This is a genomic window from Coralloluteibacterium stylophorae (assembly GCF_018122625.2).
GTDB lineage: Bacteria > Pseudomonadota > Gammaproteobacteria > Xanthomonadales > Xanthomonadaceae > Coralloluteibacterium > Coralloluteibacterium stylophorae.
Window position 1 is genome coordinate 1 of the sequence record NZ_JAGQFT020000005.1, and the last position, 55771, is coordinate 55771.

Genomic DNA, 55771 nt, shown 5'->3' on the forward strand with positions numbered 1-55771 from the left:
GGCGGCACCGCTACAACCACACCCGCCCGCATCGCGCCCTCGGCGGCCTTCCGCCGGTTCGCTTCGCGATGGCACACTCACCCACTGCCTCTAGTTCTGGCTGACTCGAAAGAACGAGGACGCTTCACAACTTGTGTAAAAAACGGTTGGAACTTTGGTAAGCATTCAGCTAGGTTCGAAGATCGGATTCAGATCCGGTACAGACTGACCCTAGGGGACTACACATGCTCGCCAATGCTTTACCCCGTGCACCGCGCCGTAGCCGACTCACTGCCGCACTCCTCACAGCGCTCGTCATGCCCCTGCCGGGCCTGGCCCTTGCCCAGAGCAGCGATGCGTCCGCCGAGACGGCGTCCAACGCCTCCACGCTCGACCGCGTCACCGTCACCGGTTCGCTGATCCCGCAGACGGATATCGAGACCTACGCGCCCGTTACCACCATCACAGCCGAGGACATCCAGGCGCGCGGCTTCACCAGCGTCGCCGATGTGCTGCAGCAGGCATCCATCTCGACCGGCGGCGTGCAGGGCGGTCAGACCTCCGCGTCGTTCACGCAGGGCGCCGAGGCCGTCAGCATGTTCAGCCTCGATCCGGGGTACACGAAGTACCTGATCAACGGCCGCCCGATGGCCAACTACCCGGCGCTGTACAACGGCAGCGACGTGTTCAACAACGTCAGCGGGATTCCGGTCGATCTCGTGGAGCGCATCGAGATCCTGCCCGGCGGCCAGTCCTCGTTGTACGGCTCAGACGCCATCGCCGGCGTCATCAACGTGATCCTCAAGGATCGGGTCGACGGCCCCAGCCTCGCCATCCGCGGGGGCACCTACACCGAGGGCGGCGGCAACTCGTTCCGCGCCAGCTTCGCGGACGGCTTCGAGGCGGCGGACGGTCGCCTCAACGTCCTGTACGGTCTGCAGTACGAGACGCGTAATGCGATCTGGGGCTACCAGCGCGACCTGACCGACAGCTACAACACCGACGGCTACTCCGCGCCGATCGCCAGCCGCGACTTCCTGGTCTACGGCTATACCGACATCGCGAACCAGGGGCTAGGCAATTTCGGCTATGTGTTCGCCGACCCGGCCAACTGCGCCAACGTCGAAGGCCTCTTCGGCGGCAACGAGGGCTTCCAGTCGCGGCCTGGCTCTGGCGACTACTGCGGCACATTCGTCTCGCCCGGCTACCGCACCCTGCGCAACGCCAAGGACAGCGGCCAGTTCTACACGAACATCGAGTTCGACCTGAACGACAACCACCAGCTCTACGCCCAGTATCTCTTCAGCCACGAAGAGGTGGACTACGCAACCGGCTCGAACTACACCTGGTGGGGAACCGGGTCGAAGTGGGGCTACTACTACGATCCCGACTTGGACGGGCTGGTCAACCTGCAGCGGGCGTTCGCACCCGAGGACATTGGCGGCAACGGCTACGACGAGATCACCAACCAGGATCGCACCAACTCCTACATGGTCAGCTTCGGCGCGAAGGGCTTCTTCGGCGAAGGATGGGACTACGACATCGGTGCGACGCGCACGCAGTACCGCCTGAAGGAGCACAGCTGGGTCCGCTTCGCCGACCCCATCAACGACTGGTTCCAGGAGAACGTGCTGGGCCCGCAGCTGGGCGTGGATCCCTACTACGGCGCGTACCCGGTCTTCAGCCCCGACTATGCGGCGTTCTATCAGCCGATCTCGCCGGAGGACTTCGCGAGCTTCACCGGATTCGTCAACAACAGCAGCAAGACCTGGGACAACATGCTGCGCGCCGCGGTGACCAATGCCGCCCTGTTCGGCCTGCCCGGCGGAGACGCTGGCCTCGCCGTCGTCGTCGAGGGCGGCAACCAGGGTTGGGACTACTCGCCGGACTACCGGTTGCTGCCCGACGTCGCCGGAATCTGGGGCACGACGGCGGTGAGCGGCGGCGGCCACCGCACCCGCTATGCGGTCACCAGCGAGCTGCGCCTGCCGCTGTGGGATCCGCTGACGGTGACGCTGTCCGGCCGCTATGACGAGTTCGACGCCTACGGCAACACCGTCGACAAGCCGACCTACAGCGTCGGCATCGAGTATCGTCCGATCGACAGCCTGCTGTTCCGCGGCAAGTACGGCACCGCGTTCAGGGCGCCGACGCTGTCCGACACGTTCCAGGGTCCGAGCGGCTACTACAGCACCGCCACCGACTACTGGGCCTGCTTCGACCAGGAAGGGTTCGCCCCGGGTGAGACGGATGACTGCTCGTTCGACTCCACCCAGTACTTCGGCACGCAGGAGGGCAACGCGGAACTGGAGCCGATCGAGGCCGACGTCTGGAACGCCGGTGTCGTCTGGGCGCCGACCAACAACTTCTCGCTCGCGGTCGACTACTACTCCTGGGACATCCGCAACGAGGTGGATACCCAGAGCACCGACCAGCTCCTGCTGCAGGAGTACCGATGCCGCAGCGGCCAGGAGGACATCAACTCGGCGAGCTGCCAGCAGGCCCTGGAGTGGGTGGGGCGCGGCCCGACCGGCCTGCTGAGCACGGTGTACACGCCGAAGGTCAACGTGGCCCAGCAGACGCTCGAGGCAGCCACCGTCACCGTCAACTACATGCTCGACATCGGCCGCTATGGTTCGTTGCGCTTCAATGGCAACTACACGAACATGCTGTCGCACTTCGTGCAGCCACTGCCCACGGACGACAAGATCGACCTGCTGCGCGATCCCTACTACATGTGGATCTACGATGCCTACGCAAAGACGCGTGCGGACGCCTCGGTCGCCTGGGACATCAGCAACTGGACGACGACGCTGTACGTCAACCGCATCGGCAGTACGCCGAACTACCTGGCCTACTCCGCGGGCAGCTACGACTATGAGGTCAACGGCGCTGAAGCCGGGACGTGGGCGCCGTACATCACCTACAACGCGAGCGTGAACTGGCGCGCGACCGACGATATCCAGTTCTCGCTGCTGGTGAACAACGTGCTCAACAAGATGCCCGACGATCAGGCGAGCAACTACCCCGGCACCAGCAGCACGCCGTACAACAACTACCTCTACAACGTGTACGGCCGTTCGCTCATGGCGGAGATGCGCTTCCAGTTCTGACGCATCGCCCCCCTCTCCACTCCGGACTCCGCTTCGGCGGGGTCCTTTTTTTTGGACGGGAGGAGGCTGTTGACTCAGGTCCGTGTGTCTATGCCGGCTTCTTCGAGCAGGGTGAGGAGTCCGCTGAGCTGCGACTCGTAGTTGCGCCAGCGGCCGACAGCGTTGCGGTGGACGCCGTCGCGTACCTGTACCGTGCTGGCTGTGGCGACGGGAGCGATGTTGTCCTGAGGGCGCAGGCAGGCGTCGCACCATCGGAGACCAACCGCCTCCAGCAGCTGCCGCACCGTCGCCTCGGGTGCTTCGACCAGCGTCTCGTAATGCAGTTCATGGATACGGTTTGGCAGCACGTGCTTCCAGTGGCGCACCAGGCGCTCGAACTGGATGTAGTGCCTGCCCGTATCGAGCAGATCGAAGGAGTAGTCGTAGTAGGACGACTGAAGACTGAAGAGCTGCCTGAAGTTGCCGAGGCAGGTGTCCAGCGGATCGCGTCGCAGCAGCACGATCCGGGCGCGGGGAAAGGCCCGCGCGATGAAGCCCAGGTACAGGAAGTTGTGCGGCAGCTTGTCGATGAAGCGTGGTGTGCGTCCAGTCACTGAGCGCGTTGAGGCAAGGTAGGCCTCGCCGAGGGCGCGCATGTCCGCGCGGGCGCCGGCGGCCACGGTATCGGGATCGATGAGCAGTGGAGTGCGGCTGCCGGACGCCCGCTTGAGCTCGATGCCAAACTGCTGCAGCTCTCCAGCCGACGTCACATCCGGATGGTTGCTGAGGATGCGGTCGACCAGCGTCGTGCCGGAGCGCGGCATGCCGACCACGAAGATCGGCTCCTCGCTTTCCGCTCCACCTTCATCCTCGATGGGTGCGGGGAAGGCGTCGATCAGTGCATCGACGAGCGCGGCGTCTCGTGCCGCCGGAGAGCCGCGACCGGCTCCGCCGGCCGCCTTGCCGCGCTGCAGATGTCCGAAGGCTGCGGCATGGTCACCGACATCCTCCAGCTCCTTGGCCAGCGCAAGGTGTAGGTAGAGCTGAGGCTCGGGTGCCTGAGGCGCCTCCGCGAGCATGGCGCGGAGTCGTTCGAGGTGATTGCTCGCAGGCGTCTGCCGCGTGAGCTGGGCCAGGGAAAGGTGCGCCTTCCAGTAGCCGGGCTGCAGCGCGACGCATGCCTCGAGTTCGACAGTGGCTTCTTCGATACGGCCGGCGAAGGTGAGCGCCGTGCCATGGTTGAAGCGGTACGCGGCGTTGCGCGGCTGCAGCTGCGCGAGTCTGGCGTAGACGGGAAGCGCTGCCTCGTACGCGTTGCCCAGGGTGAAGACCAGGCCGAGCGTGTCGAGGGTCATCGGATCCGCGGGCGCCATCGCCCAGGCCCGCCGGGCGGCTTCGAGCGCAGGTAGCGGCCGGTGCGCCGACAGCAGCGCGCGCGCGAACTGTGCCAGGTAATCCGCGCGCTGCGGATTCAGGCGGGTCGCGTGCTGCAGATGGGTCAGCGCCCGTGGCATCTGTCTCAGTTCGAGGGCGGCCACGCCGGCAACGAAGTGGACGCCGGCATGCTGGGGACGGGCTTCGAGCAGCGAATCGGCGAGCCTCAGTGCCTGGGTCCAGTCGCGGCGGTTGAGCGCCTCCACGGCGCCGCGATAGACAGCGTGGATGTCGATCATCGACCACCTTCCGGCCGGGGAGTGGACATGCCCGCCGCGGACCTCATCGCTTCGCCGCCCAAGCCGAAGAACGCCTCCGCCGTCGCGGTGCTGCGGGCGGCGGTGGTGGCGATGTCCTCGCTGCGGTCGCGGGCGAGTTCATCGACGACGTGGGCGAGGAAGGCGGGCTCGTTGCGGCGCGACTTCGGCGCTGGCTTCAGCGTGCGCGGCAGGAGGTAGGGCGCATCGGTCTCGACCATCATCCGCGCGTGCGGGATGTGCGGGACGAGTTCGCGCAGGTGCGCGCCGCGGCGTTCGTCGCACAGCCAGCCGGTGATGCCGATGTGCCAGTCGCGGTCGAGACAGGCGAACAGTTCCTCGCGCGTGCCGGTGAAGCAGTGGACGACTGCCGGACCGATGCGGCCCTCGAACTCCTTCATGATCGCGACGAAGTCGCCATGCGCATCGCGCTGGTGCAGGAACAGCGGCTTGCCGGTCTCCGCCGCGATCTCGAGCTGGCGCTCGAACGCACGGCGCTGGGCCGGGCGCGGCGAGAAGTCGCGGAAGTAGTCGAGCCCGCATTCGCCCACCGCCACCACCTGCGGGTGCGCATGCAGGGCGCGCATCTCGGCGTCGCACTCATCGGTGTACTCGCTGGCGTGGTGCGGATGCACGCCCGCCGTCGCGTAGAGCAGGCCCGGATGCGCCTGCGCGAGCGCCAGCGCCTTCGGCGAATGTTCGCGGCTCGCGCCGGTGACGATCATCTTCGCCACGCCGGCGGCGCGCGCGCGGGTGAGCACGGCGTCGAGGTCGTGCCCGAAGCTTTCGTGGGTGAGGTTGGCGCCGATGTCGATGAGCTGCATGCGAGGAGTGGGTCGAGAGGAGTGAGGAGAGGGGCGCGGATACCAGCCCCGCGTGTAGTGGCAGCGCATATGGTCGCATCGGGCGGTGACGGCTCCCACCCGGCCCCTCCGCCTGGCACGTGATGTCCTGCGCACGACGCTCCCGGCGGCGGACATCTCTGCGAACAGGTGACCGCCGCCGCGGGAAGGCCGCACACTGCTCCGCTGCACGTCCGCGCCTCTTTTTCGTCACTCCCTCGACTCACGCCTCGCTTCCGTCCGTGTTCCCGATCACGCCGCTCCTGCCCGACATCCTCGCCTCGCTCGCGGCGCATCCGCGCCTGGTGCTGGAGGCGCCGCCGGGCGCGGGCAAGACCACCCAGGTGCCGCCGGCGCTGCTCGACGCGTCGTGGCTCGAAGGCCGCAAGATCGTGATGCTGGAGCCGCGCCGGGTCGCGGCGCGCGCGGCGGCCGGCTTCATGGCGCGGGCGCGGGGCGAGGAACCCGGCGCGACCGTCGGCTACCGCATCCGCTTCGAGAACCGCGTCTCGCCGCGCACGCGGATCGAGGTGGTGACCGAAGGCATCCTCACCCGCATGATCCAGGACGATCCGCTGCTCGACGACGTCGGCGCGATCGTCTTCGACGAGTTCCACGAACGCCACCTCGCCGGCGACCTCGGCCTCGCCCTGGCGCTGGACGTGCAGCAGCTCCGCGAGGACCTGCGCATCGTCGCGATGTCGGCGACGCTCGACGGCGCGCGCCTGGCGCAGTTCCTGGACGCGCCGCGGCTCACCGCGCAAGGGCGGAGCTTTCCCGTGCAAGTGGCGCATTTTCCCGCGCGACGCGACGAACCGCTGGAGCAGCAGGTGCGGCGCTGCGTGGGCGATGCTCTGGACGCGCATCCCGGCGACGTGCTCGTGTTCCTGCCCGGCGCGCGCGAGATCGCGCGCTGCCAGGCGGCGCTCGCGGCGCTCGATGCCGATGTCCTGCCGCTGCACGGCGAGCTGTCGCTGGAGGCGCAGAACGCGGCCCTCGCCCCCGATGCGCACGGCCGCCGCCGGGTGATCCTCGCCACCAACGTCGCCGAGTCCTCGGTTACCGCGCCGGGCGTGCGCGTGGTGGTCGATTCGGGCCTGGCGCGCGAGCCGCGTTTCGAGCCGAATTCGGGCTTCACCCGGCTGCAGACGGTGCTGGTGTCGCAGGCGTCGGCGGACCAGCGCGCCGGCCGCGCGGGTCGCGTCGCCGAGGGCTGGTGCTGGCGGCTGTGGCCGGAATCGCAGCGCCTGGATGCGCAGCGCAGGCCGGAGATCGCGCAGGTGGACCTCGCGGGACTGGCGCTCGAACTCGCCGGCTGGGGCAGCGCCGACCTGCGCCTGTTCGACCCGCCGCCGCCGGGTGCGCTGGCGGCCGCGCGCGACCTGCTGCGCGGCCTCGGCGCGACCGATGCGCAGGATGCGATCACGCCGCTGGGCCGGCGCATGCTCGCGCTCGGCACCCATCCGCGCCTGGCGGCGATGCTGCTGGCGCATCCCGAGCCGACCGATGCCGCGCTGGCCTGCGACCTGGTCGCCCTGGTCGAGGCGCGCGACCCGCTGCGCGGCGGCGGTGGGCTGCGCGACGACTGGACCAGCCGTCATCGCGCACTCGCCGCCTTCCGCGCCGGCCGCGGCGATGCCGATGCGCAGCGCGGCGCGCTGGCCGCGATCGACCAGGCCGCGAAGCAGTGGCGGCGGCGCCTGCGTCTCGACGCCGCGGCGCCGCGCGAGGTCGCGCCGCACCGGCTCGGCGACGTGCTGGCGCACGGCTTCCCGGAGCGCATCGCGCGCCAGCACCCGGCCGATCCACGCCGCTACCAGCTCGCCGGCGGGCGCAGCGCGCGCATCGTCGACGACTCCGCGCTCTACGGCGAGCCCTGGATCGTGATCAGCGAGCTGCGCGCCGAGGGCGCCAGCGCCGACGGTCTCGTGCTGCGCGCAGCGCCGGTGGACGAGGCCGCGCTGGAACGGGACTTCGCCGCCGCCTTCGTCGAGCAGGACCGCGTGCTCTGGGATGCGGCGAACCGCCGCATCGCCGCCGTGCGCGAGCGCCGTTTCGCGCGCATCGTGCTCGCGTCCAGGCCGCTGCCGACGCCCGACCGCAGCCGCTTCGCCGAGGCGCTGGTCGACGCGGTACGCCAGCTCGGCCTCGATGCGCTGCCGTGGACGCCGGCGCTCGGGCAATGGCGCGCGCGGGTGCGCAACCTGCGCGAGTGGATGCCCGAGCTGGGCCTGCCCGATCTCGGCGACGAGGCGCTGCTCGCCACGCTCGATAGCTGGCTGAAGCCGGCGCTGGAGGGCAGGACGCGGCTCGACGCGCTCGACGAGGCTGCGCTGGGCGAGGCCCTGAAGGCGCACGTCGACTGGCCGACACGCCAGCGCATCGACACGCTGGCGCCGGCGCGGATCGCGGTGCCTTCCGGCCTGGAGCGGGCGATCGCCTACGCCGCGGAGGCCGCGCCGGTGCTCGCGGTCAAGCTGCAGGAACTGTTCGGGCTGGCCGAGACGCCACGCATCGCCGACGGCCGCGTGCCCCTGACCCTGCACCTGCTGTCGCCCGCCGGCCGTCCGCTGCAGGTCACCCAGGACCTGGCCGGCTTCTGGGCGCGCACCTATCCGGAGGTGAAGAAGGAGATGAAGGGCCGCTACCCACGCCATCCCTGGCCGGACGACCCATGGACGGCGCAGGCCACGCACCGGGCGAAGCCGCGGGGGACGTAGCTTGGGGCGAGGGGCGGGAACAGGGAACAGGGAGCGAGGAACAGGGAACCCTGGGCCCTGGCGTGGGACGGCTGCAGCCGCGACCGCGGGTGTGGATCTGCGTCGTGCGCATGCGTCCGGCGTGCCCGCCCCCCACGGGTCGCGGCTGAAGCTGCTCCTACATGGCCGGGTCGATCTCGCGCCACTGGCCCGGCGCGAGCTCGGCGAGGGCGTGGCGGCCGATGGCGGTGCGGACCAGGCGCAGGGTCGGCAGTCCGACGGCGGCGGTCATCCGCCGCACCTGGCGGTTGCGGCCCTCGTGGATCGCGATCTCGACGAAGCTGTCGGGCACGCTCCTGCGGTAGCGCACCGGGGGATCGCGCGGCCACAGCCAGTCGGGCGCGGCGTCGAGCGTGCGCGCACGCGCCGGTCGCGTCGGCCCGTCCTTCAGCGCCACGCCCCGTCGCAGCGCCTCGAGCTGGTCCTCGTGCGGCCTGCCTTCGACCTGGACCAGGTAGGTCTTCCAGGTCTTCTGCCGCGGCTCGGCGATGCGCCGCTGCAGGCGCCCGTCGTCGGTGAGCAGCAGCAGGCCCTCGGAGTCGAAATCCAGCCGCCCCGCCGCATAGACCTCCGGCGGCAGGCCGAACGCGGCCAGCGTCGGCCGCGGCGGCTCGCTGCGGTCGGTGAACTGGCACAGCACGCCGTAGGGCTTGTTGAGGGCGATGAGCATGGAGCGGGGTGCGAGCGGAGAGGAGTGGCGCACGAGGACGCGGCGGGGACCGGAAGTGTGACATCGCGTGCATCCGACCCGCCGCCGCGCACATGCAGCATCCGATCCGGCATGCGCCCAGGCGCTGGTTCCGCTGCGCCGGAGCGGCGATGCTTCCCCGTTCCCCGTTCCCCGTTCCCCGTTCCCCGTTCCCCGTTCCCCGTTCCCCGTTCCCGATTCCCGATCCCCGAGCCAACCCATGCACCCCCTCCGCCGCCTCTTCGCCTTCGCCCGCCCCTACCGCCGCGACGCGGTCCTGGCCACCGTCTGGTCGGTGGCCAACAAGGTCATGGACGTACTGCCGGAGATCCTGATCGGCGTGGCGGTGGACGTGGTGGTCAACCGCCAGGACTCCTTCGTCGCGCGGCTGGGCGTGCCGGACCCGGTGCACCAGCTGGTCCTGCTCACCGCCGCCACGGCGTTGGTGTGGGCCTTCGAGTCGCTGTTCGAATACCTCTACGCGCTGAAGTGGCGCCGGCTCGCGCAGGACCTGCAGCACGTGCTGCGCCAGTCCGCGTACGGCCATCTGCAGGCGCTGCCGCCCGACACCATCGCCACCCAGCGCAGCGGTCGGTTGATGGCCCTGCTCAACGAGGACGTGAACCAGGTCGAGCGCTTCCTCAACACCGGCGCCAACGACCTGATCCAGGTGTTCGTGTCGTCGCTGCTGATCGGCGCGGTGTTCTTCCTGCTCACCGCCGACCTCGCCGCGCTGGCGATCCTGCCGATCCCGCTGATCCTCGTCGCCGCGTTCTGGTTCCAGAAACGCCTGGCGCCGCGCTACGCCGGCGCGCGCGACGCCGCGGCCACGCTGTCGGCGCGGCTGACCAACAACCTGCGCGGCATGGCGACGATCCAGGCCTACACCGCAGAGGCCTTCGAGGCGGCGCACCTGGAACGGGCCTCCGACGGCTTCCGCGCGCGCAACGCCGAGGCGATCCGCTACAGCGCGATGATCCACCCGGCGATCCGCATCGCGGTGCTGATCGGATTCGTCGCCACCCTGCTCTACGGCGGCGTGCTGACCCTGCGCGGCGAACTCGGCGTCGGCAGCTACTCGGCGCTGGTGTTCCTGACCCAGCGCCTGCTGTGGCCGATGACCCGGCTCGCCGACATGACCGACCTCTACAACCGCGCCATGGCCTCGGTGAACCGGATCATGGACCTGCTCGACGCGCCGCTGCCGCCGCGCCCGGCGCGTACGCTGGACGCACGCCCCGCCGGCGCGCTGGCGTTCGAGGACGTGCGCTTCGCCTACGCCGGACGGCCGGCGCTGCACGGCGTGAGCCTGGAGGTGCCGGCCGGGCGCACCGTGGCCCTGGTCGGCGGCACCGGCAGCGGCAAGAGCACGCTGCTGAAGCTGCTGCTGGGCTTCCTGCGGCCGGACGCGGGCCGGATCGCGCTCGACGGCCTCGACCTCGCCGGCGTCGACCCGCAGTCGCTGCGCCGGCACGTCGCCTACGTGGCGCAGGAGCCCTTCCTGACCGACGGCAGCGTCGCCGACAACATCGCCTACGGCGAGCGCGATGCCGACCCGGCGCGCGTCGAGGCCGCGGCGCGCGCGGCGGAAGCGCACGCCTTCGTCGCGTCCCTGCCCGACGGCTACGCCAGCCCGGTCGGCGAGGGCGGCGCCCAGCTCTCCGGCGGCCAGCGGCAGCGGATTGCGCTGGCGCGCGCGCTGTACCGCGACCCGGCGATCCTGATCCTCGACGAGGCGACCTCGGCGGTCGACAACGAGACCGAGGCCGCGATCCAGCGCTCGCTGGCGCGCGCTGCCGCCGGCCGCACGGTGCTGGTGGTCGCGCACCGCCTGTCGACGGTGCGCCACGCCGACGTCATCCACGTCATGGACCACGGCCGCATCGTCGAGAGCGGCAGCCACGACGAACTCCTCACCCGCGACGGCACCTATGCCGGGCTGTGGCGCCTGCAGACCGGCGAGACGCTGGATGCCGCGGCGCAGGCTGATGCGCCGGCGGCGGCCGGCTAGACTTCGCGGTTTGCACGCACGCGGAGCAGGCATGAGCGCCGACAACGACACCCCGGTCACCCAGGAACAGGCCGAGGCGGCCGTGCGCACGCTGCTGCGCTGGGCCGGCGACGACCCGTCGCGCGAGGGCCTGCTCGACACCCCGCGCCGGGTGGCCAAGGCCTACCGCGACTGGTTCTCCGGCTACGAGACCGATCCCGAAGGCTACCTCGCCCGTACCTTCGAGGAGGTCGAGGGCTACGACGAGATGGTGGTGCTGCGCGACATCCAGTTCGAGTCGCACTGCGAGCACCACATGGCACCGATCATCGGCCGCGCCCACGTCGGCTACCTGCCGGCCGGGCGGGTGGTCGGCATCAGCAAGCTCGCCCGCGTGGTCGATGCCTACGCTCGGCGCTTCCAGGTGCAGGAGAAGCTCACCGCGCAGATCGCCGGGATCATCCAGGAGGTCCTGCAGCCGCGCGGCGTGGCCGTGGTGGTCGAGGCGGCGCACCAGTGCATGACCACCCGCGGCGTGCACAAGCGCGGCGTGTCGATGGTCACCAGCACCATGCTCGGCGAGTTTCGCGACGATCCGCGCACCCGCGGCGAGTTCCTGAGCTTCGTCGGCGTCGCCGCCGGCGGCGGCACCGGACTGCGCTGAGGCCACAGCCCGCAAAGCCGAGTGTGCTCGGGCTCCTGTGGGAGCGGCTTCAGCCGCGACGGACGTGGCACCGGCCGGTAGGTCGGGGCTGAAGCCCCTCCCACAGATGAAGCCCCTCGCACGGGTCCTGCCCTGCCGGCGCACGGTCGCGGCTGAAGCCGCTCCTACGGGGCGCGATGCCTGCCTGCGGGCGGCGCGCATGCGCGGATCGATCAGGCGGCGGCCTTCGGCTGCCGGACCGGGAGCACCACGCGGAAGGTCGTGCCCTGCCCGACCTGCGAGCTGACCTCGATGCGGCCGTTGTGCTTGGCGACGATGCCGTAGGAGATCGACAGCCCGAGGCCGGTGCCGTGGCCGACCGGCTTGGTGGTGAAGAAGGGATCGAACACCCGCGCCAGCGCATCCTCGGAGATGCCCTCGCCGCTGTCGGCGACGCTCACCCAGACCTCGTCGCCCTCGACCCCGGTCTCCAGCGCGATGGTGCCGCGCTCTCTGATGGCCTGGCCGGCGTTGACCAGGATGTTCATGAACACCTGGTTGAGCTCGGAGGGCAGGCACTCCACCGGCGGCAGTTCGCCGTAGCGCTTCTCGAGGGTGACCTTGTACTTGAGCTCGTTCCAGACGATGTTGAGGGTCGACTCCAGGCCCTTGTGCAGGTCGACCGCGCGGAAGGGCTCGTTGCGGCCGGAATAGGAGAAGTCCTTGAGATCCTGGACGATCTTGGTCACCCGCTCGATACCCTCGCGCGACTCCGACAGCAGCTGCGGCAGGTCCAGGGCGAGGAACTCGATGTCGAGTTTCTGGCGCAGCTCCTCGATCTCGGCGCGCCAGCCCGTCGGATCCGCGTCGGCCAGGGCGCGCTCGTAGGTCTCGATCAGGCTGAACACCCGGCGCAGGTAGTCCTGCAGGGTGCCCAGATTCGAATGCACGTAGCCGATCGGGTTGTTGATCTCGTGCGCCACGCCGGCGGCGAGCTGGCCGATCGAGGCCATCTTCTCCGACTGCAGCAGGATCTCCTGCGCGCCGGCGACCTGCAGGTAGTTGCGGCTGAGCTCGGCGTGGCGGCGCTCGAGCTCGGCCTCGCGCGCGCGGTCGGCGCTGGCGTCGTGCAGCAGCAGTGCGCTGCCGCCGCCATCGCGCAGCTGCACGGTGACGCGCAGGGTGCGCGGAGCGTCGGCGCTGCCGAGGGCGACGACCTGGGTGCCGGCGACGGGATGCTCGGGGAGCAGCGCGAGCAGCGGGGCGAGGCCGGCCTCGCGGTCGAAACTGGCGGCCAGGGCGTGCGCGGCGGGGTTGGCGTACTCGCAGCGGCGCGTCGCGTCGAACAGGAGGACGGCGTCGCCCAGGCGTTCGACCACCTGGTACAGGGCGTGGGGAATCGGGGATGCGCTCATGGCGGCAGTCTAGCCGCCATGGATGACCGGCGTTGCCGCGCGATCAGGCGACCGCGAGCGCGCGCGACTGCATGCCGCCGCTGGTGGCGCCGCGGGCGTTGTAGGCCGGGGCGGCGTCGAGGCGACCGAGATGGCGCAGGGCCCAGGTCACCTCGCGGCGACGGCGCGCGAGCAGGGCGCCGTTGGCGCGGTTGAGCTCGGCCAGCTCGCGGATCCGCGGCTGCGCCTCATCGGCGACCGGCTGCGCCTCGACCGCACGCAGCGCCTCCAGCTTGGCCGCGGTGGCGCGCAGCAGGGCGTCGGCATCGTGGTCGAGCAGGGCGCGGCGCTCGGCCGCGAGCGCGTCGGCCAGGCGGTCGATCGCGGGGACCGCGCCGCTCATCCCAGCGCGCTCTCGAGATCGACCAGCCGCCCGGCGATGGCGCCGGCGTCGATGCGGTAGCTGCCGGATTCGATGGCCGAGCGCAGGGCCGCGACCTTGGCGCCGTCGAAGGGCGCGTCGACATCCTGACGCTGCTGCAGGGCCTGCAGGCTGGCGCCTTCGCTGCTCAGGCGCACGCTGTCGGCGGCCGGCGTGGCGCCGACGGGGGCGCTGCGCTCGCTGCCGGCGCGTTCGATGTCCTGGCGGGCGGTCGGCTGGAGTCGATAGATGTTCGACATGCCGGCACCCTCGATCTTGTTGCTCATGTCCGTGTTCCTCGGGCGAGGTAACCCGTGTATCGGCCGGGGCGCGGCGGACTTTAGCGGGTTTTTGACGCTGCCCGTTCAGCGGCCGACCAGCACCTCCCCGCCCGGCCCCACCCGGCCCTGGACCACGCGGCGGCTGGAGGCGTTCTCCACCGTCACCCGGTCGTCGACGCCGCCGTCGCCGAGCGCCCGCCCGGCCATGCGGATCTCCAGGCCGCCCTCGCGCGAGACCAGGGTCACGCTGTCGCCGCGGCGGACCAGGCGCGGCGACATCAGGTCGTTGGCGGCGAGCACGGTGCCCGCCTGCAGCAGGCGGCGTGCGCTGCGGCCGACGGCCGAGCCGGCGTCGGTCAGCGGCGCACCGAGGATGCGGCCGGCATCGCGGGATTCGACCACGAAATCGGCCTCCGACAGCGTCGCCCCCGCGGCCACGTTGCGGACCAGGACCAGCACGTCCTGGCTGCGGCGCACCCGCACCGGCACGAACAGGCGCCAGCCCGAGGCGTCGGTGCAGCGGACCTCGACGGTGCCGGCATTCGCCGCCTGCCCGGCCAGGCCGGCCGGACACGCCGGCAGCCGCAGCGCCGGATCGACGCTGGCCTCGGCCTCGACGTCCCCGCCACCCCCGGCGACCGCGGCCAGCGCCGCCGCCTCGATGTTGGCGACAGGTTCGAACTCCATCGCCGCGGCGGAGCCGACGGCGGCGAGCAGGATCACGAGCAGGAAGAAGTGGTGGCGCATGGCGGCTGCGGGTGAGCGGAGACGGGGACGGCGTGCAAGGGGTGTGCCGTTGGGGGGTGAAGCGGGAAGGGGGAAGGGTGGGGCGGGAAGGGGGAATGGAGAGGCGCGCGGAGCGTGGGTATGGCGCAGGGGGAATGGGGGAACGGGGGAACAGGGAACAGGGAACAGGGAACAGGGAACAGGGAACAGGGAACAGGGAACAGGGAACAGGGAACCGCGGCGGGCGCCGTTGTGGGAGCGGCTTCAGCCGCGACCGTCGGAGCGCGGGCGCCTGGCTCCCATGCGTCGGGGCTGAAGCCCCTCCCACAGGTCGCGGCTGAAGCCGCTCCTACCGAGCGGGTGGCGTCCCGCCGTGCAACCTCCAGGTCCCGATTCCCCATTCCCCATTCCCGCCACTGCCCACCCCCACGTCCCGACCCGCTCCACCCCTCAAGTTGCCCGCCGCGCCGCCGATGTCCTGCCCATGCGCCACGATCTGCTCGACCGAATCGACCAACGTACCCGGCTGGCCGGCCACAACCGGCTGGCGCTGCTGCTGTTCCGCCTGGGCGGACTGCAGCTGTTCGGGATCAACGTGTTCAAGGTGCAGGAGGTCCTGCGCCGGCCGCCGCTGTTCCGCCTGCCGCAGCTGGCGGCGGAGTTCGAGGGCGTGGCCGACGTGCGCGGGCGCTCGGTGCCGGTGCTGGACCTGGGCCGTTCGATCGCCCATCCCGAGCGCGACGTCGCCGGCGAGGCCAGCTACCTGATCGTGAGCGAGTTCAACCGCTCGGTGCAGGGCTTCCTGGTGAGCGCGGTCGACCGCATCGTCAACATCGCGGTCGAGGACGTCTCGCCGCCGCCGGAGATCGGCGGGGAGCAGACCTACCTGACCGCGGTGGCCCGCTACAACGACGAGCTGATCCAGGTGATCGACGTCGAGCGCGTTCTCGCCGAACTCTCCGACAACCGCATGGTCCCGGCGATGAGCCGGCCCTCGGTGCTGCCTGCCGGCCACGCGCTGCAGGTGCTGGTGGTCGACGACTCGCGGGTCGCCTGCAACCAGATCCGCGCCGTGCTCGACCAGCTCGACGTCGGGACCACCGTGATGTCGGACGGTCGCCAGGCGCTCGACCATCTCAAGCGGATGGCCGCCAGCGGCGAGGATCCGGTCCGCCACTACGCGATGGTCATCTCCGACATCGAGATGCCGGTCATGGACGGCTACACCCTGACCACCGAGATCCGCCGCGATCCCGCGCTCGCCGGCCTCTTCGTGCTCCTGCACACCTCGCTGTCGGGCGTGTTCAACAACGCCATGGTCCAGCGCGTCGGCGCCGACGCCTTCGTCCCCAAGTACTCCGCCGACGAACTCGCCTCGCACGTGCAGAGCCGGCTGATGGATGTGCTGCAGGCGGCGTGAGCGGGTGAGCGGTCAAGGTGAATCGGGAATCGGGAAAGGGGAATCGGGAAAGGGGAATCGGGAAAGGGAGGGCGCGCTCTTGATGATGCCCCGCACCGGTAGACACCTGGAGCGACATCTGTAGGAGCGGCTTCAGCCGCGACCGGCCGCTCCCACACAGCACCCGCCCCGATCGTGCGCACGGCACCGGTCGGACTGCGGCGCCCCACGGACGACACGCCTCCCGCTCCCGATTCCCCATTCCCGATTCCCGCCCCCCCCACTGGCACACCGATTGCCTAGTCATCCGCACCACGATCCCGCGGGGGCGGTCATGACGAGTCCCTTCTCGTCCGTATTCGGAGTCCATGGCGAGGCACTGGCGCTGCGCGAGCAGCGCATGAAGCTGATCGCCTCCAACCTGGCCAACGCCGACACGCCGAACTACAAGGCGCGCGACCTGGACTTCAGCCGCGCGCTGGAGGCCGCGACCAGCGGGGCGGCGCCGGAGGGCGGTCTGCAGAAGACCAGCGTCCTGCACCTCGACGCGTCGGGCCAGCTCGCCGGCAGCGCCGTGTTCGAGCGCAATCCCCTGCAGCCCAGCCTCGACGGCAACACCGTCGACACCAGCTCCGAGCAGGCCGCCTACGGCCGCGCCGCGCTGGAGTACCGCGCCAGCCTGTCCTTCTTCGAGGGCAAGGTGCGCGGCCTGTTGACCGCGATCACCGGCCAGTGACGGAGGCCCGCGCATGAGTTCGCTCCCCATCTTCGACGTCGCCGGTTCGGCGATGGCCGCGCAGTCGCTGCGGCTGAACACGATCGCCTCCAACCTGGCCAACGCCGAGTCCGTGGCCTCGACCGCGGAGGGCGCCTACAAGGCGCGGCAGCCGCTGTTCTCGGCGGTCGTCGACCCGACCCGGCCCGACCTCACCGGCGTCCAGGTCACCCGGGTGCAGGAGAGCCGCGCCGAAGCGGTCAAGCGCTACGAGCCGGGCCACCCGCTCGCCGACGCCGACGGCTACGTCTACGCCCCCGACATCGACCCGGTCGGACAGATGGTCGACCTCATCTCCGCCTCGCGTGGCTACCAGGCCGGCGTCGAGGTGCTCAACACCGCCAAGGAATTGGCGCTCGCCACCCTCAACCTCGGCAAGTAAGGACCGGCCCTCGCCATGACCACCGTCGGCAGCACCCAGAGCAGCACCTACGCGGACCTCGGCCTCGCCGCGACCACCGTCGCCAAAGAGGAGTCGATGGGCCAGGCCGACTTCCTGACCCTGCTGACCGAACAGCTCAAGCACCAGGATCCGCTGAACCCGATGGAGAACAGCGACTTCGTCGCCCAGCTCGCGCAGTTCACCCAGGTGCAGGGCATCCAGGAGATGCAGACCTCGCTGAACGCGATGGCCAGCGTCATGGAATCCGACCAGGCCCTGCGCGCGGTGGCCCTGGTCGGCCACGAGGCGCTGGTCGATGCCTCCAGCATCCAGCTCAAGGAGGGCGTGGGCCTGAGCGGGCAGGTCGAGGCCGAGACCGCCGGCACCGTCACCGTCGACATCACCGACGCCGACGGCGCGCTGGTGCGCCGCCTCACCGTCGCGGCCGAAGGCGCCGGCAGCGTGCCCTTCACCTGGGACGGCCTGGATGCCGATGGCGAGACCGCACCGGCCGGCGTGTATTCCATCACCGCGAGCCAGGGGGCGGGCGATGCCGCCGTGGCCCTGCCCGCCACCCTTCGCGCCAAGGTCGAGAGCGTCGCGCTCGAATCCAGCGGCCTGTCCCTCAACCTCGAGGGCATCGGTTCGGTGCGCCTCGGCGCGATCCGCAACGTCGGCGGCTGACGCCGCTTCTCTCGCAGTCCTTACGATCCTCCGGAGTCCACCATGAGCTTCCGCACGTCACTGTCGGGGATGAACGCGGCCAACGCCGACCTCAACGTCACCGCCAACAACATCGCCAACGTCAACACCACCGGCTTCAAGGAATCGCGCGCCGAATTCGGCGACGTCTTCGCGGTCTCGCCCTACGGCCTGGCGCGCAACGCCATCGGCGCCGGCGCCAAGCTGACCAACGTCGCCCAGCAGTTCAGCCAGGGCAACATCGACTTCACCGACCGCAGCCTGGACATGGCCATCAGCGGCGAGGGCTTCTTCACCGTCGCCGATTCCAGCGGCCTGGCCTATACCCGGGCCGGCAACTTCCAGACCGACAACAACGGCTTCGTCGTCACCCCGACCGGACAGCGCCTGCAGGTGTTCCCGGCCACCGCCGACGGCACCATCGAGACCGGGCGCCTGGCCGACCTGCAGATCTCCACCAGCGACGCGCCGCCGCGTGCGACCGACACCGTCACCCTGGCGACCACGCTGCCCGCCAACGCCGAGGCGCCGGTGGTGACGCCGTTCGACCCGAGCAACAGCAAGAGCTTCAACAAGTCGACCTCGCTGACCGTGTACGACTCGCTCGGCGTGGCCCACGTGCAGTCGTTCTACTACGTCAAGACCGATGCCCCGAACACCTGGGAGCTGCACACCGCGATCGACGGCAACATCGTCGGCGGTGCGACCACGCTCGAGTACGACGAGTCCGGCGCCCTGGTCGCCCCGGCCGACGGCGAGATCGCACTGGCCGGCTACCAGCCCGCCAACGGCGCGGCGATGAACCTCACCCTCGACGTCAGCGACTCGGCGCAGTACGGCGAGGCGTTCTCGGTCAACGGCCTGAGCCAGAACGGCTACGCCATGGGCCGGCTCAGCGGCATCGAGATCGGCCAGGACGGCACCGCCTATGCGCGCTACAGCAACGGCTCCTCGCGCGCGCTCGGCCAGGTCGCGATGACCCAGTTCGTCAATCCGCAGGGCCTGCAGGCGCTGGGCGACAACCTCTGGGCCGAGAGCTCCGAGGCCGGCACCCCGCGTCGCGGCACCGCCGGCTCCTCCGACTTCGGCCTGGTCGAGTCCGGCGCGCTGGAAGCCTCCAACGTCGACCTGACCGAGCAGCTGGTCAACATGATCACCGCGCAGCGCAACTTCCAGGCGAACGCGCAGATGGTCTCGACCCAGGACCAGATCACGCAGTCGGTGATCAACATCCGCTGACCTGCGCATCGCGGGGCAGTGGCCGGACGCCGCCGCTGGCGACAGCGGCGGCGTCGTCGTATGCGGCTCGCGCCAGGCGCATCGCCGCCGTAGGAGCGGCTTCAGCCGCGACCGCGCCCGTGAACCCATCACCCTGTGCGAAGGCTTCAGCCCCGACGCGGATGCATTTCGTCCCGCGCCCGTCGCGGCTGAAGCCGCTCCCACAGGTGCGCGCAGCCCACAGCCCCGCTTGCTGTTGCCGTTCGCTTTTCGGGGCCCGTGAGGCGCGGCGAGCGCCTGGAGGATCAGCCGCGAAGCGGGCGCGGACAGGGACGTCCGCGACATTCGCCTCGCGGCAGGATGCCGCGTGGCGAATGCCCGGAAGGCGATCGCGCACCCGCAGCGCGCCAGCGCTGCGGGCGTGCCGCCCGGGGTGCCCTTTCTTCTTGGTTACTTCTTCTTTGGGCAAGCAAAGAAGAAGTGACCCGGAGCCCGCAGGGCTTCGGAAGCTCTTGCTCCTGCTCCGCGGGCCATCGCCCGCGGAAGCCGGTACGGCGGGCAAGGAGCGCCGGCGTGGGGGCGGTCGCGCACGCACCGCGACGGTCCGCCGTCGCCGGGGTTCCGGCACGCCGATTGCAACGCAGGGGCTCGAGGCCCGCATCCCGCGGGCGCACGTCAGGAAACCGACGATGGACAAGGGCCTGTATGTCGCGATGACCGGTGCCAGCGCCAGCCTCAAGGCGCAGGCGGCGGTCGCGCACAACCTCGCCAACGCCGACACCACCGGCTTCAAGGCCATGGTGGTCGGCACCGAGTCCTACCAGATCCAGGGCAAGGGCCTGCCGACGCGGTTCGACGCGCTGCAGATCGAACCCGGCTACGACGCCCGCCACGGCGCGCTGGTCAGCACCGGCAACCAGCTCGACGTCGCCCTGTCCGGCGACAGCTGGCTGGCGGTGCAGGACGCCAACGGGCGCACCGCCTATACCCGCAACGGCGAGCTGCACGTCGACCCCACCGGCCTGCTCAAGACCTCGGCCGGCGAGACCGTGCTCGACGACGGCGGCAACCCGCTGGCGCTGCCGCCGAGCCAGCAGCTCACCGTCGGCGCCGACGGCACGATCTCGATGGTGCCGCTGGGCGAGGGGCCGCGCACGCTGGCCATCGTCGCGCGCATGCAGGTGGCCGAGGCCGCGCCGGGCACGCTCGAGCGCGGGCCGGACGGCCTGTTCCGGCCGCCGCCGCAGGCCGACGGCACGCCGGCCGAGCCGCTGCCGCAGGCCGCCGGCAACGTCATGACCGCCGGTGCGCTGGAGCAGAGCAACGTCGACGCCGCCGGAATGCTGGTGTCGATGATCCAGCTCGCGCGGCAGTTCGAGATGCAGGTCAAGGTCCTGAACCACGGCGACGAGAACGCCCAAGCCGCCAATTCGCTGCTGCGCCTGAGCTGATCCAGGCCCGTCCCTTTCCCATGAAGGCCGCCGCGCGCGGACCGTCGCACGGAGACATCCCATGAACCAGGCACTGTGGATCGCCAAGACCGGCCTCGACGCGCAGCAGACGCGCATGTCGGTCGTGTCCAACAACCTCGCCAACACCAACACCACCGGCTTCAAGCGCGACCGCGCCAGCTTCGAGGACCTGCTCTACCAGCAGGTGCGGCAGCCGGGCGGCGCCAGCTCGCAGCAGACCAACCTGCCGACCGGCCTGCAGCTGGGTACCGGCGTGCGCGTGGTCGCCACGGCCAAGAGCCACACCCAGGGCAACATGCTGCAGACCGGCAACGCCCTCGACGTCGCGATCAACGGCCGCGGCTTCTTCGAGGTGCTGCTGCCCGACGGCACGCCGGCCTACACCCGCGACGGCACCTTCCAGGTCAACGCCGAAGGCGAGATGGTCACCAACAGCGGCTATCCGCTGCAGCCGGGCATCCAGATCCCGGAGGGCGCGCAGTCGGTGACCATCGGCGCCGACGGCACGGTGACCGTGCAGGTCGCCGGCGATGCGCAGCCGCTGCAGGTCGGTGCGCTGACGCTGACCGACTTCATCAATCCCACCGGCCTGCAGGCGCGCGGCGAGACCCTGTTCCTGGAGACCGCCGCCAGCGGTCCGGCGCAGAACGGCGCGCCCGGCCTCACCGGCCTCGGCACCCTGGTCCAGGGCTCGCTGGAAAGCTCCAACGTCAACGTCGTCGAGGAGCTGGTCGGGATGATCGAGACCCAGCGCGCCTACGAGATGAACGCCAAGGCGATCTCCACCACCGACAGCATGCTCGGCTACCTCAACAACAACGTCTGACGCCCGCGCGTCCCTCCGGATCACCGCCATGCGCCTCCTGCCCGCTTCGCTCGCCCTCGCCGCCGCCGCGCTCGCCGGCTGCGCCTCCTATCCCGGCGATGTCCGTCCGTACCCGTCGATCGCACCCGCCGGCTATGCCGCCTCGCCCTACGGCCAGGCCGCCGGCGCGCCCGCGGCCGCGGCGAGCGGCAGCTATCTGGCGCAGCCGGTGGCACCGGTCAGCCAGGCCAATCCGGGCGGCATCTGGCGCGAGGGCCCGGGCCTGCGCCTGTTCTCCGACAGCAAGGCGCGCGACATCGGCGACCTGCTGACCATCGAGCTGACCGAGAGGACCAACGCGACCAGTACCGCCAACACCGCGGTGAGCAAGAGCTCCGGCGTGTCGCTGTCGGCGCCGTCGGTGTTCGGTGCGCCGCTGACGATGAACGGCCGCGACCTGCTCTCGGCCGACATCGAGGGCGGCCGCGACTTCTCCGGCACCGGCGACAGCCGCCAGAGCAACAGCCTGTCCGGCAGCATCACCGTGACCGTCGTCGACCGCCTGCCCAACGGCAACCTGGTCGTGCAGGGCAGCAAGCAGATGCGCCTGAACCAGGGCGACGAGCTGGTGCAGATCCAGGGCGTCATCCGCCCGGTCGACATCGCCAGCGACAACAGCGTGCCCTCCAGCCGCGTCGGCGAGGCCCGCATCGTCTACGGCGGCCGCGGCACGCTCGCGCGTTCGAACGCGATGGGCTGGCTCGCCCAGTTCTTCAACTCCCCCGTCACTCCGTTCTGAGGGCCCGTCCATGCGCGCTCAACACCAGGCCCTTCTCCCGCCGCTGTCCGAGGCCGCCCTGCGGACTGCGGAACGGCGCATGCGCGGCTTTGCCGCCCTGGCCGAACGCGAGCTGCCCAAGGCCCGCGACACGGGGCGCGCGGCCGAGGCGGCGGCGCCGCGCAGGCGCGGCGTATCGCTGCTGCGCCTGATGGCGGTGCTGCTGCTGACCTTCGGCGTCGCCGCGCCGGCCTTCGCCGACCGCATCAAGGACCTCGCCCAGGTCGGCGGCGTGCGCGACAACCCGCTGATCGGCTACGGCCTGGTGGTCGGCCTCGACGGCTCGGGCGACCGCACCAGCCAGACGCCCTTCACCGTGCAGAGCCTGCGCAGCATGCTCGAGCAGCTCGGCACGACGATCCCCGAGAACGTCAACCCGCAGCTCAAGAACGTCGCCGCCGTCGCCATCCACGCGCAGCTGCCGCCCTTCGCCAAGCCGGGCCAGCCGATCGACGTGACCGTGTCCTCGCTCGGCAACGCGGTGTCGCTGCGCGGCGGCTCGCTGCTGATGGCGCCGCTGCGCGGTGCCGACGGCCTGGTCTATGCGATCGCGCAGGGCAACCTCGTGGTCGGCGGCTTCGGCGCGCAGGGCAACGACGGATCGCGGGTGTCGGTGAACGTGCCGAGCTCGGGCCGCATCCCCAACGGCGCCATCGTCGAACGCGCGGTGCCGGACGGCTTCGGCAGCGCCGGTGGCGCCGCGCCGGGCGAACTCACGCTCAACCTGCACGAGGCCGACTTCACCACCGCGGCCAACATGGTCGCCGCGATCGAGCGCAGCTTCGGCGTGGGCGCCGCGCGCGCGCTCGATGCGGTCACCGTCGCCGTGGCCGCGCCCAGCGATCCCGGCGCGCGCATCAACTTCATGGCGCGGCTGGAGAACCTCGACGTCACCGCCGGCACCAGCGCCGCCAAGGTCATCATCAACTCGCGCACCGGCACCGTGGTCATGGGCGCCGAGGTCAAGGTGCTGCCGGCGGCGATCTCGCACGGCTCGCTCACCGTGACCATCCGCGAGGACGTCGGCGTCAGCCAGCCGGCGCCGTTCTCGCAGGGCCAGACGGTCGCCGTGCCGCAGTCCACGGTCAGCGCAGTGCAGGAGGACGGCCGCATGTTCCTGTTCGACGGCGGCACCACGCTCGAGCAGATCGTGCGCGCGGTCAACGACGTCGGCGCCGCCCCCGGCGACCTCGTCGCCATCCTCGAGGCGCTCAAGCAGGCGGGCGCGCTGCGGGCGGAGCTGGAGGTGATCTGAGGGGTGCGATGAAGCGGGACCGGGGAAGCGGGAATCGGGACCTGGACGCCATCCCGTTCTCCGACCCGCATCTCCGGCACTCCGCTTGCATTGAAACGTCACCGACAGCCTTCCATCGACCCGCCGACCAGAACCTCCCGGTCCCGATTCCCGCTTCCCCATTCCCGCTCCACCCAAAAAAGCCCATGCGCCTCGCCACCGACGCCATCGCCCTGAACCCGCAGACACGCAGCGACCCCGCGCGCGTGAAGCAGGTCGCGCGCGATCTCGAGGCGCAGTTCGCGCAGATGCTGATCAAGAACATGCGCGCGGCCACGCCGGGCGATCCGTTCGGCGGCGACACCAACTTCCGCGACATGTACGACCAGCAGCTCGCCAAGAGCCTGACCTCGGGCAAGGGCCTGGGACTGGCGCCGATGATCGAGCGCCAGCTCGACCGCAGCCAGGGCGTGCGCGAAGGCGGTGGCGCCGCAGGCACGGCGCTGTCGGCCGGGCGGGCGTTCTCGCTGGAGAACTACGCCAGGCCGCCGGCGGCGCGCGTGGTCGGCGGCGCGCTGCGTGCGGTACCCGAGACCGCGGCCGAGGCCGGCGCGATGGCGGCCGGGCAGCGGCTGGTCGATCTGGAAGCGGCGCTTTCCGGCAGCGGCGACGACGCATCCGCGCGCCTGGTCGACCTCGAGCGGGCGGTCACCGGCGCCGACACCGACGCGGTCGGCCGCCTGGTCGCGCTGGAGGCCGCCTTCGGCGCCGGCGCAGCCGATGCGAGCGAGGCCGAAGGCGGCGGCACCATCGCCGCGATCATGGCCGCGCGCGCCGCGCGCGCGGCGCAGGCCTACGACGGTGCCGACGCGGCATCGGCCGACTTCCGCGCCGGCTCGCCGGAGGCCTTCGTCGCCGAGGTCTGGCCGCACGCGCAGAAGGCCGCGGCCGAACTCGGCGTCTGCCCCAAGGTGCTGGTCGCGCAGGCCGCGCTGGAGACCGGCTGGGGCCGCAGCCGCATCGACGGCGCGCACGGCAGCGCCAACAACCTGTTCGGCATCAAGGCCGGGCGTGGCTGGCACGGGCGCAGCGTCGGCGCCGCCACGCGCGAGGTGATCGGCGGCCGCAACGTGATGGAGAACGCGCGCTTCCGCGCCTACGGCTCCACCGCCGAGAGCTTCGCCGACTACGTCGGCTTCCTAAAGAACAACCCGCGCTATGCCGATGCAGTCGGGCAGAGCGATACCCGTCGCTTCGCCAGCGCGCTGCAGCGCGCCGGCTACGCCACCGATCCGCGCTACGCGGCCAAGATCACGGCGATCGCCGAGGGGCCGACCCTCGGGCGCGCGCTCGCGGCCCTGGACGCCGGCGGCAGCCGAGGCTGATGACCGATGTCCAACCTTCTCTCCACCGCCACCTCGGCCCTGCTCACCGCACAGCGCAGCCTTTCGGTGGTCGGCCACAACGTCGCCAACATGGCGACCGAGGGCTACAGCCGCCAGCGCGTGGACCAGACCGCGGTGGTGCTCAACGGACAGGGCGCGGGCGTCACCACCACCGGCATCCAGCGCCTCGCCGACAGCCTGGTGTTCGGGCGTTCGCTGACCTCGGCGGGCGAGTCCGGCCGCCTGCAGGCGCTGGCGACCATGACCGGCCGCGTCGACAGCCTGCTGTCCGACCAGGCCACCGCGCTGGCCGGGCCGTGGTCGGACTTCCTCGACTCGGTCTCCGGCGTCGCCGCGGATCCGTCCTCGCTCACCGCACGCCAGGAGATGCTCAACCAAGCCGATGCCCTGGTCGCACGTTTCCGCCTGCTCGACGGCCAGCTCGACGCCATGGGCACCGAGACCAGCGAGACGCTGCGCGGCGACGTCGACAGCGTCAACCGGCTGTCGGCCGAGATCGCCAAGCTCAATGCCAGCATCGCCGGCAGCGGCAACCCGTCTCCCGACCTGCTCGACAAGCGCGACACCCTGGTCGGCGACCTGGTCGGCCTCACCGGCGGCACCGCGGTGGTGCAGAGCGACGGCGCCATGAACGTGTTCACCGCCGGCGGCAACGCGCTGGTGGTCGGCGGCACCGCCTCCACCCTGAGCGCGGTCGCCGATCCCTACCGGCCGGACCGCGTCAGCCTGGTGCTGGAGGCGAACGGCAAGACCGTGGCGATGGCGGCGGACGCCTTCGGCGGCGAGATCGGCGGGCTCCTGGAATTCCAGAACGACGTGCTCGATCCCGCCCTGGCCGAGCTCGGCCGCCTCGGCACCGGCCTGGCCGCGGCGGTCAACGGCGTGCTCGCCGGCGGCACCGACTACTACGGCAACCCCGGCAGCGACCTCTTCAGCGTGCCGGCGCCCACCGCCGCGCCGGCGCGCACCAATACCGGTGGCGCCAGCCTGCAGGCCTCCATCGCCGACCTCGGCGCGGTGAGCGGCGACCCGGTCGTGCTGAGCTATGCCGGCGGCAGCTGGACGGCGCGCGATGCGGGCACCGGCGCCACCGTGCCGCTGGCCGGTGCCGGCACCGCGGCCGATCCCTTCCTGGTCGGCGGCGTGGCCCTGGTGCTCGACGGCACCGCCGCCGCCGGCGACAGCTTCCGCATCGAGCCGACGGCGGGCGTGGCCGGCACCATCGGCCTGGCGATGAGCGACCCGAACCGGATCGCCGCCGCTGCCCCGGTCAAGGCCAGCGCGGCCACCTCCAACCTCGGCACCGGCAGCGTCGCCGGGATCGCGGTGACCGACGCCACCGACGCCAACCTGCGCGCGCCGGCCACCATCACCTTCACCGACGCCGGCCAGTACACCATCGACGGCGACGGCCCGTATCCCTATACCCCGGGCACCGCCATCGCGCACAACGGCTGGAGCCTGACCCTCGACGGCGCGCCGCGCGCCGGCGACAGCTTCGCGGTGACCGCCAGCGCCGCCGGCTCCAGCGACAACGGCATCGCCCGCCAGCTCGCCGGCGTCGGCGACATGCAGGTGCTCGACGGCGACACGCGCTCGCTCAACAACGTGCTCGGCCAGCTCACCACCACCGTCGGCGCGCAGGCGCGCCAGGCCGAGTACGCCCTCGAGGGGCAGACCGCGATCGCCGAGGAAGTCGCCGCCCAGCGCGACTCGATCTCCGGCGTCAATCTCGATGAGGAGGCGGCGAACATGCTGAAGTTTCAGCAGGCCTACATGGCTGCGTCCCAGCTCATCAGCGCCGCCGACACCATGTTCCAGGCCCTGCTCGGAGCGACCCGCCGATGATTTCCGGACGCATCTCCACCGCCGGGTTCTACGCCCAGGGCGTGAACTCGATCACCTCGCAGCAGGGCAAGCTCGCGAAACTGCAGGAGCAGCTCGCCACCGGCAGCAAGCTCAACACCGGCGCCGACGATCCGGTCGGCGCGGGGCAGGCGATCGGGCTGGACCGCGCGCTGGCCGAACTCGAGCGCTTCGACAAGAACGCCGCCACGCTCGAGCGCCGGCTCGGCATGCAGGAGAACGCGCTGACCGACGCCGGCGCCCAGCTCACCCGCGCCCGCGACCTGATGATCCAGGGCAACAACTCGACGCTCTCGGACGCCGACCGCAAGTCCATCGCGTCCGAACTCACCCAGATCCGCGAGAGCCTGCTGGCGATCGCCAACGGCCAGGACGGCGCCGGGCGCTACCTGTTCGGCGGCACCGAGGACGCGACCGCGCCGTTCACCAGCGGCGCCGGCGGCGTGACCTACAACGGCGACCAGACGCAGCGCCGCATCGACATCGCCCCCGCACTCGCCGTCGCCGACGCCGCGCCGGGCAGCGAGGTCTTCATGCGCGTGCGCACCGGCGACGGGACCATGGACGTGAGCGTCGGCGCGGGCAACACCGGCACCGGCATCGTCTCCGACTTCGCGGTCACCGACAGCGCGGCCTGGACCGGCGACCCGCTGCGGGTGGTGTTCACCACGCCCGACGCCGAGGGCAACGCCACCCGCTACGAGATCCAGGCGCAGGCCGCCGACGGCACCTGGGCGACCGTGCCCGACAGCGAGGGCGACTACGTCGCCGGGCGCGCGATCTCCCACGGCGGCATGCAGGTGACGCTGACCGGCGCGCCCGCCGTCGGCGACAGCGTCGAGGCCGGCACCGCCGGCACGCGCGACATCTTCGCCACGCTCGACAACGCCATCGCCGCGCTCGCCACCGAGGCGACGACGCCGGCGCAGAAGGCCGCGCGCAGCAACGCCATCGGTGCCGCCCTGCGCGACGTCGCCGGCGCCCAGGACCACCTCATCGATGTCCGCGGCACCGGCGGCGCGGCGCTGTCGGCGATCGACCAGTCCGCCGATACCCGCGAGGCCCAGGGCATCACCATCAAGACCACGCTCTCCGGGCTGCGCGACCTCGATTACGCGCAGGCGGTGTCGGACCTGGCGATCCAGCAGGCCTCGCTGGAAGCCGCGCAGGCGGCCTTCCTGCAGACCCAGTCGATGAACCTGTTCCAGAAGCTCGGCTGAAACGCAAGAAATATTTTCACCGCGCGCTAAAGCTTCCCGGCAGCGCGCCGTTAATGGAATCAGCAGCGGCGAAGGCACCAGCCACACCCTGCCGATCGCGCCGACCAAGCCTTCGCCGACGTCGGTTCTCGAAGCAACGGTCTCACCACCTCCAAAGGAGCAACGACCATGCAAGTCATCAACACCAATGTGATGTCGCTGAACTCGCAGCGTCACCTCAACAACTCGAGCTCGGCCCTGGCCACCTCGATCGAGCGCCTGTCCTCGGGTTCGCGCATCAACAGCGCCAAGGACGACGCCGCCGGCCTCGCCATCTCCGAGCGCTTCACCACCCAGATCCGCGGCATGGATCAGGCCGCCCGCAACGCCAACGACGGCATCTCGCTGGCGCAGACCGCCGAAGGCGCGCTGGGCGAGATCGGCAACAACCTGCAGCGCATCCGTGAGCTGGCCGTGCAGTCGCGCAACGCCACCAACTCGGCTTCGGACCGCGAGGCGCTGGACGCCGAAGTCACGCAGCTGAAGGCGGAGATCCAGCGCGTCGCCGAGCAGACCGAGTTCAACGGCACCAAGCTGCTCGACGGCACCTTCAGCGACGCGGTGTTCCAGGTCGGCGCCAACCAGGGCCAGACCATCACCGTCGATGCGATCGCCAACGCCAACACCGCGCAGCTGGGCAGCTGGACGTCGCCGTCCACCACGACCTACACCCAGACGACCGCAGCCGCCACGGCGACCGCGTTCGCCACCGGCATGTCGCTGGACATCAATGGCGTCACCATCTCCACGGCCGACGGCGCCGCAGACGCTGCGGCTGCCACCACGGCGCTCGTCGCAGCGTTCGACGCGGCGAAGGCCAATCCCGCCAACACCGCGCTGGCGAACGTGACGATGGCGGCGGACGGTTCCATCACGTCGACCGATCAGAACCTGACCCTGGCGAACCTGACCAACGTCAGCGGCGTCGCGGCTGGAACCACCGCAGGCACCCCGAGCACCGTCGCCGGCACCGCCCAGACCGGCTTCGAGACCGAGAACGTGCTGACGACCGACGCTGCCGACCGCATGATCCTGGCGATGGACGCCGCGCTGAACGCGGTCAACGCCTCGCGCGCCGACCTGGGTGCGGTGCAGAACCGCTTCACCTCGGTCGTGGCCAACCTGCAGACCAGCTCCGAGAACCTCTCCGCCTCGCGCAGCCGCATCAAGGATGCCGACTTCGCGAAGGAGACCGCGGAGATGACCCGCACGCAGATCCTGCAGCAGGCCGGCACCGCGATGCTCGCCCAGGCCAACCAGGCGCCGCAGGGCGTGATGAGCCTGCTCCGCTAAGCGATACGCAGCACGCGGCGGACGACGCCGCGACCGGGGCCCCGCCTCCCACACGGGGCGGGGCCCTTCCCATGACCCAGGTGCCGCGACGGCACCCGGCAACGCGGGCCGGACCGACCGCCAGGAGCGCAGCGCATGGCCATCAGCAGCGGCACCGGCATCGCCACCGGTCTGGACTACAGCACGCTGATCCCCTCGCTCGTGGCCGGCGAACGCGCACCCGCGGCCAACCGCATCACCCGTCTCCAGTCGCAGACCAACACCACGCTGAGCGCGCTCGGCACGGTGACCTCGGCCTTCGACAAGCTCAACACCGCGCTCGAGAAGCTCACCGCCGCCAACGCCCTGGATACGCGCAGCGTCAGCGTCGCGAAGGGCAGCGGCGACAAGGACATCGTGTCCGCCAGCGTCGCCAACGGCGCGACCGTGGGCTCCTACTCCGTCGACGTGCAGCAGCTGGCAAGCGCGCACAAGCTCGCCTCCGCGGGCGTCGACGCGGAAGCCGCCCTGGGTGGCGGCACCTTCACCCTGGCCGTCGGCGACAAGAGCGTCGAGGTCACCCTGGATGCCGCCGCCAGCACGCCCGCAGAGCTGCGCGACAGGATCAACGAGGCCGCTGGCGAGCTCGGCGTCACCGCAAGCCTGGTGACCGCCGACGACGGCGTGCACCTGGTGCTGACCTCGGGCAAGGCCGGCGCCGAGAACGCGATCAGCGTGACCGCCGATACCGGCAACACGGCCCTGGATGCGGTGTTCTCCGGCATGACCGAGAAGGCGCCCGCGCGCGACTCGATCGTCGTCGTCGACGGGCTGACCAGGACCTCGCCGAGCAACTCGGTGGCCGATCTCATTCCCGGTGCCACGCTCGAACTCAAGGCGGTCGGGACCACCGAGGTCAACGTCACCGCCAATACCTCCGGCGCCACCAGCCTGATGCAGAGCTTCGTGACTGCCTACAACGCCGCGGTCACCGCGATCGGCAGCACGACCAAGTACAACGCCGAGACGCAGACCGCCGCGGCACTGACCGGCGACGCGCAGATGCGCGGCGCGGCCAGCCAGCTGCGAACGGTTCTGAGCGAGGCGCTCGGCAACGCCGCGGCGATGGGTCTGGACAGCAAGACCCTGGGCGTCAGCACCAATCTCGACGGCACCATCAAGTTCGACTCGGCCGCATTCACCAAGGCCATGGCCGACTCGCCCGCCGCCGTGCAGAACATGCTCACCGGCGACGACGGCCTCGCGACCGGCCTCACCAAGGTCCTGGAGGGCTACGTCGGCGACGACGGCGCCTTCAAGCTCCGCACCGACGGGCTCAAGGACCAGCTCAAGGGCTACGACAAGCAGCTCACCGATCTCGACACGCGCATGGAGGCCGTGCAGGCCCGCTACGAGGCGCAGTTCACTGCGCTCGAGACGCTGGTCGGAACCATGAGCAGCACCAGCAGCTATCTCGCCCAGCAGCTCGCGCTGCTGGCTTCGTCTTCCTGATGCACGGACATCCCATGTACGCCAACGCCGCCGCGCAGTACCGCCAGACCGGCGTCTCCAGCAAGGTGCTGGAGGCCGATCCCCACCAGCTCATCGCCCTGCTGCTCGCCGGCGCGCGCGAGCGCATCCAGCGCGCCGAGGCCCTGATCGCGCGCGGCGACACCGCCCGCAAGGCGCAGGCGATCAGCGAGACCGCCAACATCATCGCCGGCCTGGCCGGCAGCCTCGACCACGCGCGCGGCGGCGAGATCGCCGCCGGCCTGCAGAGTCTCTACGACTACATGCAGCAGCGCCTGCTGGAGGCCAACGTCGGGAACGACGCGGGCAAGCTGCGCGAGGTCGGCGGCCTGCTGGCCGACATCGAGAACGCCTGGGCCGCGATTCCCGACAACCTCGCCACCGCGCGGACCGGCACATGAGCGCGCCCGAGATCGCCGCCGACCTGCACCCGGCGCACCACCGCCTCGAGGCGCTGCGCGCGGCGGTGGAGGCCGGCGACTACGCCGAGGCCGGCGCCTGCATGCAGGCCTACGACCGCTGCCTGCGCGAGGCGGTCATCGCCGGCGAACTCGACCGCGAGCAGATCGAGACCCTGCTCGAGGCCCAGCGCGGCATCCTCAAACGCTTCGTCGCGATGCGCGACAAGGCCGCCGACGACCTGCGCGGCCTGCGCCAGGGCGGGCGCGCGGCGCGCGCCTACCTGCAGGCGGGCTGATGCCATGGCCGCCGCGCCCGCGCCGCCGCAATGCGACGAGGGTGCGGAGCGGCGGCGCCTGGTCGGCGTGCTGCTCGCCGGCGTCGGCGAACGCCTGCGCCTGGTCGTGCGCTGCCTCGACAACGCGGACCTCGCCCGTGCGCGCGGCGTGCTGCGCGTCGCGCGCGACCTGCTCGACGGGGTGCGCCTGAGCCTGCTCGACGCCGAGCCGGGCTTCGCCAGCGGCGTCGACGCGCTGCACCGGCGCTTCGGCGATCCGGCGCAGTTCGATGCGCTCACGCCGTCCGAGCTGCGCGCGCTGGCCACGACGCTCGGTGCCGGCATCGATGCGCTGGTCGTACGATGCTCCGCTCCCGCGCAGATGGATCCGGTGGCATGACCCCAAGCGAAGCCGAACGCCGGCTGTTCGACGAGGCCGTCGCCTGCGACGACCGCCTCGCCTTCGACTTCACCCTCCTGCCGCTGGACGCGCGCGCCGCCGGGCGCGCCTGCGACCGCACCGAACACCTGCTGCGCGGTCTGGCCGCGGCCGAGGACGCACGCCGCGAGGACCCGGACGACAGCATTCCCGAGCCGGCACTGGCGCGGCTGGAGGCCAAGCTCGATCTCCTGATCGGCCTGGTCGGGGCCCTCGCCGCGCGCGACGCCGGGCTGCCGCCCGCGGTCGATCTGCGCTGGTCGCGGCACGGCCTGCGCGTGCAGGCGGAGATCGAGGGCGAACCCGGCGCCACCGGCCTGGTCCGGATCCAGGCCGCGCACTGGCTGCCGCAGCTGCTGGAACTGCCGGCGCGGATCCTCGCGCGCGGCACGCACGCGGACGGCGCGGCCGTGTGGCTGCAGATCGAGGCGGGAGCGGCGCTGGATACCGCCCTGGAGCGGCACCTGTTCCGCCTGCACCGGCGCGCCGTCGCCGAGGCGCGGCGCCAGGCCGCGGGTGGCTGATGCTTGGCCGCGCGATCCCCGCCGGCTAAGGTTGCGGCGCGTGAAGCAGTAGCGGAGGTCCGAGTGCGCGTTCTGGTCGTGGACGACCATACCCTGGTGCGTGCCGGCATCCGCCGCCTGCTGGAGAGCTTCAGCGGCGTCGAGGTCGTGGGCGAGGGCGCGTCCGCCGAGGACGCGCTGGCGCTGACCGCAGCGCGTCAGCCCGACCTGGTCCTGCTCGACCTGTCCATGCCCGGCCGCAGCGGACTCGACGTCCTCGGCGACCTGCGTCTGCGCCACCCCGGCGTGGCGGTGGTGATCATGTCCATGCACGACGACGCCAACCGCGTGCGCGAGGCGCTGGACCGCGGCGCCGCCGGCTTCGTGGTCAAGGAGGCGGCGGTGGCCGAACTCGAGGTCGCGCTGCGCGCCGCCATGGCCGGGCAGACCTACCTCAGCCCGCAGATCGCCTCGCAGATGGTGGGCTCGCTCCTCGGGCGCGAGCGCAGGACCGGCGTTGCGGCGCTCTCGCCGCGGCAGCGCGACATCCTCGGCCGCATCGGCCGCGGCCAGACCACCAAGCAGATCGCCGCCGACCTCGAACTCAGCGTCAAGACGGTGGAAACCCACCGCGCACGCATGATGGAAACCCTCGGCGTGCGCCGCGCCAACGACCTGTTGCGCTTCGCGGTCGGTTACCAGCAGTCGCTGGACTGACGCCCGCCGCGGCACGCGCCCGTAGGAGCGGCTTCAGCCGCGACCGCTCCTGTGTGGAGGGGCTTCAGCCCCGACCGGAGGGACATCGCTGCACGACGGGTCGCGTCTGAAGCCGCTCCTACAGTGGACGCGCCATGCAGCCGTCGCCGCCCGGGGCGCTGCCGAGGGGCGCGCGACGCGGACACAAGCAAGCGCCGTGCCGGAATCCCGGCGCAGCCCGGGCCGTGTGGGGGACGCCCCGACAGTGGGGTAGGGAACGTCCTGTCTCCGATGGGGCGGCTTCCGATAACCGCGCCGGCGCCTTCACGGGAGGATGACGTCCATCCCCGGAGCACGCCATTTCGAAGGCAAGTTCCGGGCCGCGAACGCTCCTCGACCCGGAAGCCACGACCATGAAGGCAGTCGCCAAGACCCAGCTCGGCCAGTCCCTGCACCTGACCCCGCAGCTGCTGCAGTCGATCCGCCTGCTCCAGCTCAACGGCATGGAGCTGGAGATGGAACTGGCCCGCGTGCTCGAGGCGAACCCGCTGCTGGAGCGCGAGGACGAGGCCGCCGAGGCCGAGGACGGCGCCGCGACCGGGCAGGCCGCCGAGGAAGCGGCCGCCTGGGACGAACTGCCCGAGACCGCCTTCGAGCGCGTGCGCAGCGGCGGCGACCTGCACGGCGACACCGACGCCCTGGCCGGCATCGCCGCGCCGGAATCCGGCGACATCCGCCAGCGCATCCTCGCCGCCGCGCGCCTGGAGCTCGGTGTCGAGGACCTTGCGATCCTGGCGTGGCTGCTCGACCGCATCGACGACAGCGGCTACCTGGAAGCGCCGGCCGCCGAGGTCGCCGCCGACGGCGCCGCCCGGTTCGACGTCGCCGCCGCACGCATCGAAGCCCTGCGCCAGCGCCTGCTCACAGGCGATCCCTGCGGCTTCGGTGCCGAGTCGCTGGCCGAATGCCTGCGCGCCCAGCTCGACGATCTCGCCGGCAGCGTGCCGGGCCGCCCGCTGGCGCGCCGCATCGTGGCCGAGGCGCTGGATCTCCTCGCCGCCCACGACGAGGCCGCCATCGCCCGCCGTCTCGGCGTCGAGGCGGCCGACGCGGCCGAGGCGATCCGCCTGGTGCTCTGCCTGGAGCCGCGCCCCGGTGCCGAACTGCCGGCCGATCCGCGCTTCTACGTGGTGCCGGACGTGATCGTGCGCCGCGTCGACGGCCGCCTGCAGACCCTGCTCAACCCGCAGACCGCGCCGAAGGTGCGCGTGGATGCGCAGATGGAGGCGCTGCTGGCCACGGCCGGCGACGACGCCGGCAGCCAGAAGATGAAGGAGCTGCTCGCCGAGGGGCGCGGCTTCGCCCGCGGCCTGTCGATGCGCTACGACACCCTGCTGCGCGCGACCCGCGCCATCGTCGCCCGCCAGCAGGCCTTCTTCGCGGAGGGCGAGGCCGCGCTCGCGCCGCTGACGCTCAAGGAGATCGCCGAGGACATCGGGATGCACGAGTCGACCATCTCGCGCATCACCTCGGGCAAGTACATGCAGACCCCGCGCGGCACCATCGAGCTGAAGAAGATGTTCTGCGTGAAGCTCGACGGCGCCGCCGTCTCCGGCGCCGCGGTGCGGGCCATGGTCGGCCGCCTCATCGCCGGCGAACGCGCCGACGCGCCGCTGGCCGACGAGACCATCGCCGCCCTGCTCGAGCGCGAGGGGGTCTCGATCGCGCGCCGCACCGTCGCCAAGTACCGCGAGCAGCTCGGGCTGGCACCGGCGCGCCTGCGCAAGAGCCAGGCCGGCCGCGGGCGTCGCGCCGCCTGAGGGCGGCGGCAGCCGGCTTCGGGACGATCGGCAGGGCGGACAAGCACGGCACGCGCACATACACTGGCGTTAGGGTTCGTGAAACCGGACCGAGCCGTCTCCGAGCGCTCCGCGCGGAGGCCGTCCAACCGAAGCACCGCCGGAGTCGATTCATCCATGGGACGCATCCGCATCCGAATCCTCCTGGTCGACGACCATGAGGGCTTCATCAACGCCGCGATGCGGCACCTGCGCAACGTGGACTGGATCGAGGTGGTCGGTCGCGCCGGCAACGGCCTGGAAGCGATCGAGCAGTCCGAGAAGCTCCGCCCCGACGCGATCCTGATGGACCTGGCCATGCCCGAGATGGGCGGGCTGCAGGCCACGCGCCTGATCAAGGCGCAGGACGATCCGCCCTTCATCGCCATCGCCAGCCACTTCGACGACGCCGAGCACCGCGAGCACGCCCAGCGCGCCGGCGCCGACGCCTTCGTCAGCAAGCTCAACTACATGCAGGACGTGATGCCGCTGCTCGAACGCATCGCCGGAGGCGAGGCGTCATGAGCGAGTCGCGGGTCCTGGTCGTCGACGCCGAAGCCGCGCGCGCCGAGAAGACGGCGGCCCTGCTGGAGTTCATGGATCTGAGCCCGGTGATCGTGGGCGGGGTCGACGAGATCCGGATCGAGCGCCAGGCCCAGACCGACTGGCTGGCGATCGTGGTCGGCGCGCTGGAGGACTTCGACGCCTGGCGCAGCTTCACCGCCTGGCTCACGCGCGAGCCCCTGCATCCGCCGCTGCTGGTCCTGCCCGACGAGCAGGAGGACGCCGCGCGCCGCTTCGGCGTGCATGGGGCGCAGATCTGGCCGCTGGAATACCCGATCCGGCATGCCCAGCTCGAGGAGCACCTGCGCCGCGCCAGCATCAAGCGCATGAGCGAGGAGGAGCGCCCCGCACCGACCCCGCAGTTCGGACCCACCGGCTCCAGCGCCGCGGTCAAGCGCCTGCGGCAGATGATCGAGCAGGTCGCCGGCTTCGATACCACGGTGCTCATCACCGGCGAGTCCGGCACCGGCAAGGAGGTCGCCGCACGCGCCGTGCACGAGCGCTCGCAGCGGCGCAAGGGGCCGTTCGTGGCGATCAACTGCGGCGCGATTCCCCCGGACCTGCTGGAGAGCGAGCTGTTCGGCCACGAGAAGGGCGCCTTCACCGGCGCGCTGACCGCGCGCAAGGGCCGCTTCGAGATGGCCGACGGCGGCACGCTGCTGCTCGACGAGATCGGCGACATGCCGCACCCGATGCAGGTCAAGCTGCTGCGGGTGCTGCAGGAGCGCCGCTTCGAGCGCGTCGGCGGCAACCAGACCATCTCGGTCGACGTGCGCGTGGTCGCCGCGACCCACCGCAACCTCGAGGACTCCATCGCCCGCGGCGCCTTCCGCGAGGACCTGTTCTACCGGCTCAACGTGTTCCCGATCGAGATGCCCGCCCTGCGCGAGCGCACCGACGACCTGCCGGAACTCATCCGCGCCATCACTGATCAGCTCGGCCGCAGCGGCCGCGGCGAGGTTCGCCTGGCCGACGACGCGATCCGCACCCTGCAGGCCTATCCGTGGCCGGGCAACGTGCGCGAGCTGACCAACCTGATCGAGCGCCTGTCGGTGCTGCATCCCGGCGGCACCGTGCGCGCCGCCGACCTGCCCGGGCGCTATCGGGTCGAGGTGCCGCCGGCGCCGGCGGGCGCCTCCGCGCCGGGCGCGGGCGTGCCGACCGAACTGCCGGCCGAGGGCATCGACCTGCGCGAGCACCTGGCCCGCATCGAGCTCGACTTCATCCACGCCGCGCTCGAGCGCGCCAATGGCGTCGTCGCCCACGCCGCCCAGCTCCTCGGCCTGCGCCGCACCACCCTGGTGGAGAAGCTGCGCAAGTACGGGATCGAGCGGGATGCGGCTTGATTGCTGGTGACGCGGGTGGGATGAAGCGGTAACCGGGAATCGGGAATCGGGAATCGGGACCTGGAGGGTGTCGCCTCCGTGGACCCCGTAGGAGCGGCTTCAGCCGCGACCGGGCAGGCGAAGCGGGCAAGGAGCACGACGCGCCTTCGCGCGACCAATGCCACGCGCCCTTGTGGGAGGGGCTTCAGCCCCGACAGCGGGCTCGACGGGAGCGGAGCGCCGGTCGCGGCTGGAGCCGCTCCTGCACAGGCGCAGCCGATCCAGGGCCGCGACCGCGCCGCGCGTCGGGGCTGAAGCCCCTCCCACAGAGGCCAGGGCCGGCGCGGGTCGCGTCGGCATTCCGGCGCCTGCGCCCGGTAGGAGCGGCTTCGGCCCCGACCGGATGGGTGGAACAGGCGCGGGACCGGATGCGCCGTGGCGGTCGAGCGTACGCGTGCCCCTGTGGGAGGGGCTTCAGCCCCGACAGCCGGGTCCAACGGGTTCGGGGTCGTGGCTGAAGCCGCTCCTACGGGGCACAGGCCGCGGGTCCCGACGACCTCCAGGTCCCGATTCCCAAGTCCCGATTCCCGCCCCACCCCCTCCCCGGCACACCTCTTGCACCATCCGTCGCGACCCAGCCCCGTGCGTCATCGGGGCGACGGAGAACCGACGTGAGCGACATCAACGCCATCCTGTCCCAGATCCGGGGCTACCAGAGCCAGCTGCAGACGCCGGTCGCGCGGCCGGTGGCCGATGCCGAGGGCGTGCGCGGCGCGGATGCGATCGGCGGCGCGGCGAAGACGCCCGGGTTCTCCGAGACCCTGAGTTCCATGGTCAAGGGCGTGAGCAACGCCCAGGCCGAGTCCGGCGCGCTGCAGCGCGCCTTCGAACTGGGCGATCCGCGAGCCGACCTGGCCCGCGTGATGGTGGCCCAGCAGCAGGCGTCGGTGGCGTTCAAGGCGACGGTCGAGGTCCGCAACCGCCTCGTCCAGGCCTACCAGGACGTCATGAACATGCCGGTGTGAGCGAGTCCTAGATGAGCATGATCCAGCTTCCCAGGGGCGAGGCCGCGGCCGAGGCCGGCAAGCGCCTGATGACCATGAGCGCGGCCCCGGCCATGCGCCAGGCCGGGCGGGCGCTGATCGTGGCCGCGGCGATCGCCGTCGGCCTGATGGTGTTCTTCTGGTCGCAGAAGCCGGACCTGGTGCCGCTCTACGCCGGCCTCGACGCCAAGGCGACCGCGGAGGCGACCGACCTGCTGCGCGCCGCCGAGATCCCGTTCGAGATGGACCCGGTCTCCGGCACCATCTCCGTCGCTCGCGACAAGCTCTTCGACGCCCGCCTCAAGCTCGCCGGCGCCGGCCTCGCCGACGGCGGCCAGCCCGGCTTCGAGATGATCGAGAAGGATCCGGGCTTCGGCGTCAGCCAGTTCGTCGAGACCGCGCGCTACCAGCGCGCGCTGGAGACCGAGCTGGCCCGCACCATCTCCTCGCTGCGCCCGGTGCGCGACGCCCGCGTGCACCTGGCGATCCCGCGCCCGAGCGCCTTCACCCGCCAGCGCGAGCCGGCCAGCGCCTCGGTCGTGCTGGAGCTGCAGGGCGGGGCCATGCTCGAGCGCAACCAGGTCGAGGCGATCGTGCGCCTGGTCGCCTCCAGCATCCCCGACCTCGGCCGCGACCGCGTCACCGTCGTCGACCAGGCCGGCCAGCTCCTGTCGGAGACGGCCACCAACCCGGACGCCGCGCGCTCGGCGATGCAGTTCGAGCAGGTGCGCCGCGCCGAGCAGAGCTACCAGCAGCGCATCCAGGACCTGCTCTCGCCGATGACCGGCCATGGCCGCGTCAGCACCCAGGTCGCGGTGGACATGGACTTCTCCGAGAGCGAGGAGGCGCGCGAGGTCTACAACGACGACCCGGCCAAGCTGCGCTCGGAGCAGACCAGCGAGAGCATGACCACCGAGGGCGGCACCGAGGGCGTGCCCGGCGCCGCGAGCAACGACCCGGCGCAGATGGCGACGGCCGATCCCGACGCCGCCAATCCGCCGACGCAGACCTCGCGCAGCGCGACCCGCAACTACGAGCTCGACCGCACCCTGAGCCACACCCGCCAGCCCGGCGGCCGCATCAACCGCGTCACCGCGGCGGTGCTGGTCGACAACGTCCCCCGCACCGATGCCGAGGGCAACACCACGCTCGAGCCGCTGTCCGCCGAGGACCTGGCGCGGATGGAGAGCCTGGTCAAGGAAGCGATCGGCTTCAGCGCCGAGCGCGGCGACTCGGTGTCGGTGGTCAATTCCGCCTTCGTACGCACCGCCGACGATCCGGCGTTCGAGGAGCCGCCGTTCTGGCAGAACCCGATGCTCCTCAACATCGCCAAGCCGCTGCTCGGCGCGATCGCGGTGCTGGCACTGCTGTTCGGCGTGCTGCGCCCGGCGCTGAAGCAGCTGGTCAATCCGGCCCCGCAGGCGGCCGCGAAGCAGAAGGAGGCGCCCGAGGTCGCGGTGGTCGAGGAACGCTTCGACGAGGATGGCCCGGAACTTGCACCCGCTCTTGCGACCGCCGGCGCCGCCGCGCTGCCGCACGACCCGCACCAAAGTGCGCTGCAGCAGGCCCGCGAGGCGGTCAATGCCGACGCCCGGCGCGTCGCCCAGGTGGTCAAGACCTGGGTGAACGCCGAGACCTGATCCCTGCCGCACCTGCCCGAGCCGACACCGCGATGAAGAAGGAAGCCACCGAACTGTCAAGCGTCCAGCGCGCCGCGGTGCTGCTGCTGTCGCTCGGCGAGGCGGAAGCGGCCGAGGTGCTCAAGCACCTCGACGCCAAGGAAGTGCAGAAGCTGGGATCGGCCATGGCCACCGTCAGCGGCGTGACCCGCGTCCAGGCGGAGAAGGTCATGCACGACTTCGTCGGCGAGCTCGACCGCCTGACCTCGCTCGGCGTCGGCGCCGACGACTACGTCCGCAACGTGCTGGTGCAGGCGCTGGGCGCCGACAAGGCCGCCAGCCTGATCGACCGCATCCTGTTCGGCCGCAACACCAGCGGCCTGGACTCGCTGAAGTGGATGGAGCCGCGCGCGATCGCCGAGCTCGTGCGCAACGAGCACCCGCAGATCATCGCCATCGTCATGGCCCACCTGGACGGCGACCAGGCCGCCGACGTGCTCAAGAACCTGCCCGAGCGCGTGCGCTCGGACGTGCTGCTGCGCATCGCCACGCTCGAGGGCATCCCGCCGAACGCGCTCAACGAGCTCAACGAGATCATGGAGCGCCAGTTCTCCGGCAACCAGGGCCTCAAGGCCTCGTCCATCGGCGGGGTCAAGGCCGCGGCCAACATCCTCAACTTCATGGACGGCGGCCAGGACCAGGCCATCCTCGGCACCATCACCCAGGTCGACGCCGACCTCGGCGCGCGCATCCAGGACCTGATGTTCGTGTTCGACGACGTCGCCGACCTCGACGACCGGGCGATCCAGACGCTGCTGCGCGACGTGCCCGGCGACCGCCTCGGTCTCGCCCTGCGTGGCGCCGATCCCAAGGTCCGCGAGAAGATCACCCGCAACATGTCGCAGCGCGCCGCCGAGATCCTCATCGAGGACATGGAGGCACGCGGGCCGGTGCGGCTGTCCGACGTCGAGGGTGCGCAGAAGGAGATCCTGGTGATCCTGCGCAAGCTGTCGGAGACCGGCGTGATCCAGCTCGGCGCCAAGGCCGAGGAGTTCGTATGAGCGCCGTCCTGCGCTGGCAGGCGCCCGACCTGCAGGCGCCGCCGCCGGCGCCGGAACCCGAGATCGAGCCGCCGCACGTCCCCAGCGTCGAGGAGATCCAGGCGATCGAGGACGCCGCGCGCGAGGAAGGGCAGAAGCGCGGCTACGCCGACGGCCACGCCGAGGGCCTGGCCCAGGCGCAGGGCGAGATGCGCCGGCTCGCGGCCCAGGTCGAGGGCATCCTCGACAACTTCGCGCGCCCGCTCGGCCGGCTCGAGGACGAGGTCGCGCAGGCGCTGCAGGCCCTGGCCGTGCGCGTGGCCGGCGCCCTGGTCGGCCGCGCCTACGCCGCCGAGCCGGCGCTGCTGGCCGCGCTGGTCGACACCGCGCTCGATACCGTCGGCGGCACCAGCCGCGCGGTGGAGCTGCGCCTGCATCCCGACGACATCGAGGCGCTGACCCCGCTGCTCAACCTGCCCGCCGGCGCGCGCCTGGTCGCCGACACCACCCTCGCGCGCGGCGACCTGCGCGTGCATGCCGAGAGCGTGCGCATCGACGGCGAGCTCGAATCGCGCCTGCGTGCCGCGCTCGCCGAGATTGCCGCCACGGCGGGGGAAGCGGCATGAATCCCGCCAGCGTGCATCCGCACGTCGACCAGTGGGCGCAGGCGCGCAACCTGCGCCTGGCCGCGCGCCTGGACCGTGCGCAGCCGGCGCTGCCGGCGCGCGGCATCACCCGCGAGGGCGTGCTCAAGCGCGCCGTCGGCCTGACCCTGGAAGCCACCGGCTGCGAGGCCCCGCTCGGCTCGACCTGCCGGGTCGAGGCCATGGGCGGCAGCTGGGTCGACGCCGAGGTCGTCGGCTTCGCCGGCGAACGCACCTACCTGATGCCGAGCGCCGAGATCGCCGGCCTGCTGCCGAACGCGCGGGTGGTCGCGCGCCCCGGCCTGGGCGGGGTCGAGGTCGGCGAGGGCCTGCTCGGGCGCGTGATCGATTCCGACGGGGTACCGCTGGACGGGCGCGGCCCGATCCGCCACGAGGGCCGGATGTCGCTCACCGGCACCTCGATCAACCCGCTGATGCGCGAGCCGATCACCACGCCGCTGGACGTCGGCGTGCGCGCCATCAACGCCATGCTGCCGATCGGCCGCGGCCAGCGCGTCGGCCTTTTCGCAGGCTCGGGCGTCGGCAAGTCGACGCTCCTGGGCATGATGACCCGCTACACCGAGGCCGACGTCATCGTCGTCGGCCTGATCGGCGAGCGCGGCCGCGAGGTGCGCGACTTCGTCGAGACCACGCTCGGGCACATGGGCCTGTCGCGCGCGGTGGTCGTGGCCGCCCCGGCCGACCGCCCGCCGCTGGCGCGGCTGCACGGCGCCTACCGCGCCACCGCCATCGCCGAGTGGTTCCGCGACCAGGGCCTCAACGTCCTGCTGCTGATGGACTCGCTGACCCGCTTCGCCCAGGCGCAGCGCGAGATCGGCCTCTCGGTCGGCGAGCCGCCGACCACCCGTGGCTATCCGCCGAGCGTGTTCGCCAAGCTGCCGGCCCTGGTCGAGCGCGCCGGCAACGGCGCCGCCGGGCGCGGCTCGATCACCGCGTTCTATACCGTGCTGACCGAAGGCGACGACCAGCAGGAGCCGATCGCCGACGCCGCACGCGCCATCCTCGACGGCCACTTCGTGCTCAGCCGCCGCATCGCCGAGCAGGGCCTGTATCCCTCGATCGACATCGAGGCCTCGGTCAGCCGCGTGGTCACCGAGATCGCCGAGGTGCCGTGGCGCGAGCAGATGCGCAAGGTCAAGCAGATGATCTCGGCCTACACCTCGAACAAGGACCTGATCGCGATCGGCGCCTACCAGCGCGGCAGCGATCCCCTGGTCGACGAGGCGCTCGCGCGCTGGCCCGAGATCTGCGCCTTCCTCGGCCAGGACGTCACCCAGGGCGCCAGCGTCGCCGACAGCAGGCGCGCGCTCGCCGCGCTGGCCGAGCGCAAGGCCGCCTGACGCACCGCTTCTTGCATTCCATCCGTCACCGCACCCGATCAAGGCCGTCCATGAATTCCCGCCGCATGCAGCCCCTGGTCAACCGCGCCCGCGAGCGCGAGGACAGCGCCGCCAAGCAGTACGCCGCGCAGCAGCAGGCCCAGGCCCAGCAGGAGCAGCGCCTGGACGAACTCAGGCGCTACGCCGAGGAGTACATGCACGCCGGCCAGGGCACGGTGGCGCCGGCGCTGCTGGCCAACCGCTATGCCTTCGTCGCGCGCATCGACCATGCCATCCAGCAGCAGGCGAAGAACGTCGATCGCAGCCGCGAGCGCACCGACATCGAGCGCGCGCGGCTGCTGATCGCCAGCCGCGACACCAAGGTCATGGAGAAGCTGGCCGCCAGCTACCGTGCCGAGGAGGCGAAGAAGGTCGAATCGCGCCTGCAGCGGGAGATGGACGACCTCGCCGCCCGCGGCGTGCGCGCACGCCGCGCGGAGGACGCGCAGTGAGCGCGAGCACGGTGATCGGCGGCGGCACGGCCGCAGCCACGGCGGCGGGGCCGGCGCGGCGCGCCGAGTCCGGCGCCGGCGGCAGCGGCTTCGCCGACGCGCTCGGCGAGAGCGGACGCGCCGGCGAGCAGGCGGGCGCCGCCGATGCGCGCGCTCCGGCGCAAGAGCGGAAGACCGATGCCGACGGCCGCGGCGGGCGTGCGCGCGGCGGCTCCGATGGCGATGCGGGCGCTGGCGACGTCGCCGAGGCCGGCACCGCCGATGCATCCGCGTCCGCCGCGGCCGACGACAGCGACGCCGAGGTGGAGGAGGGCGATGCCGCGGCCGCGGTGTGGCCGCCGCTGTGGCTGACCGGAGGTGCGACGCCCGCGCCGGCCCCGCTGCCGCCGGCAGCGTCCGCCCTCGGGACCTCCCTCGCGGGAGGCGCCGCCAACGACGGCGCTGCTCCAGCGCCGACCGTGCTCACCGCCGCCGCCCTGGCGCGCGGCGGCGCCTCCACGGCCACGACGGGCGCTTTCCCGCTGCCCATGGCGGATGCCGGCGCCGCGCCTGCGGCCGCGGCACCGGTTGCCGGCGGCGAGGCCTTCCTCGCCCAGCTCGCGGTGGACGCCGCGGCGCCCGATGCCGGCGCCGACAACGGCATCGACGCCGCGATCGACGCGCTCGATGCCGGCGACGCGCCTGCCGACGCCGGGCGCGGGATCGGGCTCGCCGCACCCACCGCCGCCGCCGCCCGCGGCACCGCACCGCCGCCGGCCGTGCCCGGTGCGCCGGTCGATCTGGCCGATGCCGACTTCGGCGGCGAGGTCGGCAGCCGCGTGCACTGGATCGCCGAGCAGCGCCTGGGCCACGCCGAGATCCGCCTGAATCCGGCCGACCTCGGCCCGATCGACGTGCGCCTGCGCCTGGACGGCGACCGGCTCCACGCCGACTTCTCCAGCGCCCAGGCCGACGTGCGTCAGGCGATCGAACAGAACCTGCCGCGCCTGCGCGAGCAGCTGGCCGCCTCCGGCTTCCAGCTCGGCCATGCCGGGGTCGGCGGCGGCCAGGCCGAGACCGGCTCCGGCGGCGGCTCCGGCGGCGCGCCGCAGCACGGCGAGAACGTGGCCGAACCCGATACCGCCCCGGAGCCCAATCCCCAGGCCCGCCTGCGCGCGGCGCGGCTCCTCGATGCGTATGCGTGAGGGGTGGAGCGGGAACGGGTTGAGGTGAAGCGGGAACAGGGAACTGGAGCTTCCTGCGTGCGGGCATCGTGCGCGCCCTGTAGGAGCGGCTTCAGCCGCGACCGGGGCGGGTGCTCAGTGACGTGCTCATTCCGCACACGCCCTCCTGCCGAACGCCTGTGGGAGGGGCTTCAGCCCCGACGGCGCGGTGGGCGAGTGGGCAAGGGCGCACGCGCCGCCTGCCATCGGATGCGCACCCGATCCCGATGCCGTCAACCTCCCGTCGCGATCTCGCTGAACAGGTCGCCCGGACGCCGCACGCGGCGCCGGGATCCCGACGCCGCGCCGTCGCGCGCTGTGCTCGCCGTCGGGGCTGAAGCCCCTCCCACAGGGGCTCGGGGAGCGGCCCGAAGGCCCGCCTGCCACCGCTCCGTGCCCGTCCATCCGTCCGGTCGCGGCTGAAGCCGCTCCTACAGGGCGCCCGGTGCCCGCACGCAGAAACCTCCAGTTCCCTGTTCCCTGTTCCCTTTTCCCGCTTCATCTCAGCCCGTTCCCGCCCCACCCCAAACAGGCACGCCTCTTGCTACACCCCCGCACCGACAGTTGTGGAGCCGGTCATGGCGAGCAAGGACACCAAGAAGGACGAGACCAAGAAGAAGGGCAAGCCGATCGTGCTGATCGCGCTGATGCTGGTGATCGGCATCGGCGGTGGCGCCGGCGGCATGTGGTTCATGGGCAAGAAGGGCGACGGCGAGGCGCACGCCGCCGAGGCCGGGGCCGAGGAGGCGCCGGCGGCGCCGGCCGGTCCGGCCACCTACGTGCCGATGGAGCCGGCCTTCGTGGTCAACCTCGCCGACGAGGGCGGCACCCGCTACCTGCAGGCCGACGTCCAGCTCATGACCCGCGACCCGCTCGCCGCGGCCGCGCTCGAGGCCAATGCGCCGGCGCTGCGCAACGGCCTGCTGCTGCTGTTCGCCCAGCAGTACGCCGACAGGCTGCGCACCCGCGAGGACAAGGAGCGCCTGCAGACCGAGGCGCTGGCCGAGATCCAGCGGATCATGACCGCCGAGACGGGCTCGCCCGCCGCCGAGGCGCTGTACTTCACCAGCTTCGTCACCCAGTGACGGCGCTGTCCCCGGCCGCGCCGCGAACAGGACCCGCACCGTGAGTTCCGATCTGCTTTCCCAGGACGAGATCGACGCCCTGCTGCACGGCGTCGACTCCGGCGCGGTCGAGACCGAGCCGGAGCCGGACCCGCCAGGCACCGTCAAGCAGTTCGACTTCGCCAGCCAGGACCGCATCGTCCGCGGCCGCCTGCCGACGCTGGAGATGATCAACGAGCGCTTCATCCGCATGTGGCGCATCGGCCTGTTCAACCTGCTGCGCCGCTCGGCGGAGCTGTCGGTCGGCGGCATCGAGATGGTCAAGTTCGGCGAGTACCTGCACTCGCTGTACGTGCCGACCAACATCAACCTGGTGCGGATGAAGCCGCTGCGCGGCACCGCGTTGATCGTGTTCGAGCCCAAGCTCGTGTTCTGCATGGTCGACAACTTCTTCGGCGGCACCGGCAAGTACCCGGTCAAGATCGAGGGCCGCGAGTTCACGCCGACCGAGATGCGCGTGATCCACCTGCTGCTCAAGCAGACCTTCACCGACCTGGTCGAGGCCTGGGCGCCGGTGATGCCGGTGGAGTTCGACTACATCAACTCCGAGGTCAACCCGCACTTCGCCAACGTGGTCAGCCCGCGCGACTACGTGGTGGTGTCGAAGTTCCATGTCGAGCTCGAGGGTGGCGGCGGCGACGTCCACGTGACCCTGCCGTACTCGATGCTCGAGCCGATCCGCGACCTCCTCGACCAGGGCATGCAGAGCGACCGCGTCGAGCGCGACGACGGCTGGATCCAGTCGATGCAGGAGCAGCTGCGCAGCGCCGAGGTGGTGCTGGGCACCACGCTCGCGCAGAAGCGCATGACCCTGCAGCAGCTGCTGAAGCTCAAGGTCGGCGACGTGCTCCCGATCGACATGCCCAAGACGGTCAGGCTCAACGTCGACAACCACACGGTCTTCAGCGGTGAGTTCGGCGTCTCCAACGGGCGCAATGCCGTGAAGATCACCACCATCCACGCGTCCGAGCGGCGCGACGACAGGGCGATTGCCATCCGATGAACACCACCGCTGCCAGCGCCGTCGAGCCGGCGCAGTTCGACACCCTCCAGGACGACGCCGCGGCGCCGGCCGACCTCAACCTCGACGTGATCCTCGACGTGCCGGTGACCCTGTCGCTGGAAGTGGGCCGCGCGCGCATGCCGATCCGCAACCTGCTGCAGCTCAACCAGGGCTCGGTCGTGGAGCTCGAGCGCGAGGCGGGCGAGCCCTTCGACCTCTACGTCAACGGCACCCTGATCGCGCACGGCGAAGTCGTGGTCGTCAACGACCGCTTCGGCGTGCGCCTGACCGACGTGGTCAGCCCGTCCGAGCGGATCCGGAGGCTGAAGTGAGCACGGCCGCCGCGGCCGGCGCCGCCGCGGGCAAGGCCGGCGTCGGCACCGCCGTCGCCGCGGGTCCCGGCATCGCCGGCGGGCTGTTCGCCCTGCTCCTGGTCGTGGGCCTGATCCTCGGCCTGGCCTGGCTGCTCAAGCGCATGCCCGGCAGCGGTTTCCGCCAGGCGCCCGGCCTACGCATGGTCGCCGCGCTGCAGGTCGGCGCCAAGGAGCGCCTGGTCGTGGTCGAGGCCGGCGGCGAACAGATCCTGGTCGGCGTCACCCCCGCCGGCATCCGCAGCCTGCACACCCTGCGCGAGCCCATCGCCGAGGCCGCGCCCGCCGCGCAGGCGGGTTTCGCCATGCTGCTCCGGCAGCACCTCAAGAAGTAACGCCGCCATGTCGTCCCAGCACATCCCCGCGGTGCGCCAGACGCCGCCGCACGCCTCCGCGCGCGCGCGCGGGCGCATCCACCTCGTCCTGCTCCTGCTGCTCGCCTTCGCCGCGGCGGCCTTCGCCTGGAGCGATGCCTCCGCGCAGGAGGCGCAGGAGACCACCACCACCGACGCCCAGGGCCAGACCCGCACGGCGGCGGCGACCGACATCGGCGCGATCGACCTGCCCGAGGTCGACATCGGCCAGGTCGGCGGCGAGGACATCAGCGTGCCGCTGCAGATCCTGCTGCTGATGACGGCGCTGACCCTGCTGCCGGCGATCCTGCTGGGGCTGACCGCGTTCACCCGCGTGATCATCGTGCTCGGCCTGCTGCGCCAGGCGCTGGGGACCGGGCAGACGCCGTCCAACCAGGTGCTGGTCGGCCTGGGCCTGTTCCTCACCGCGATGATCATGACCCCGGTCGGCGAACGCGCCTGGAGCGAGGGCCTGGCCCCCTACTTCCAGGGCCAGATCGACTTCAACACCGCCTGGCAGCTGGCCTTCGCGCCGTTCCGCGAGTTCATGCTGGCGCAGATCCGCGAGACCGACCTGCTGACCTTCGCCGGCATGACCGGCAGCTCCGGCTACGCCTCGCCCGACGACGTGCCGTTCGGCGTGCTGATCGCCGCGTTCATCACCAGCGAGCTCAAGACCGCGTTCGAGATCGGCTTCCTGATCTTCATCCCCTTCGTGGTGATCGACCTGGTCGTGTCCAGCGTGCTGATGTCGATGGGCATGATGATGCTCTCGCCCATGCTCGTCTCCGCCCCGTTCAAGATCCTGCTGTTCGTCCTGGTCGACGGCTGGGTGCTGATCGTCGGCACGCTGGCGGCGAGCTTCAACTAGCGGGTGAAGCGGGAATCGGGAATGGGGAATCGGGAATGGCTGCCTGCGTCACCTGCGCCTGCCGGCGACGCTGGATGAGCGGGCGGAAGGCGCGCGGCGCGAGATGAGATCCGCTCGCTCCAGGTCGTCGACGAAGAACGAGGTCAACGAACGACGATCCGCCAGCTGGCGCGCCCCCCAGGTCCCCATTCCCCATTCCCCATTCCCGCTTCACCCCCCCAGCGGCACGAACGTTGCACTCCCCCTGTCGTCCTCCCCCGACCGCGCCCAAGACCATGACCCCCGAACTCGCCCTCACCGAGATCCGTCTCGGCCTGGAGACCGTGATGTGGATCGCCGGCCCGATGCTGCTGGCGGTGCTGGTGGTCGGCGTGGTGGTCGGCGTGATCCAGGCGGCGACGCAGATCAACGAGCCCACCGTCGCCTTCGTGGCCAAGGCCATCGCGCTGGCGGCCACCATCGCCGCGACCGGCGGCTGGCTGCTGGTGCGCCTGGTCGACTTCACCACCGCGCTGTTCCAGCGCATCCCGCACCTGATCGGCTGACGCGCGGCCTCGCGCAGCGCCCGTTCCGCAGATGGATTCCGCCACCGCCACCGTCGTCGACGGGCGCATCCTGTTCGACCTGCTGACCTCCATCGTGTGGACCCTGCTGCGGGTCGGCTCCATGTTCATGGCCGCGCCGATCGTCGGCACGCCGGTGGTGTCGATGCGCGTGCGCCTGGTGCTCTCGGTCGCGGTGTCGCTGGCGCTGACGCCGCTGATCCCGCCCGCGCCGCCGGCCGCGATCGACGCGGCGACGGTGCTCAACGTGATGCGCGAGATCGCCGTCGGCGCGGCGATGGGCTTCGTGCTGCGGCTCGCGTTCGAGGCCGGCGCCCTGGTCGGCGAACTGATCTCGCAGGGCATGGCGCTGTCCTTCGCGCAGATGTCGGACCCGGTGCGCGGGGTCAACTCGACCGTCATCGGGCAGTGGTTCTTCCTCACCTTCGGGCTGCTGTTCTTCACCGCCGGCGGCCACCTCGCCCTGGTGCAGCTGGTGTTCGACAGCTATGCGACGCTGCCGATCGGCGCGGCGCTGCCCGACATGCAGGCCTTCCTGCAGGCCGCACCGGCGTTCATGGCGGTGGTGCTGCGCGCCGGCGTCTCCATCGCGCTGCCGGTGGTGATCGCCATGCTCGCGATCAACATCGCCTTCGGCGTGCTGAGCCGCGCCTCGCCGGCGCTCAACACCATCGCCATCGGCCTGTCCGGCGCGATCCTGGTCGGCCTGTTCCTGCTGACCCAGCTGGTGGGCCAGTTCGCCGCGCCGGTGCAGGGCCTGTTCGACCAGTCCTTCGACGCCGCGCGCAGCCTGCTCGGCTGAAGCCCTAGATCACGCGCCGGCCGCGCGCCCGGCGCCGGCGCATGTCGGCCAGCACCAGGCGCGCCGGCAGGTGCCGCAGCGGCGCCGGGATCCAGCGGTAGACGCGCGGCGCGATACGCAGGAAGCGCGCCCAGCGGCGCGCGTCGCGCTCCGACCACGGCAGGCCGTAGGCCTCGCGCAGCGACGCCGGCAGCAGGGCGGCGGTGGCCAGGCGCTGCAGCGGCATCGCCAGTCGCGCCGGCCAGGGCACGTCGCGCCCCGAAAGCAGCCGCTGCGCGTAGTCGCGCACCTCGGGCAGCACCTCCGCCGCCGCCAATGTGCGCGCCCAGTAGGCCTCGAAGGCGGCGCGGTCGGCCGGCCACATCTCCGGGCGCACCTGCAGGGTGGTGCCGTAGAGCGCGGCCTCGCGATGCAGGGCGTCGGCATGCGCGGGCCCGGGCCCGCCTTCGAAGGCGCAGCGCAGGTCCAGCGCGCCGCGGTAGAGGGTCGCCGCGACCCACAGCTGCAGCCCCGGATCGAAGGCGCTGTAGCCCGGCCCGCGCACCGGCGCGTGCACGCGGTCGATCATCCGGGCGACCGCCTCGCGCTCGGCGTCGGTGCCCAGGGTCACCACGTACACGTAGGTCATGGTGGTGCGCAGGCGGTCGAAGGGCCGGGCCAGGGTGGTGCTGTGGCGGGCGACGCCGCGGCCGACGCCGGGATGCGCCATCTGCAGCAGCACCGCGGCGCCGGCGCCGAGGTAGACGTAGGCCTCGCGGCTGATCGCGGCCAGGTGCGGCGTGCGCCCGGACGCGCCCGGGCACGTCATCGTCGGTCCTGCCCGGCCTCCGGTGATTGCGCCGCCCAGTACCTCGCGAGCGGCTCGATCATGTCCTCGGGAATGCGCCGCGCGATGGTCGGCATGGTGTCGGAGGACTTGCGCGCGTCGACGACGGTCTCCTCGCCGCGCCAGGCGCGCAGCCGCGCGGCGATGTAGGGCGCGCGCTGTCCGGAGAGCACGGGATAGCGATCGCGCTTGCGGCCGTCGTGGCAGCTGGTGCACGCCGGCAGGTCGTTCTCGGGCAGGCCTTCGGTGGCGATGCGCGCGGCGTCGGCGAGCTCCTCGGGCGCGTCGGCGCGCCGCATGGGCTGGGCGCGCGGCAGGCCGGGCAGGGCCGCGAAGTGCGAGGCGAGGCGGTCGATGTCGGCGCGCGTCAGCGCCACCGCGACGTTGGCCATGATCGCGCTCTCGCGCTCGCCGCTGGCGTAGTCGCGCAGCGTCGCCGCGAGGTAGGCCGGGTGCTGGCCGCCGAGCACGGGGATGTCGTCCTGGCCGCGCCCGCGGCCGTCGGCGCCGTGGCAGCCGATGCAGGTCTCCACCGGCATCGGGCCCGCCACCTGCAGCGGCGTCGCCGCCACCAGGCCTGCGCCGACCAGGCCGCGGTACTCATCGGTCGACATCCCCGGCAGCCGGCGCACGAAGGCGGCCATGCGCCGCACCTCGTCGTCGCGATCCTGGGCCGGCCACGCCGGCATGCCGGTGTACTTGACCCCGTGCCTGACGATCCAGAACAGCTCGGCGTCGCTCCATTCCGCCGCGGTCGCGGCCAGGTCGGGGGCTTCCGGCGTCGCGCCCTGCATCACCGGCGACGGCGCCGCGCCGGGCGCGCCGTGGCAGGCGGCGCAGCTGCGCGCGAAATGCCCGGCGGCGGACACCAGGCCGCCGTCGTCGAGCGGCTCGTCGGGGGCCTGCACGGTCGACCAGGTGCGCGCGGAGTTGCGCATCGTCCAGTGCAGGAACCAGGCGGTGACCGGCCAGTGGCCGCTGGAGGCGGCGATGTTGATCGCGCCCGACCAGGCCACGGCCATGCCGAACACGGCGAGCGCGAACAGGGTGAGGAGCGCGCGTTTCCAGGTGATCCGCAGGGTCATGCGGGGCGTGCCTCCGTCGATCGCTGGCGCAGTACGTCGCCGAGCAGGGCCAGGCCGCCGACGAGGTAGCTGCCGGCGCCGACCAGCAGCATCACCACGCCGCCGAGCTGCTGGTCGGCCAGCGGCGTCAGGCGCACGTCGCCGCAGATGAAGCCCTCGGTGCCGTACAGCACGCGTGGCGCCAGGCCGACCAGCGCGCCGAGCAGGGTCATGTGCATCGAGGTCAGCAGCAGCGCGACCACGCCCGCCGCGCGCCGCGGCAGGGCCGCCGCGCCGCGGGTGCCGAGCGCGGCGCTCCACAGCAGCAGGCCGGCGGCGACGAAGGCGAGCTGCTCGAGCACGCCGCCGGCCAGCGTCTCCGCAGCGAAGGCGCGCGCCGCCGGCAGGTGCCAGCCCCAGACCAGCAGCAGCTCGACCAGCGACATCGTCATCGGCGTGACCACGCCGGGCCAGCGCCGCGCCGGGTCGAGGCGGCTGCCGGCGATGCCCCAGGCCAGCAGCGGCGCCGCCACCGCGACCGACAGCATGTGCGCGCCCATGTGCCCGAGCATGCCCAGCCGCGCCGCCGCCAGCGCCCAGGCGGCCAGCAGCAGCACGCCGCCCGCGGCGAGCGGCAGGCGCCTCATCGGCAGTCCCCCAGCACCAGCACCGGCAGCGCGGTGTAGATCACCGCGATCAGGCTGAGCGCGGCGAGCATCAGGGTCGCGACCGCGAGGAAGCGCAGGCGGTCGTTCTCGGTGCTGTCGTCGTGCGGCGGCGCGTCGCCCGGGCGCCGCATCTGCCACCACGACACCAGCGCGGTGGCCACGATCGGCACGAAGGCCGCGACGGTGGCGATCCCGATCCACATCCGGATGTCGCCGATCACCTCCTGGTCGCCATGCTTGGCGCAGCGGATCGCCACGAACAGGTAGGCGAACAGGAAGTGCAGCGCCCACACCGTCGGCGGCACGATCAGGGTCCACAGCGTCGCCCGCCGGCGCTGGGCGCGGGCCTTCAGCGCCTTCATGCCGCCTCCGGGAACAGGCCGATCACCAGGAAGGTCACCAGCGCGGTGAGCGCGAGGAAGTGCTGGTACAGCACCGTGTTGCGCAGGTCGCCGTCGTAGACCGGGGTGAGCCGGCCGCACAGGCTGCGCGCCAGCGAGTACAGCTGCATGATCACCCCGGCGCCGGCATGCACCGCCACCCAGATCACCAGGACCCACACGATCGCCGGATAGGAATGCAGCACCGGGTCCATGCCGTGGGTCCACGGCCCGGCGAGGCCGGCGGCGCCGCCCGCGGCGGTGGCCGCCGCGGCCAGCACCAGCGCGATGCGCGCCAGTCCGCGGCGCCCGTGCGTGTTGAGCAGGCGCGCGCCCAGCGTCGCGCCCCAGCCGGCCAGCAGCAGGCCCAGCGCGAGCATCGGCCAGAACACGCCCGGCCCCTCGAGGCCCGGGGCCGCAGGCGGCGGGAAGTCCTCGTGCACGGTCCAGAAGAAGAAGTAGCCGAACACCAGGCTGGCGAAGGCGGTGGAGTCGCCGAGCATGGTGATGAACATCGCCCACCATCCGGACGAGGCCGGGCCGGAGGCGTGCAGCGGCAGCACGATGCCGTGGCCGATGTGCTTGCAGTCCTTCTCCGGGATCGGGCTGGTCTCGGTCCACAGCCAGAACAGGATCGCCGCCGCCGCGAGCACGCCGCCGGCCAGCGCCGCCCAGTACAGGTGGTAGGTGGTGAGGATGAACACGCTGCCCAGCGCCAGCGCCGCGACCATCGGCTTGGCGGTCGGCGCACCCAGCCGCATCACCTGGATCGGCCGCGCGTCGAGGACGCTGGTGACGATGGTCTCGCGCAGGCCTTCCTCGGCGTCGGGCAGGAAGTAGCGGCCCTCGTCGACCTTGCGCACGAAGTCCTTCTGCTCCCAGATCGGGTAGCGGCTCTCGATCAGCGGCACCGAGCGGATGCCCCAGTTCTCCGCGTCCGGATGCACCAGCCACTCCAGGGTGCCGGCGTTCCAGGGGTTGCGGTCAGCCTTCTTCCGCCACGGCGACCGGCACAGGTCGACCACCAGCACCGCCACGCCGGCGGCGAGGAGGTAGGCGCCGATGGTGGAGAGCATGTTGAGCCAGCCCACGCCGAGCTGCTCCGGATAGGTGAACACCCGCCGCGGCATGCCGGCCAGGCCGGTGAAGTGCATCGGGAAGAAGGTCACGTTGATGCCGACGAACATCGTCCAGAACGCGATGCGGCCGAGGCGATCGGAGAGCTTCTTGCCGGTGATCAGCGGCCAGTAGTAGTAGAGCCCGCCGAACAGCGGCAGGAGGGTGCCGCCGATCAGCACGTAGTGCAGGTGGGCCACCACGAAATAGGTGTCGTGCGCCTGCCAGTCGAACGGCGCGATCGCCACCATCACCCCGGTCAGTCCGCCGATCACGAACACCGCCAGCGAGCCGGCGGCGTACAGCAGGGGTGTCGACCACACCACCCGACCCGCCCACAGCGTCGCGATGAACACGAAGATCTGCACCGCGGTCGGGATCACCACCGCTTCCGACGCCGCCGAGAAGAAGGCCAGGCTGATGTTCGGCAGCCCCGTGGCGAACATGTGGTGCACCCACAGCCCGAAGCTCAGGAAACCGGTGCCCACCGCGGCCAGCACGATCCACGGATAGCCCAGCACGTGGCGCTGGGCGAAGGTCGGGATCACCATCGCGAACAGCGCGATCGACGGCAGGAACACGATGTAGACCTCCGGGTGGCCGAAGATCCAGAACAGGTGCTGCCACAGCAGGGGGTCGCCGCCGCGGCCGGGGTCGAAGAACGGCCAGTCCAGCAGGCGCTCCATCTCGAACAGGATGTCGCCGGCGATCAGCGGCGGGAACGCGAACAGGATCATCACCGCCACGACCAGCACGTACCAGGCGTAGAGCGGCATCAGGTTCAGGCGCATGCCGGGCGGCCGGCACTTGAGCACGCCGACGATGAGCTCGACCGCCGCGGCGATCGACGACACCTCGATGAAGGACAGGCCCAGCATCCAGATGTCGGCGCCCAGCCCCGACAGCTTCGGGTCGGTGGTCAGCGGCGGGTACATGAACCAGCCGGCGTCGGGCGCGGAGTTGAAGAAGATCGAGCCGGCGACGAACACCCCGCCGAGCACGAAGCACCAGTAGCCGAAGGCCGACAGCCGCGGGAAGGGCAGGTCGCGCGCGCCGAGCAGCTGCGGCAGCAGGAGGATCGAGACCGCCTCGAACATCGGCACGGCGAACAGGAACATCATCATCGAGCCGTGCAGCGAGAACAGCTGGTTGAAGGTGTCGGCGGAGACGAGGTCGTTCTCCGGCACCGCCAGCTGGGTGCGCACGATCAGCGCCAGCACCCCGGCGAACAGCATGAACCCGAAGGCAGTCAGCGTGTACCAGGCGCCGACGGCGTTGTTGTTGACGTCGGTCCAGCGCAGGAACAGGCCCTTGGGCGCCGCCCAGGTCGCACGCAGGCGTTCCTCCTGCGCGCGGCGCACCTCCGGGTCGTTCTGGTCGGGGCGGTCCGCTGACGCGGGTGCCTGGGCGTTCACCTAGTCGAGCTCCTGCAGGTAGTCGGCGATGCGCAGGGCGTCGTCGGCCGGCATGTGCGGGAATGCCGGCATGCGCACGCCCGGCTTGCGCTGCTCGGGATGGCGGATGAAGCCGGCGATCGCCTCGCGCGACATCGGCAGGGTGCCGGCGGCCAGGGTGCGACGCGCGCCGAAGTGGGTGAGGTCGGGGCCGATGCCGGCGTCGTCGGTATGCCCGCGGATGCGGTGGCAGCCGGCGCAGCCGTAGTCGTCGAACAGCGCCCGGCCGGGATGCCCGGCGGCGTCGGCGCTGGCCGGCCGTGCCTCGCGCTCGAGCCAGGCCTCGAACTCCGCCGGCGCCATCACCACCACGTCGAAGGCCATCAGCGCATGGCTCAGGCCGCAGAACTCGGTGCACACGCCGCGGTAGACGCCCGGCGTGAGGGCGTGGACCACCAGCTCGTTGTCGTGACCCGGGATCATGTCCATCTTCCCGGCCAGGCCCGGCACCCAGAAGCTGTGGATGACGTCGTTGCCCGCGAGCGTGATGTGCACCGCCTCGCCGGCGGGAAGGCGGAGCTCGTTGGCGGTCTCCACCGCGCCCGCGGTCTCCGGCCGGTAGCGCATCCGCCACCAGAACTGCTCGCCCTCCACCCGCAGCCGCAGCGCATCCTCGGCCAGCGGCAGCGGTTTCATCATCGGCAGCGCGTAGAGAAGCAGGGCCAGCAGCACCACGGCGGGAAACACGCCGCCGGCCCAGGCGATGAAGCGCATGCCGCCGGAGATCGACAGCGAGCCCTCGCGCGCGCGCACCGCCCACCAGCCCAGCGCACCCACGGCGACGAGCAGCACCGCCGCCGACACGCCCATGATCCAGGTGAGCACCAGGGTCCGCTCGGCCTCGACGCCGAACGGGGCGAACGCGGACTGGATGCGGTTGCAGCCGGCCAGCAGCGGCGCGACGACCAGGGCCGGGATGCATCCACGCAGCTTCATTCGGAGCGACTCCCCCTATTCGACGAAGGCGCCACGACGCCGTCCGGGCACCGCCGCGACGGTGCCTCCCGGCCGCGCATGGTGCCGATGCGGTGCAACAAGGCGATGTGATTGCGGCGCCGCGCCGCGCTGGGC

At 71.7% G+C, this 55771-nt stretch carries 53 protein-coding genes; 40 read left to right on the plus strand and 13 right to left on the minus strand.

Going from position 1 to position 55771, the window contains the following annotated elements; translation table 11 throughout:
* Window positions 1–296: 296 nt before the first annotated feature.
* Window positions 297–3092 carry a TonB-dependent receptor plug domain-containing protein gene (locus KB893_RS08540; RefSeq protein WP_246505537.1) on the plus strand — a complete coding sequence of 932 codons (2796 nt, stop codon included), beginning with the start codon at window positions 297–299 and terminating at the stop codon, window positions 3090–3092.
* A 74-nt stretch (window positions 3093–3166) separates the two neighbouring features.
* Here KB893_RS08540 and KB893_RS08545 read toward each other — a convergent pair whose 3' ends face one another.
* Window positions 3167–4744, minus strand: coding sequence for a tetratricopeptide repeat-containing sulfotransferase family protein (locus KB893_RS08545; protein ID WP_211927395.1), 1578 nt, complete (start codon window positions 4742–4744; stop codon window positions 3167–3169).
* A complete protein-coding gene (locus KB893_RS08550) occupies window positions 4741–5586 on the minus strand; it encodes a TatD family hydrolase (RefSeq protein ID WP_211927396.1) in 846 nt (281 codons plus the stop codon). The genes KB893_RS08545 and KB893_RS08550 overlap by 4 nt, the downstream gene beginning before the upstream one ends.
* Window positions 5587–5846: 260 nt before the next feature.
* On the opposite strand from KB893_RS08550, the gene hrpB reads away from it, so the two are divergent.
* The gene (gene hrpB / locus KB893_RS08555; RefSeq protein WP_338026911.1) at window positions 5847–8324 is read left to right on the plus strand and encodes an ATP-dependent helicase HrpB; all 2478 of its coding nucleotides are present in this window, start codon (window positions 5847–5849) and stop codon (window positions 8322–8324) included.
* Window positions 8325–8481: 157 nt separating this feature from the next.
* Here the strand turns inward: hrpB and KB893_RS08560 are convergent, their stop codons facing one another.
* Window positions 8482–9033: a pseudouridine synthase gene (locus KB893_RS08560; protein ID WP_211927398.1), complete on the minus strand. Its 552-nt coding sequence runs from the start codon at window positions 9031–9033 to the stop codon at window positions 8482–8484.
* 238 nt (window positions 9034–9271) lie between these two features.
* Here KB893_RS08560 and KB893_RS08565 point away from each other — a divergent pair, with 238 nt between their 5' ends.
* Together KB893_RS08565 and folE are read left to right on the plus strand one after the other, a co-directional pair.
* Entirely contained in the window at window positions 9272–11062 is a 1791-nt protein-coding gene (locus tag KB893_RS08565; RefSeq protein ID WP_213173611.1) for an ABC transporter ATP-binding protein, read from the plus strand.
* A gap of 31 nt (window positions 11063–11093) precedes the next feature.
* Entirely contained in the window at window positions 11094–11705 is a 612-nt protein-coding gene (gene folE / locus KB893_RS08570) for a GTP cyclohydrolase I FolE (RefSeq protein WP_211927992.1), read from the plus strand.
* A 212-nt stretch (window positions 11706–11917) separates the two neighbouring features.
* Here the strand turns inward: folE and KB893_RS08575 are convergent, their stop codons facing one another.
* The 4 genes from KB893_RS08575 to flgA form a co-directional block, all read right to left on the minus strand.
* Entirely contained in the window at window positions 11918–13099 is a 1182-nt protein-coding gene (locus tag KB893_RS08575) for an ATP-binding protein (protein WP_211927991.1), read from the minus strand.
* A 43-nt stretch (window positions 13100–13142) separates the two neighbouring features.
* Window positions 13143–13481 carry a flagellar protein FlgN gene (locus KB893_RS08580; RefSeq protein WP_211927990.1) on the minus strand — a complete coding sequence of 113 codons (339 nt, stop codon included), beginning with the start codon at window positions 13479–13481 and terminating at the stop codon, window positions 13143–13145.
* Window positions 13478–13786, minus strand: a complete 309-nt coding sequence (flgM, locus tag KB893_RS08585; protein ID WP_211927989.1) for a flagellar biosynthesis anti-sigma factor FlgM — start codon at window positions 13784–13786, stop codon at window positions 13478–13480. The genes KB893_RS08580 and flgM overlap by 4 nt, the downstream gene beginning before the upstream one ends.
* A gap of 78 nt (window positions 13787–13864) precedes the next feature.
* Entirely contained in the window at window positions 13865–14527 is a 663-nt protein-coding gene (gene flgA, locus KB893_RS08590) for a flagellar basal body P-ring formation chaperone FlgA (RefSeq protein ID WP_211927988.1), read from the minus strand.
* A gap of 463 nt (window positions 14528–14990) precedes the next feature.
* On the opposite strand from flgA, the gene KB893_RS08595 reads away from it, so the two are divergent.
* The 36 genes from KB893_RS08595 to fliR all read left to right on the plus strand — a co-directional run bounded on the left by KB893_RS08595 (window position 14991) and on the right by fliR (window position 49192).
* Window positions 14991–15926: a chemotaxis protein gene (locus tag KB893_RS08595; RefSeq protein ID WP_211926853.1), complete on the plus strand. Its 936-nt coding sequence runs from the start codon at window positions 14991–14993 to the stop codon at window positions 15924–15926.
* A 313-nt stretch (window positions 15927–16239) separates the two neighbouring features.
* Window positions 16240–16641, plus strand: a complete 402-nt coding sequence (gene flgB / locus KB893_RS08600) for a flagellar basal body rod protein FlgB (protein WP_211926854.1) — start codon at window positions 16240–16242, stop codon at window positions 16639–16641.
* Between the two features lie 13 nt (window positions 16642–16654).
* Window positions 16655–17062 (plus strand): flagellar basal body rod protein FlgC, encoded by a 408-nt coding sequence (flgC, locus tag KB893_RS08605; protein ID WP_211926855.1) that lies wholly within the window; start codon window positions 16655–16657, stop codon window positions 17060–17062.
* A 15-nt stretch (window positions 17063–17077) separates the two neighbouring features.
* Entirely contained in the window at window positions 17078–17746 is a 669-nt protein-coding gene (locus KB893_RS08610; RefSeq protein ID WP_211926856.1) for a flagellar hook assembly protein FlgD, read from the plus strand.
* Window positions 17747–17788: 42 nt separating this feature from the next.
* Window positions 17789–19003 carry a flagellar hook protein FlgE gene (gene flgE / locus KB893_RS08615; RefSeq protein WP_211926857.1) on the plus strand — a complete coding sequence of 405 codons (1215 nt, stop codon included), beginning with the start codon at window positions 17789–17791 and terminating at the stop codon, window positions 19001–19003.
* Window positions 19004–19671: 668 nt separating this feature from the next.
* The gene (locus KB893_RS08620) at window positions 19672–20433 is read left to right on the plus strand and encodes a flagellar basal body rod protein FlgF (protein ID WP_211926858.1); all 762 of its coding nucleotides are present in this window, start codon (window positions 19672–19674) and stop codon (window positions 20431–20433) included.
* Window positions 20434–20494: 61 nt separating this feature from the next.
* Complete coding sequence (gene flgG / locus KB893_RS08625; RefSeq protein WP_211926859.1) at window positions 20495–21280, plus strand: flagellar basal-body rod protein FlgG; 786 nt, start codon at window positions 20495–20497, stop codon at window positions 21278–21280.
* A 28-nt stretch (window positions 21281–21308) separates the two neighbouring features.
* Window positions 21309–22058, plus strand: coding sequence for a flagellar basal body L-ring protein FlgH (gene flgH / locus KB893_RS08630; RefSeq protein ID WP_211926860.1), 750 nt, complete (start codon window positions 21309–21311; stop codon window positions 22056–22058).
* 190 nt (window positions 22059–22248) lie between these two features.
* Entirely contained in the window at window positions 22249–23352 is a 1104-nt protein-coding gene (locus KB893_RS08635) for a flagellar basal body P-ring protein FlgI (RefSeq protein ID WP_211926863.1), read from the plus strand.
* Between the two features lie 185 nt (window positions 23353–23537).
* On the plus strand, window positions 23538–24716 hold the full coding sequence (gene flgJ, locus KB893_RS08640; RefSeq protein WP_211926861.1) for a flagellar assembly peptidoglycan hydrolase FlgJ: 1179 nt from the start codon (window positions 23538–23540) through the stop codon (window positions 24714–24716).
* Between the two features lie 6 nt (window positions 24717–24722).
* Window positions 24723–26585, plus strand: coding sequence for a flagellar hook-associated protein FlgK (gene flgK, locus KB893_RS08645; protein ID WP_211926862.1), 1863 nt, complete (start codon window positions 24723–24725; stop codon window positions 26583–26585).
* Window positions 26582–27823, plus strand: a complete 1242-nt coding sequence (gene flgL, locus KB893_RS08650) for a flagellar hook-associated protein FlgL (protein ID WP_246505538.1) — start codon at window positions 26582–26584, stop codon at window positions 27821–27823. The genes flgK and flgL overlap by 4 nt, the downstream gene beginning before the upstream one ends.
* Window positions 27824–27991: 168 nt before the next feature.
* Window positions 27992–29155 carry a flagellin gene (locus KB893_RS08655; protein ID WP_213173612.1) on the plus strand — a complete coding sequence of 388 codons (1164 nt, stop codon included), beginning with the start codon at window positions 27992–27994 and terminating at the stop codon, window positions 29153–29155.
* Window positions 29156–29290: 135 nt separating this feature from the next.
* Entirely contained in the window at window positions 29291–30646 is a 1356-nt protein-coding gene (gene fliD / locus KB893_RS08660) for a flagellar filament capping protein FliD (protein ID WP_211927162.1), read from the plus strand.
* 14 nt (window positions 30647–30660) lie between these two features.
* Window positions 30661–31065, plus strand: a complete 405-nt coding sequence (fliS, locus tag KB893_RS08665; RefSeq protein WP_211927163.1) for a flagellar export chaperone FliS — start codon at window positions 30661–30663, stop codon at window positions 31063–31065.
* A complete protein-coding gene (locus KB893_RS08670) occupies window positions 31062–31361 on the plus strand; it encodes a hypothetical protein (RefSeq protein WP_211927164.1) in 300 nt (99 codons plus the stop codon). Before fliS ends, KB893_RS08670 begins: the two co-directional genes overlap by 4 nt.
* A 4-nt stretch (window positions 31362–31365) precedes the next feature.
* Window positions 31366–31740: a hypothetical protein gene (locus KB893_RS08675; RefSeq protein WP_211927165.1), complete on the plus strand. Its 375-nt coding sequence runs from the start codon at window positions 31366–31368 to the stop codon at window positions 31738–31740.
* Window positions 31737–32303 carry a PilZ domain-containing protein gene (locus KB893_RS08680; RefSeq protein ID WP_213173613.1) on the plus strand — a complete coding sequence of 189 codons (567 nt, stop codon included), beginning with the start codon at window positions 31737–31739 and terminating at the stop codon, window positions 32301–32303. Before KB893_RS08675 ends, KB893_RS08680 begins: the two co-directional genes overlap by 4 nt.
* A 63-nt stretch (window positions 32304–32366) precedes the next feature.
* Window positions 32367–32999 carry a response regulator gene (locus tag KB893_RS08685; protein WP_211927167.1) on the plus strand — a complete coding sequence of 211 codons (633 nt, stop codon included), beginning with the start codon at window positions 32367–32369 and terminating at the stop codon, window positions 32997–32999.
* 392 nt (window positions 33000–33391) lie between these two features.
* Window positions 33392–34798: an RNA polymerase factor sigma-54 gene (gene rpoN / locus KB893_RS08690; protein WP_211927168.1), complete on the plus strand. Its 1407-nt coding sequence runs from the start codon at window positions 33392–33394 to the stop codon at window positions 34796–34798.
* A 156-nt stretch (window positions 34799–34954) separates the two neighbouring features.
* A complete protein-coding gene (locus KB893_RS08695; protein WP_211927169.1) occupies window positions 34955–35341 on the plus strand; it encodes a response regulator in 387 nt (128 codons plus the stop codon).
* Entirely contained in the window at window positions 35338–36726 is a 1389-nt protein-coding gene (locus KB893_RS08700; RefSeq protein ID WP_211927170.1) for a sigma-54 dependent transcriptional regulator, read from the plus strand. Before KB893_RS08695 ends, KB893_RS08700 begins: the two co-directional genes overlap by 4 nt.
* Window positions 36727–37376: 650 nt before the next feature.
* Window positions 37377–37730: a flagellar hook-basal body complex protein FliE gene (gene fliE / locus KB893_RS08705; RefSeq protein WP_211927171.1), complete on the plus strand. Its 354-nt coding sequence runs from the start codon at window positions 37377–37379 to the stop codon at window positions 37728–37730.
* A gap of 11 nt (window positions 37731–37741) precedes the next feature.
* On the plus strand, window positions 37742–39388 hold the full coding sequence (fliF, locus tag KB893_RS08710) for a flagellar basal-body MS-ring/collar protein FliF (RefSeq protein WP_211927172.1): 1647 nt from the start codon (window positions 37742–37744) through the stop codon (window positions 39386–39388).
* Window positions 39389–39420: 32 nt separating this feature from the next.
* Window positions 39421–40428, plus strand: a complete 1008-nt coding sequence (gene fliG, locus KB893_RS08715; RefSeq protein ID WP_213173614.1) for a flagellar motor switch protein FliG — start codon at window positions 39421–39423, stop codon at window positions 40426–40428.
* Entirely contained in the window at window positions 40425–41033 is a 609-nt protein-coding gene (locus KB893_RS08720; protein WP_211928053.1) for a FliH/SctL family protein, read from the plus strand. Before fliG ends, KB893_RS08720 begins: the two co-directional genes overlap by 4 nt.
* Window positions 41030–42412: a flagellar protein export ATPase FliI gene (gene fliI / locus KB893_RS08725; protein WP_211928054.1), complete on the plus strand. Its 1383-nt coding sequence runs from the start codon at window positions 41030–41032 to the stop codon at window positions 42410–42412. The genes KB893_RS08720 and fliI overlap by 4 nt, the downstream gene beginning before the upstream one ends.
* Before the next feature lie 50 nt (window positions 42413–42462).
* Window positions 42463–42903, plus strand: a complete 441-nt coding sequence (fliJ, locus tag KB893_RS08730) for a flagellar export protein FliJ (RefSeq protein WP_211928055.1) — start codon at window positions 42463–42465, stop codon at window positions 42901–42903.
* Window positions 42900–44087 (plus strand): flagellar hook-length control protein FliK, encoded by a 1188-nt coding sequence (locus KB893_RS18705; protein ID WP_338026912.1) that lies wholly within the window; start codon window positions 42900–42902, stop codon window positions 44085–44087. Before fliJ ends, KB893_RS18705 begins: the two co-directional genes overlap by 4 nt.
* Before the next feature lie 596 nt (window positions 44088–44683).
* Window positions 44684–45190: a flagellar basal body-associated FliL family protein gene (locus KB893_RS08740; protein WP_211928070.1), complete on the plus strand. Its 507-nt coding sequence runs from the start codon at window positions 44684–44686 to the stop codon at window positions 45188–45190.
* 40 nt (window positions 45191–45230) lie between these two features.
* Entirely contained in the window at window positions 45231–46232 is a 1002-nt protein-coding gene (fliM, locus tag KB893_RS08745) for a flagellar motor switch protein FliM (protein WP_211928071.1), read from the plus strand.
* Window positions 46229–46564: a flagellar motor switch protein FliN gene (gene fliN, locus KB893_RS08750; RefSeq protein ID WP_211928072.1), complete on the plus strand. Its 336-nt coding sequence runs from the start codon at window positions 46229–46231 to the stop codon at window positions 46562–46564. Before fliM ends, fliN begins: the two co-directional genes overlap by 4 nt.
* Window positions 46561–46938 carry a flagellar biosynthetic protein FliO gene (gene fliO, locus KB893_RS08755; protein WP_211928073.1) on the plus strand — a complete coding sequence of 126 codons (378 nt, stop codon included), beginning with the start codon at window positions 46561–46563 and terminating at the stop codon, window positions 46936–46938. The genes fliN and fliO overlap by 4 nt, the downstream gene beginning before the upstream one ends.
* A gap of 7 nt (window positions 46939–46945) precedes the next feature.
* On the plus strand, window positions 46946–47827 hold the full coding sequence (fliP, locus tag KB893_RS08760) for a flagellar type III secretion system pore protein FliP (protein WP_211928074.1): 882 nt from the start codon (window positions 46946–46948) through the stop codon (window positions 47825–47827).
* Between the two features lie 275 nt (window positions 47828–48102).
* Window positions 48103–48372: a flagellar biosynthetic protein FliQ gene (locus tag KB893_RS08765; protein ID WP_211927138.1), complete on the plus strand. Its 270-nt coding sequence runs from the start codon at window positions 48103–48105 to the stop codon at window positions 48370–48372.
* Between the two features lie 31 nt (window positions 48373–48403).
* The gene (gene fliR, locus KB893_RS08770) at window positions 48404–49192 is read left to right on the plus strand and encodes a flagellar biosynthetic protein FliR (RefSeq protein WP_211927139.1); all 789 of its coding nucleotides are present in this window, start codon (window positions 48404–48406) and stop codon (window positions 49190–49192) included.
* Window positions 49193–49196: 4 nt separating this feature from the next.
* On the opposite strand, the gene KB893_RS08775 is transcribed toward fliR, so the two are convergent.
* Genes KB893_RS08775 through coxB form a run of 6 tightly spaced genes read right to left on the minus strand, consistent with a single transcriptional unit; the run spans window position 49197 to window position 55636 of the window.
* Window positions 49197–50000 carry an oxygenase MpaB family protein gene (locus KB893_RS08775; protein WP_211927140.1) on the minus strand — a complete coding sequence of 268 codons (804 nt, stop codon included), beginning with the start codon at window positions 49998–50000 and terminating at the stop codon, window positions 49197–49199.
* Complete coding sequence (locus KB893_RS08780) at window positions 49997–51103, minus strand: c-type cytochrome (RefSeq protein WP_211927141.1); 1107 nt, start codon at window positions 51101–51103, stop codon at window positions 49997–49999. Before KB893_RS08780 ends, KB893_RS08775 begins: the two co-directional genes overlap by 4 nt.
* Window positions 51100–51729 (minus strand): cytochrome c oxidase assembly protein, encoded by a 630-nt coding sequence (locus KB893_RS08785; RefSeq protein WP_213173615.1) that lies wholly within the window; start codon window positions 51727–51729, stop codon window positions 51100–51102. Before KB893_RS08785 ends, KB893_RS08780 begins: the two co-directional genes overlap by 4 nt.
* Window positions 51726–52112, minus strand: a complete 387-nt coding sequence (locus tag KB893_RS08790) for a hypothetical protein (protein WP_211927143.1) — start codon at window positions 52110–52112, stop codon at window positions 51726–51728. Before KB893_RS08790 ends, KB893_RS08785 begins: the two co-directional genes overlap by 4 nt.
* The gene (gene ctaD / locus KB893_RS08795) at window positions 52109–54661 is read right to left on the minus strand and encodes a cytochrome c oxidase subunit I (protein WP_211927144.1); all 2553 of its coding nucleotides are present in this window, start codon (window positions 54659–54661) and stop codon (window positions 52109–52111) included. Before ctaD ends, KB893_RS08790 begins: the two co-directional genes overlap by 4 nt.
* Window positions 54662–55636, minus strand: coding sequence for a cytochrome c oxidase subunit II (coxB, locus tag KB893_RS08800; RefSeq protein ID WP_211927145.1), 975 nt, complete (start codon window positions 55634–55636; stop codon window positions 54662–54664).
* Window positions 55637–55771: the final 135 nt, after the last annotated feature.

What these genes read in the sequence shown, in the direction of transcription:
- fliG (WP_213173614.1), top strand. Translation starts at nt 39,421, where the DNA reads ATGAAGAAGGAAGCCACCGAACTGTCAAGCGTCCAGCGCGCCGCGGTG.
- KB893_RS08675 (WP_211927165.1), top strand. Translation starts at nt 31,366, where the DNA reads ATGGCCGCCGCGCCCGCGCCGCCGCAATGCGACGAGGGTGCGGAGCGG.
- fliP (WP_211928074.1), top strand. Translation starts at nt 46,946, where the DNA reads ATGTCGTCCCAGCACATCCCCGCGGTGCGCCAGACGCCGCCGCACGCC.
- KB893_RS08620 (WP_211926858.1), top strand. Translation starts at nt 19,672, where the DNA reads ATGGACAAGGGCCTGTATGTCGCGATGACCGGTGCCAGCGCCAGCCTC.
- flgA (WP_211927988.1), bottom strand. Translation starts at nt 14,527, where the DNA reads ATGCGCCACCACTTCTTCCTGCTCGTGATCCTGCTCGCCGCCGTCGGC.
- KB893_RS08545 (WP_211927395.1), bottom strand. Translation starts at nt 4,744, where the DNA reads ATGATCGACATCCACGCTGTCTATCGCGGCGCCGTGGAGGCGCTCAAC.
- KB893_RS08790 (WP_211927143.1), bottom strand. Translation starts at nt 52,112, where the DNA reads ATGAAGGCGCTGAAGGCCCGCGCCCAGCGCCGGCGGGCGACGCTGTGG.
- KB893_RS08740 (WP_211928070.1), top strand. Translation starts at nt 44,684, where the DNA reads ATGGCGAGCAAGGACACCAAGAAGGACGAGACCAAGAAGAAGGGCAAG.
- KB893_RS08580 (WP_211927990.1), bottom strand. Translation starts at nt 13,481, where the DNA reads ATGAGCGGCGCGGTCCCCGCGATCGACCGCCTGGCCGACGCGCTCGCG.
- KB893_RS08610 (WP_211926856.1), top strand. Translation starts at nt 17,078, where the DNA reads ATGACCACCGTCGGCAGCACCCAGAGCAGCACCTACGCGGACCTCGGC.
- KB893_RS08550 (WP_211927396.1), bottom strand. Translation starts at nt 5,586, where the DNA reads ATGCAGCTCATCGACATCGGCGCCAACCTCACCCACGAAAGCTTCGGG.
- flgL (WP_246505538.1), top strand. Translation starts at nt 26,582, where the DNA reads ATGATTTCCGGACGCATCTCCACCGCCGGGTTCTACGCCCAGGGCGTG.
- fliF (WP_211927172.1), top strand. Translation starts at nt 37,742, where the DNA reads ATGAGCATGATCCAGCTTCCCAGGGGCGAGGCCGCGGCCGAGGCCGGC.
- flgG (WP_211926859.1), top strand. Translation starts at nt 20,495, where the DNA reads ATGAACCAGGCACTGTGGATCGCCAAGACCGGCCTCGACGCGCAGCAG.
- KB893_RS08635 (WP_211926863.1), top strand. Translation starts at nt 22,249, where the DNA reads ATGGCGGTGCTGCTGCTGACCTTCGGCGTCGCCGCGCCGGCCTTCGCC.
- KB893_RS08785 (WP_213173615.1), bottom strand. Translation starts at nt 51,729, where the DNA reads ATGAGGCGCCTGCCGCTCGCCGCGGGCGGCGTGCTGCTGCTGGCCGCC.
- coxB (WP_211927145.1), bottom strand. Translation starts at nt 55,636, where the DNA reads ATGAAGCTGCGTGGATGCATCCCGGCCCTGGTCGTCGCGCCGCTGCTG.
- fliS (WP_211927163.1), top strand. Translation starts at nt 30,661, where the DNA reads ATGTACGCCAACGCCGCCGCGCAGTACCGCCAGACCGGCGTCTCCAGC.
- KB893_RS08680 (WP_213173613.1), top strand. Translation starts at nt 31,737, where the DNA reads ATGACCCCAAGCGAAGCCGAACGCCGGCTGTTCGACGAGGCCGTCGCC.
- fliJ (WP_211928055.1), top strand. Translation starts at nt 42,463, where the DNA reads ATGAATTCCCGCCGCATGCAGCCCCTGGTCAACCGCGCCCGCGAGCGC.
- flgC (WP_211926855.1), top strand. Translation starts at nt 16,655, where the DNA reads ATGAGTTCGCTCCCCATCTTCGACGTCGCCGGTTCGGCGATGGCCGCG.
- KB893_RS08595 (WP_211926853.1), top strand. Translation starts at nt 14,991, where the DNA reads ATGCGCCACGATCTGCTCGACCGAATCGACCAACGTACCCGGCTGGCC.
- fliD (WP_211927162.1), top strand. Translation starts at nt 29,291, where the DNA reads ATGGCCATCAGCAGCGGCACCGGCATCGCCACCGGTCTGGACTACAGC.
- flgH (WP_211926860.1), top strand. Translation starts at nt 21,309, where the DNA reads ATGCGCCTCCTGCCCGCTTCGCTCGCCCTCGCCGCCGCCGCGCTCGCC.
- KB893_RS08780 (WP_211927141.1), bottom strand. Translation starts at nt 51,103, where the DNA reads ATGACCCTGCGGATCACCTGGAAACGCGCGCTCCTCACCCTGTTCGCG.
- fliN (WP_211928072.1), top strand. Translation starts at nt 46,229, where the DNA reads ATGAACACCACCGCTGCCAGCGCCGTCGAGCCGGCGCAGTTCGACACC.
- KB893_RS08575 (WP_211927991.1), bottom strand. Translation starts at nt 13,099, where the DNA reads ATGAGCGCATCCCCGATTCCCCACGCCCTGTACCAGGTGGTCGAACGC.
- fliR (WP_211927139.1), top strand. Translation starts at nt 48,404, where the DNA reads ATGGATTCCGCCACCGCCACCGTCGTCGACGGGCGCATCCTGTTCGAC.
- KB893_RS08540 (WP_246505537.1), top strand. Translation starts at nt 297, where the DNA reads ATGCCCCTGCCGGGCCTGGCCCTTGCCCAGAGCAGCGATGCGTCCGCC.
- KB893_RS08720 (WP_211928053.1), top strand. Translation starts at nt 40,425, where the DNA reads ATGAGCGCCGTCCTGCGCTGGCAGGCGCCCGACCTGCAGGCGCCGCCG.
- KB893_RS08765 (WP_211927138.1), top strand. Translation starts at nt 48,103, where the DNA reads ATGACCCCCGAACTCGCCCTCACCGAGATCCGTCTCGGCCTGGAGACC.
- KB893_RS08560 (WP_211927398.1), bottom strand. Translation starts at nt 9,033, where the DNA reads ATGCTCATCGCCCTCAACAAGCCCTACGGCGTGCTGTGCCAGTTCACC.
- flgE (WP_211926857.1), top strand. Translation starts at nt 17,789, where the DNA reads ATGAGCTTCCGCACGTCACTGTCGGGGATGAACGCGGCCAACGCCGAC.
- KB893_RS08700 (WP_211927170.1), top strand. Translation starts at nt 35,338, where the DNA reads ATGAGCGAGTCGCGGGTCCTGGTCGTCGACGCCGAAGCCGCGCGCGCC.
- flgK (WP_211926862.1), top strand. Translation starts at nt 24,723, where the DNA reads ATGTCCAACCTTCTCTCCACCGCCACCTCGGCCCTGCTCACCGCACAG.
- flgM (WP_211927989.1), bottom strand. Translation starts at nt 13,786, where the DNA reads ATGAGCAACAAGATCGAGGGTGCCGGCATGTCGAACATCTATCGACTC.
- folE (WP_211927992.1), top strand. Translation starts at nt 11,094, where the DNA reads ATGAGCGCCGACAACGACACCCCGGTCACCCAGGAACAGGCCGAGGCG.
- fliI (WP_211928054.1), top strand. Translation starts at nt 41,030, where the DNA reads ATGAATCCCGCCAGCGTGCATCCGCACGTCGACCAGTGGGCGCAGGCG.
- KB893_RS08775 (WP_211927140.1), bottom strand. Translation starts at nt 50,000, where the DNA reads ATGACGTGCCCGGGCGCGTCCGGGCGCACGCCGCACCTGGCCGCGATC.
- rpoN (WP_211927168.1), top strand. Translation starts at nt 33,392, where the DNA reads ATGAAGGCAGTCGCCAAGACCCAGCTCGGCCAGTCCCTGCACCTGACC.
- KB893_RS08670 (WP_211927164.1), top strand. Translation starts at nt 31,062, where the DNA reads ATGAGCGCGCCCGAGATCGCCGCCGACCTGCACCCGGCGCACCACCGC.
- KB893_RS08565 (WP_213173611.1), top strand. Translation starts at nt 9,272, where the DNA reads ATGCACCCCCTCCGCCGCCTCTTCGCCTTCGCCCGCCCCTACCGCCGC.
- KB893_RS08695 (WP_211927169.1), top strand. Translation starts at nt 34,955, where the DNA reads ATGGGACGCATCCGCATCCGAATCCTCCTGGTCGACGACCATGAGGGC.
- KB893_RS08655 (WP_213173612.1), top strand. Translation starts at nt 27,992, where the DNA reads ATGCAAGTCATCAACACCAATGTGATGTCGCTGAACTCGCAGCGTCAC.
- flgB (WP_211926854.1), top strand. Translation starts at nt 16,240, where the DNA reads ATGACGAGTCCCTTCTCGTCCGTATTCGGAGTCCATGGCGAGGCACTG.
- flgJ (WP_211926861.1), top strand. Translation starts at nt 23,538, where the DNA reads ATGCGCCTCGCCACCGACGCCATCGCCCTGAACCCGCAGACACGCAGC.